The organism is Thermococcus aggregans (genome assembly GCF_024022995.1).
GTDB lineage: Archaea > Methanobacteriota_B > Thermococci > Thermococcales > Thermococcaceae > Thermococcus_A > Thermococcus_A aggregans.
This window is the reverse complement of record NZ_CP099582.1, coordinates 331,934-387,320: the sequence shown is the minus strand read 5'-3', so window position 1 is coordinate 387,320 and position 55,387 is coordinate 331,934. Positions and strand designations below refer to the sequence as shown.

Annotated in this window: 67 protein-coding genes and 1 pseudogene (2 of these 68 cut by a window edge); 23 read left to right on the top strand and 45 right to left on the bottom strand. The window is 43.6% G+C overall.

Features of this window, described 5'->3' with window-relative positions; genetic code table 11:
• From pssD to NF865_RS02200, 10 genes and pseudogenes are all read left to right on the top strand, one after another.
• On the top strand, positions 1–22 hold the 3' portion of the coding sequence (gene pssD, locus NF865_RS02245) for a PssD/Cps14F family polysaccharide biosynthesis glycosyltransferase (RefSeq protein ID WP_253304999.1). The gene continues 473 nt to the left of window position 1, outside the view; only the last 22 of its 495 coding nucleotides appear in the window; its start codon lies beyond the left edge, outside the window; the stop codon is at positions 20–22.
• A complete protein-coding gene (gene pssE, locus NF865_RS02240) occupies positions 19–507 on the top strand; it encodes a PssE/Cps14G family polysaccharide biosynthesis glycosyltransferase (protein WP_253304998.1) in 489 nt (162 codons plus the stop codon). Before pssD ends, pssE begins: the two co-directional genes overlap by 4 nt.
• Positions 508–1,791, top strand: a complete 1,284-nt coding sequence (locus NF865_RS02235; RefSeq protein ID WP_253304997.1) for a UDP-glucose dehydrogenase family protein — start codon at positions 508–510, stop codon at positions 1,789–1,791.
• Positions 1,788–2,603: a UTP--glucose-1-phosphate uridylyltransferase GalU gene (gene galU / locus NF865_RS02230; RefSeq protein ID WP_253304996.1), complete on the top strand. Its 816-nt coding sequence runs from the start codon at positions 1,788–1,790 to the stop codon at positions 2,601–2,603. The genes NF865_RS02235 and galU overlap by 4 nt, the downstream gene beginning before the upstream one ends.
• Before the next feature lie 6 nt (positions 2,604–2,609).
• Positions 2,610–3,776, top strand: coding sequence for a glycosyltransferase (locus tag NF865_RS02225; protein WP_253304995.1), 1,167 nt, complete (start codon positions 2,610–2,612; stop codon positions 3,774–3,776).
• A 6-nt stretch (positions 3,777–3,782) separates the two neighbouring features.
• Positions 3,783–5,339, top strand: a complete 1,557-nt coding sequence (locus NF865_RS02220; protein ID WP_253304994.1) for a hypothetical protein — start codon at positions 3,783–3,785, stop codon at positions 5,337–5,339.
• A gap of 10 nt (positions 5,340–5,349) precedes the next feature.
• Entirely contained in the window at positions 5,350–6,768 is a 1,419-nt protein-coding gene (locus NF865_RS02215) for an alkaline phosphatase family protein (RefSeq protein WP_253304993.1), read from the top strand.
• Positions 6,769–6,787: 19 nt separating this feature from the next.
• The gene (locus NF865_RS02210) at positions 6,788–7,939 is read left to right on the top strand and encodes a glycosyltransferase family 4 protein (protein WP_253305714.1); all 1,152 of its coding nucleotides are present in this window, start codon (positions 6,788–6,790) and stop codon (positions 7,937–7,939) included.
• 52 nt (positions 7,940–7,991) lie between these two features.
• A pseudogene (locus NF865_RS02205) lies at positions 7,992–8,159 on the top strand (IS6 family transposase); the annotation flags it as partial.
• A 78-nt stretch (positions 8,160–8,237) separates the two neighbouring features.
• A complete protein-coding gene (locus NF865_RS02200; RefSeq protein WP_253304992.1) occupies positions 8,238–9,242 on the top strand; it encodes a hypothetical protein in 1,005 nt (334 codons plus the stop codon).
• Positions 9,243–9,267: 25 nt separating this feature from the next.
• On the opposite strand, the gene NF865_RS02195 is transcribed toward NF865_RS02200, so the two are convergent.
• The 32 genes from NF865_RS02195 to NF865_RS02045 all read right to left on the bottom strand — a co-directional run bounded on the left by NF865_RS02195 (position 9,268) and on the right by NF865_RS02045 (position 32,887).
• Complete coding sequence (locus NF865_RS02195) at positions 9,268–10,797, bottom strand: flippase (protein WP_253304991.1); 1,530 nt, start codon at positions 10,795–10,797, stop codon at positions 9,268–9,270.
• Between the two features lie 26 nt (positions 10,798–10,823).
• Complete coding sequence (locus NF865_RS02190) at positions 10,824–12,170, bottom strand: AlbA family DNA-binding domain-containing protein (RefSeq protein WP_253304990.1); 1,347 nt, start codon at positions 12,168–12,170, stop codon at positions 10,824–10,826.
• A gap of 127 nt (positions 12,171–12,297) precedes the next feature.
• Positions 12,298–13,065 carry an ATP-binding protein gene (locus NF865_RS02185; RefSeq protein WP_253304989.1) on the bottom strand — a complete coding sequence of 256 codons (768 nt, stop codon included), beginning with the start codon at positions 13,063–13,065 and terminating at the stop codon, positions 12,298–12,300.
• On the bottom strand, positions 12,998–13,681 hold the full coding sequence (locus tag NF865_RS02180) for an AlbA family DNA-binding domain-containing protein (protein WP_253304988.1): 684 nt from the start codon (positions 13,679–13,681) through the stop codon (positions 12,998–13,000). The genes NF865_RS02185 and NF865_RS02180 overlap by 68 nt, the downstream gene beginning before the upstream one ends.
• 108 nt (positions 13,682–13,789) lie before the next feature.
• Entirely contained in the window at positions 13,790–14,548 is a 759-nt protein-coding gene (locus tag NF865_RS02175; protein ID WP_253304987.1) for a hypothetical protein, read from the bottom strand.
• On the bottom strand, positions 14,517–15,113 hold the full coding sequence (locus tag NF865_RS02170) for a hypothetical protein (protein WP_253304986.1): 597 nt from the start codon (positions 15,111–15,113) through the stop codon (positions 14,517–14,519). The genes NF865_RS02175 and NF865_RS02170 overlap by 32 nt, the downstream gene beginning before the upstream one ends.
• 238 nt (positions 15,114–15,351) lie before the next feature.
• Positions 15,352–16,443: an AAA family ATPase gene (locus NF865_RS02165; protein ID WP_253304985.1), complete on the bottom strand. Its 1,092-nt coding sequence runs from the start codon at positions 16,441–16,443 to the stop codon at positions 15,352–15,354.
• Between the two features lie 259 nt (positions 16,444–16,702).
• Entirely contained in the window at positions 16,703–16,972 is a 270-nt protein-coding gene (locus NF865_RS02160) for a hypothetical protein (RefSeq protein WP_253304984.1), read from the bottom strand.
• A 39-nt stretch (positions 16,973–17,011) separates the two neighbouring features.
• Positions 17,012–17,428, bottom strand: coding sequence for a type II toxin-antitoxin system VapC family toxin (locus NF865_RS02155; RefSeq protein WP_253304983.1), 417 nt, complete (start codon positions 17,426–17,428; stop codon positions 17,012–17,014).
• Entirely contained in the window at positions 17,415–17,645 is a 231-nt protein-coding gene (gene vapB / locus NF865_RS02150; protein ID WP_253304982.1) for a type II toxin-antitoxin system VapB family antitoxin, read from the bottom strand. Before vapB (NF865_RS02150) ends, NF865_RS02155 begins: the two co-directional genes overlap by 14 nt.
• Positions 17,646–17,688: 43 nt before the next feature.
• Positions 17,689–18,585, bottom strand: a complete 897-nt coding sequence (gene rfbD / locus NF865_RS02145) for a dTDP-4-dehydrorhamnose reductase (protein ID WP_253304981.1) — start codon at positions 18,583–18,585, stop codon at positions 17,689–17,691.
• A 47-nt stretch (positions 18,586–18,632) separates the two neighbouring features.
• Positions 18,633–18,779, bottom strand: a complete 147-nt coding sequence (locus NF865_RS02140; protein ID WP_253304980.1) for a hypothetical protein — start codon at positions 18,777–18,779, stop codon at positions 18,633–18,635.
• 126 nt (positions 18,780–18,905) lie between these two features.
• A complete protein-coding gene (locus NF865_RS02135; protein ID WP_253304979.1) occupies positions 18,906–19,067 on the bottom strand; it encodes a hypothetical protein in 162 nt (53 codons plus the stop codon).
• A 24-nt stretch (positions 19,068–19,091) separates the two neighbouring features.
• The gene (locus NF865_RS02130; protein ID WP_253304978.1) at positions 19,092–19,496 is read right to left on the bottom strand and encodes a type II toxin-antitoxin system VapC family toxin; all 405 of its coding nucleotides are present in this window, start codon (positions 19,494–19,496) and stop codon (positions 19,092–19,094) included.
• On the bottom strand, positions 19,483–19,704 hold the full coding sequence (vapB, locus tag NF865_RS02125; protein ID WP_253305713.1) for a type II toxin-antitoxin system VapB family antitoxin: 222 nt from the start codon (positions 19,702–19,704) through the stop codon (positions 19,483–19,485). The genes NF865_RS02130 and vapB (NF865_RS02125) overlap by 14 nt, the downstream gene beginning before the upstream one ends.
• Positions 19,705–19,755: 51 nt before the next feature.
• Positions 19,756–20,313 (bottom strand): dTDP-4-dehydrorhamnose 3,5-epimerase, encoded by a 558-nt coding sequence (gene rfbC / locus NF865_RS02120; RefSeq protein WP_253304977.1) that lies wholly within the window; start codon positions 20,311–20,313, stop codon positions 19,756–19,758.
• Positions 20,288–20,494 carry an antitoxin AF2212-like protein gene (locus tag NF865_RS02115; RefSeq protein WP_253305712.1) on the bottom strand — a complete coding sequence of 69 codons (207 nt, stop codon included), beginning with the start codon at positions 20,492–20,494 and terminating at the stop codon, positions 20,288–20,290. The genes rfbC and NF865_RS02115 overlap by 26 nt, the downstream gene beginning before the upstream one ends.
• Before the next feature lie 84 nt (positions 20,495–20,578).
• Entirely contained in the window at positions 20,579–20,713 is a 135-nt protein-coding gene (locus NF865_RS10370; RefSeq protein ID WP_301281860.1) for a hypothetical protein, read from the bottom strand.
• Between the two features lie 262 nt (positions 20,714–20,975).
• Positions 20,976–22,157, bottom strand: a complete 1,182-nt coding sequence (locus NF865_RS02110) for an RNA-guided endonuclease InsQ/TnpB family protein (RefSeq protein WP_253304976.1) — start codon at positions 22,155–22,157, stop codon at positions 20,976–20,978.
• Complete coding sequence (locus NF865_RS02105; protein ID WP_253304975.1) at positions 22,138–22,746, bottom strand: IS607 family transposase; 609 nt, start codon at positions 22,744–22,746, stop codon at positions 22,138–22,140. Before NF865_RS02105 ends, NF865_RS02110 begins: the two co-directional genes overlap by 20 nt.
• A 193-nt stretch (positions 22,747–22,939) precedes the next feature.
• Positions 22,940–23,941, bottom strand: coding sequence for a dTDP-glucose 4,6-dehydratase (gene rfbB, locus NF865_RS02100; protein ID WP_253304974.1), 1,002 nt, complete (start codon positions 23,939–23,941; stop codon positions 22,940–22,942).
• A gap of 9 nt (positions 23,942–23,950) precedes the next feature.
• Entirely contained in the window at positions 23,951–25,009 is a 1,059-nt protein-coding gene (locus NF865_RS02095) for a glucose-1-phosphate thymidylyltransferase (RefSeq protein WP_253304973.1), read from the bottom strand.
• A 509-nt stretch (positions 25,010–25,518) separates the two neighbouring features.
• A complete protein-coding gene (locus NF865_RS02090; protein ID WP_253304972.1) occupies positions 25,519–26,265 on the bottom strand; it encodes a sulfite exporter TauE/SafE family protein in 747 nt (248 codons plus the stop codon).
• A gap of 14 nt (positions 26,266–26,279) precedes the next feature.
• Entirely contained in the window at positions 26,280–26,810 is a 531-nt protein-coding gene (cysC, locus tag NF865_RS02085; protein ID WP_253304971.1) for an adenylyl-sulfate kinase, read from the bottom strand.
• A complete protein-coding gene (locus tag NF865_RS02080) occupies positions 26,807–28,204 on the bottom strand; it encodes an alkaline phosphatase family protein (protein ID WP_253305711.1) in 1,398 nt (465 codons plus the stop codon). Before NF865_RS02080 ends, cysC begins: the two co-directional genes overlap by 4 nt.
• Positions 28,204–29,139, bottom strand: coding sequence for a DHH family phosphoesterase (locus NF865_RS02075; protein ID WP_253304970.1), 936 nt, complete (start codon positions 29,137–29,139; stop codon positions 28,204–28,206). The genes NF865_RS02080 and NF865_RS02075 overlap by 1 nt, the downstream gene beginning before the upstream one ends.
• Positions 29,108–29,587, bottom strand: a complete 480-nt coding sequence (locus NF865_RS02070) for a type II toxin-antitoxin system VapC family toxin (RefSeq protein WP_253304969.1) — start codon at positions 29,585–29,587, stop codon at positions 29,108–29,110. Before NF865_RS02070 ends, NF865_RS02075 begins: the two co-directional genes overlap by 32 nt.
• Positions 29,584–29,763, bottom strand: a complete 180-nt coding sequence (locus tag NF865_RS02065; protein WP_253304968.1) for an antitoxin family protein — start codon at positions 29,761–29,763, stop codon at positions 29,584–29,586. The genes NF865_RS02070 and NF865_RS02065 overlap by 4 nt, the downstream gene beginning before the upstream one ends.
• Positions 29,764–29,808: 45 nt before the next feature.
• Entirely contained in the window at positions 29,809–30,948 is a 1,140-nt protein-coding gene (sat, locus tag NF865_RS02060; RefSeq protein ID WP_253304967.1) for a sulfate adenylyltransferase, read from the bottom strand.
• A gap of 24 nt (positions 30,949–30,972) precedes the next feature.
• Positions 30,973–31,200 (bottom strand): ribbon-helix-helix domain-containing protein, encoded by a 228-nt coding sequence (locus NF865_RS02055; RefSeq protein ID WP_253304966.1) that lies wholly within the window; start codon positions 31,198–31,200, stop codon positions 30,973–30,975.
• A gap of 280 nt (positions 31,201–31,480) precedes the next feature.
• A complete protein-coding gene (locus NF865_RS02050; RefSeq protein ID WP_253304965.1) occupies positions 31,481–31,930 on the bottom strand; it encodes a hypothetical protein in 450 nt (149 codons plus the stop codon).
• A gap of 588 nt (positions 31,931–32,518) precedes the next feature.
• On the bottom strand, positions 32,519–32,887 hold the full coding sequence (locus tag NF865_RS02045) for a hypothetical protein (protein WP_253304964.1): 369 nt from the start codon (positions 32,885–32,887) through the stop codon (positions 32,519–32,521).
• 314 nt (positions 32,888–33,201) lie between these two features.
• Here NF865_RS02045 and NF865_RS02040 point away from each other — a divergent pair, with 314 nt between their 5' ends.
• The 6 genes from NF865_RS02040 (at position 33,202) to NF865_RS02015 (ending at position 35,660) form a co-directional block, all read left to right on the top strand.
• Complete coding sequence (locus NF865_RS02040; protein WP_253305710.1) at positions 33,202–33,432, top strand: AbrB/MazE/SpoVT family DNA-binding domain-containing protein; 231 nt, start codon at positions 33,202–33,204, stop codon at positions 33,430–33,432.
• Entirely contained in the window at positions 33,429–33,827 is a 399-nt protein-coding gene (locus NF865_RS02035) for a type II toxin-antitoxin system VapC family toxin (RefSeq protein ID WP_253304963.1), read from the top strand. The genes NF865_RS02040 and NF865_RS02035 overlap by 4 nt, the downstream gene beginning before the upstream one ends.
• A 124-nt stretch (positions 33,828–33,951) precedes the next feature.
• The gene (locus NF865_RS02030) at positions 33,952–34,269 is read left to right on the top strand and encodes a hypothetical protein (protein ID WP_253304962.1); all 318 of its coding nucleotides are present in this window, start codon (positions 33,952–33,954) and stop codon (positions 34,267–34,269) included.
• A gap of 90 nt (positions 34,270–34,359) precedes the next feature.
• Complete coding sequence (locus NF865_RS02025) at positions 34,360–34,737, top strand: Hfq-like protein (protein WP_253304961.1); 378 nt, start codon at positions 34,360–34,362, stop codon at positions 34,735–34,737.
• Between the two features lie 163 nt (positions 34,738–34,900).
• Complete coding sequence (locus tag NF865_RS02020) at positions 34,901–35,239, top strand: ribbon-helix-helix domain-containing protein (RefSeq protein ID WP_253304960.1); 339 nt, start codon at positions 34,901–34,903, stop codon at positions 35,237–35,239.
• A complete protein-coding gene (locus NF865_RS02015) occupies positions 35,196–35,660 on the top strand; it encodes a putative toxin-antitoxin system toxin component, PIN family (RefSeq protein ID WP_253304959.1) in 465 nt (154 codons plus the stop codon). The genes NF865_RS02020 and NF865_RS02015 overlap by 44 nt, the downstream gene beginning before the upstream one ends.
• Positions 35,661–36,151: 491 nt before the next feature.
• Here the strand turns inward: NF865_RS02015 and NF865_RS02010 are convergent, their stop codons facing one another.
• Both NF865_RS02010 and NF865_RS02005 read right to left on the bottom strand, forming a co-directional pair.
• Positions 36,152–38,899: a nucleotide sugar dehydrogenase gene (locus tag NF865_RS02010; protein WP_253304958.1), complete on the bottom strand. Its 2,748-nt coding sequence runs from the start codon at positions 38,897–38,899 to the stop codon at positions 36,152–36,154.
• A 5-nt stretch (positions 38,900–38,904) separates the two neighbouring features.
• Positions 38,905–39,855, bottom strand: coding sequence for a UDP-N-acetylglucosamine 3-dehydrogenase (locus tag NF865_RS02005; RefSeq protein WP_253304957.1), 951 nt, complete (start codon positions 39,853–39,855; stop codon positions 38,905–38,907).
• 146 nt (positions 39,856–40,001) lie between these two features.
• On the opposite strand from NF865_RS02005, the gene NF865_RS02000 reads away from it, so the two are divergent.
• The gene (locus tag NF865_RS02000; protein ID WP_253304956.1) at positions 40,002–41,369 is read left to right on the top strand and encodes an ATP-binding protein; all 1,368 of its coding nucleotides are present in this window, start codon (positions 40,002–40,004) and stop codon (positions 41,367–41,369) included.
• Positions 41,370–41,396: 27 nt separating this feature from the next.
• On the opposite strand, the gene NF865_RS01995 is transcribed toward NF865_RS02000, so the two are convergent.
• The 3 genes from NF865_RS01995 to NF865_RS01985 are packed head-to-tail and all read right to left on the bottom strand — an operon-like array spanning position 41,397 to position 43,294.
• On the bottom strand, positions 41,397–42,494 hold the full coding sequence (locus NF865_RS01995; RefSeq protein ID WP_253304955.1) for a DegT/DnrJ/EryC1/StrS family aminotransferase: 1,098 nt from the start codon (positions 42,492–42,494) through the stop codon (positions 41,397–41,399).
• Positions 42,491–42,658: a hypothetical protein gene (locus NF865_RS01990; protein WP_253304954.1), complete on the bottom strand. Its 168-nt coding sequence runs from the start codon at positions 42,656–42,658 to the stop codon at positions 42,491–42,493. Before NF865_RS01990 ends, NF865_RS01995 begins: the two co-directional genes overlap by 4 nt.
• 30 nt (positions 42,659–42,688) lie before the next feature.
• On the bottom strand, positions 42,689–43,294 hold the full coding sequence (locus NF865_RS01985) for an acyltransferase (protein ID WP_253305709.1): 606 nt from the start codon (positions 43,292–43,294) through the stop codon (positions 42,689–42,691).
• A 57-nt stretch (positions 43,295–43,351) separates the two neighbouring features.
• Between NF865_RS01985 and NF865_RS01980 the strand changes: the two genes are divergently transcribed.
• Genes NF865_RS01980 through NF865_RS01970 form a run of 3 tightly spaced genes read left to right on the top strand, consistent with a single transcriptional unit; the run spans position 43,352 to position 46,660 of the window.
• On the top strand, positions 43,352–44,326 hold the full coding sequence (locus tag NF865_RS01980; RefSeq protein WP_253304953.1) for a glycosyltransferase family 2 protein: 975 nt from the start codon (positions 43,352–43,354) through the stop codon (positions 44,324–44,326).
• Positions 44,327–44,330: 4 nt separating this feature from the next.
• Positions 44,331–45,467 carry a glycosyltransferase family 4 protein gene (locus NF865_RS01975; RefSeq protein WP_253304952.1) on the top strand — a complete coding sequence of 379 codons (1,137 nt, stop codon included), beginning with the start codon at positions 44,331–44,333 and terminating at the stop codon, positions 45,465–45,467.
• A 41-nt stretch (positions 45,468–45,508) separates the two neighbouring features.
• Complete coding sequence (locus NF865_RS01970; RefSeq protein ID WP_253304951.1) at positions 45,509–46,660, top strand: glycosyltransferase family 4 protein; 1,152 nt, start codon at positions 45,509–45,511, stop codon at positions 46,658–46,660.
• Here NF865_RS01970 and NF865_RS01965 read toward each other — a convergent pair.
• From NF865_RS01965 to mntA, 4 genes are all read right to left on the bottom strand, one after another.
• Positions 46,650–47,765: a hypothetical protein gene (locus NF865_RS01965; protein WP_253304950.1), complete on the bottom strand. Its 1,116-nt coding sequence runs from the start codon at positions 47,763–47,765 to the stop codon at positions 46,650–46,652. The two genes, NF865_RS01970 and NF865_RS01965, sit on opposite strands and share 11 nt — an antisense overlap.
• A 72-nt stretch (positions 47,766–47,837) precedes the next feature.
• Complete coding sequence (locus tag NF865_RS01960) at positions 47,838–49,067, bottom strand: flippase (protein ID WP_253305708.1); 1,230 nt, start codon at positions 49,065–49,067, stop codon at positions 47,838–47,840.
• A gap of 37 nt (positions 49,068–49,104) precedes the next feature.
• Positions 49,105–50,100 (bottom strand): sugar phosphate nucleotidyltransferase, encoded by a 996-nt coding sequence (locus NF865_RS01955; RefSeq protein WP_253304949.1) that lies wholly within the window; start codon positions 50,098–50,100, stop codon positions 49,105–49,107.
• 14 nt (positions 50,101–50,114) lie between these two features.
• The gene (gene mntA, locus NF865_RS01950; protein ID WP_253304948.1) at positions 50,115–50,534 is read right to left on the bottom strand and encodes a type VII toxin-antitoxin system MntA family adenylyltransferase antitoxin; all 420 of its coding nucleotides are present in this window, start codon (positions 50,532–50,534) and stop codon (positions 50,115–50,117) included.
• An 81-nt stretch (positions 50,535–50,615) separates the two neighbouring features.
• Here mntA and NF865_RS01945 point away from each other — a divergent pair, with 81 nt between their 5' ends.
• Positions 50,616–51,569 carry an NAD-dependent epimerase/dehydratase family protein gene (locus tag NF865_RS01945; protein WP_253304947.1) on the top strand — a complete coding sequence of 318 codons (954 nt, stop codon included), beginning with the start codon at positions 50,616–50,618 and terminating at the stop codon, positions 51,567–51,569.
• 6 nt (positions 51,570–51,575) lie between these two features.
• Here NF865_RS01945 and NF865_RS01940 read toward each other — a convergent pair whose 3' ends face one another.
• The 4 genes from NF865_RS01940 to NF865_RS01925 form a co-directional block, all read right to left on the bottom strand.
• Entirely contained in the window at positions 51,576–52,865 is a 1,290-nt protein-coding gene (locus tag NF865_RS01940) for an ATP-binding protein (protein ID WP_253304946.1), read from the bottom strand.
• A 73-nt stretch (positions 52,866–52,938) separates the two neighbouring features.
• Complete coding sequence (locus tag NF865_RS01935) at positions 52,939–53,517, bottom strand: stage II sporulation protein M (protein ID WP_253304945.1); 579 nt, start codon at positions 53,515–53,517, stop codon at positions 52,939–52,941.
• Positions 53,518–53,535: 18 nt separating this feature from the next.
• The gene (locus NF865_RS01930) at positions 53,536–53,862 is read right to left on the bottom strand and encodes a hypothetical protein (protein WP_253304944.1); all 327 of its coding nucleotides are present in this window, start codon (positions 53,860–53,862) and stop codon (positions 53,536–53,538) included.
• 21 nt (positions 53,863–53,883) lie between these two features.
• Entirely contained in the window at positions 53,884–54,156 is a 273-nt protein-coding gene (locus NF865_RS01925; protein WP_253304943.1) for a hypothetical protein, read from the bottom strand.
• A 282-nt stretch (positions 54,157–54,438) separates the two neighbouring features.
• Here NF865_RS01925 and NF865_RS01920 point away from each other — a divergent pair, with 282 nt between their 5' ends.
• Positions 54,439–54,969, top strand: a complete 531-nt coding sequence (locus NF865_RS01920; RefSeq protein ID WP_253304942.1) for an inorganic diphosphatase — start codon at positions 54,439–54,441, stop codon at positions 54,967–54,969.
• 32 nt (positions 54,970–55,001) lie between these two features.
• A protein-coding gene (locus NF865_RS01915; RefSeq protein ID WP_253304941.1) for a DNA-directed RNA polymerase crosses the window boundary here: on the top strand, positions 55,002–55,387 show its 5' portion. It continues 184 nt past the right edge of the window; the window shows 386 of its 570 coding nt (coding positions 1–386); the start codon lies at positions 55,002–55,004; the stop codon falls past the right edge of the window.

The window sequence follows — 55,387 nt, the reverse complement described above, 5'->3', positions numbered from 1 at the left end:
ATATTTCGGGGGGATACTATGATATTCGTTACTGTGGGGAACTCAAACATAGGATTTGAGAGACTAATAAGGGCTATGGATGCACTCGCCCCCAAATTGCCGTATGAAGTTATAATGCAGATTGGTTCAAGCTCTTACATCCCAAAAAACGCGAGGTGGTTTAGATACGCAGACTATGAAACAATGCTCGAACATTTCAAAAATGCTAAAGTAATAGTAACCCACGCAGGTGCCGGAACGATACTTGATATTCTTATGCTGGGGAAAAAACCTATAGTCGTGCCGAGGTTGAAAAAGTTTGGAGAACATATAGACGACCACCAGCTGGAGATAGTTAGGGCATTGGAGGAGAGAGGGTTGGTAATACCAGTTTACGATATCCAGAAACTTGGGGAGGCCATATTGGATGCACTAGATTCAAACCTAAAAGCCCGTCCAAGAAGAAAAACACCCCCACGTCTTGTTAGGATCATCGCTGAGCTCGTTAACAATGTTGGGGGGATATAAATGCGCATCTCGATCGTTGGTTCAGGTTACGTTGGTCTTGTGAGTGGGATGGGTTTTGTTAAGCTTGGGAATGAGGTTATCTTTGTGGACGTTGACGAGAAAAAAATCAAAATGATAAACAACGCTCAACCCCCGATTTACGAGGAGGGCCTCGAAGAACTCATGAGAGAATTCAGGGGGAAGTATAGGGCAACAAAAGACTACCGCGAGGCAATTCTCAACTCGGACGTGACTTTTATCGCCGTTGGAACACCTTCGAGAGAAGACGGTTCAATCGACCTTACCTACGTTGAAGAGGCAGCAAAGGAAATTGGCAAGGCGTTAAAAGAAAAAGACGACTACCACGTTGTTGTTGTGAAAAGTACTGTTCTTCCAGGAACAACCGATGAAGTAGTGCGGCCGATTTTAGAGAAGCATTCGGGCAAGAAAGCCTTCCAGGATTTTGGGCTTGCAATGAACCCAGAGTTCCTCCGCGAGGGTGTGGCCTTAAAGGACTTCCTCAACCCGGATAGAATCGTCATCGGCATCCAGGACGAGAAAACAAAAAAGGTTTTAGAAGAACTCTACAAGCCCATAGACGCTCCCAAGCTCTTCACGGACATTAAGACGGCCGAGATGATTAAGTACGCCTCCAATGCCTTTCTCGCGACAAAAATCAGTTTCGCCAACGAGATTGGGAACATCTGCAAAAAGCTTGGTGTTGACTCGTGGAAGGTGTTTGAGGGAGTTGGTTTAGACCACAGAATTAGTCCGCACTTCTTCAGGACGGGAATAGGCTGGGGCGGCTCATGCTTCCCGAAGGACGTTAAAGCACTCATCAGGAAGGCGGAGGAGGTTGGAGAGGAGCCGATTATACTCAAGGCCGTTGTTGAAGTCAATGAGAGGCAACCACTAAAACTCATTGAACTCCTCAAGAAGCATGTCCCCGAGCTGAGGGGTAAAACCATTGGCGTTCTCGGTTTGGCTTTCAAGCCGAATACGGATGATGTGAGGGAGACGAGGGCGTACATCATAGTCAAAAAACTGCTTGAAGAGAAGGCAAAGGTTGTTGCCTACGATCCCAAGGCAATGAAAAACTTTAAGCACTTCTATCCTGATGTTGGCGAGAAGATTGAGTACGCTAGGTCTGCTGCTGATGTTCTCAAGGCTACGGATGTCATTCTAATCGTAACCGAGTGGCCCGAGTTTGAGAAGCTTGATTACTCTGGTAAAATCGTGATTGATGGAAGGCGTGTGAGGAATGCTGAGGAAACCGCTAGGGTTTACGAGGGGGTGTGCTGGTGAAGGTCAAAAAAGCAGTCATTCCAGCGGCGGGTTTGGGAACTAGGTTGTTGCCACTAACCAAGTCAATGCCAAAGGAGATGCTTCCAATTGTTGATAGGCCCGCTATTCACTATGTCGTTGAGGAGGCCGTAAAATCTGGAATCGATGATATCCTCATAATAACTGGAAAGGGAAAGAGAGCCATAGAGGACTACTTCGACAGGAGCTTCGAGCTGGAATTTTACCTTAAAGAGAAGGGAAAGCTTGAAGAGCTAAAGCAGGTAGAGGAAATTGGCGAGATGGTTGACATTTATTATGTTAGACAAAAAAAGCCCCTCGGCCTCGGCGATGCCATAAGGTACGCGGAGAAGCACGTGAACGGGGAACCATTTGCGGTGTTACTTGGAGACGACATTATCATTAGTGAAAAGCCCGCAATAAAACAGCTGATGGAAGTCCATTCGCGGTTTGAATGCACGGTGCTGGGAGTCGAGAGGGTTGCATGGGGAGACGTTGAGAAGTATGGGATTATCTCAGGGAGTCCAGTTGAGGAAGGCGTCTATACGGTAAGTGCACTTGTGGAAAAACCCAAGAGGGAAGAGGCTCCAAGTAACATTGCAATAATTGGAAGGTACATCCTTGAGCCGGAGATCTTTGATGCATTAAGAGAAGTCGAGCCCGACGAGAGAGGAGAGGTACAGCTCACGGATGCACTGGGTTTATTGTTGAGGAAGGGTTATGGAATAATAGCCAAGGAAATTTCTGGAAAGAGGTACGACATCGGAACTCCCGAAGGGTGGTTGAGGGCTAACAGGGAACTGGGGGCGGGGTGAGATCCCATGAGAATCCTAACAATCGCCCCGTTCTATAGATTTTTTATTAAGGACTTTACAGAGGCACTTTCTAAACATGTGGACAAGATAGATGTGTTAGTCCACCACAACTACCTTTCCGAGCTCGCTCCGTATATGCCCTTCTCTTACTTCAGGCACGTTGAGAAGTTCTCCAGGAAAAACCTTGTGGATTTGACTGGACTCCCTCCCAATGTCAGAGTTCACGTTGTTTCTACGGTTTACTTCACGCCAGACGGGAGGAACACTAAACTTGGTGACAAGCTTGCCAAGCTCTTTGACCGTTATATTAAAAGGCACAAGATTGAGTTTGATTTAATTCACGCCCACTTCACATGGCCTAGTGGATATGCTGGTGTGAAGGTGGCGAGAGAGTATGGAGTTCCGTCCGTAATCACTATTCACGAGAATAGAGACTGGTTTCTTAAGGAATATAAGTCCAGAAATGAAAAAATCTACTGGGCTTGGAGGAACGCAGATGCATTGATACGGGTTAATAAAGTGGATATTCCACTCCTCAGAGAGTTCAACAGGAACGTTTTCCACGTTCCCAACGGTTTTAACCCGAGGAGGCTACCCTTTGTTGATAAGGGGATGGCGCGAAATCATTTGGGGATACCTAAGGATACCAAGGTGCTTTTTGGCCTTGGAAACCTGATAGAGCGGAAGGGCTTTCACTACCTTATCGATGCAATGTCCCTTGTTGCTAAAGAGCGCAGAGATGTTGTGTGCTTCATTGGCGGAAGCGGCCCACTAAGAAACACACTACAAAATCAGATAAATAAACTCGGCCTTCAGGAGCACGTGAAACTGCTCGGCTTCGTCCCAGATGACCAGCTTGCCCTCTGGATGAATGCCGCTGATTTGTTCGTCCTGCCGAGCTTGAGCGAGGGGAACCCCACGGTGATGTTCGAAGCTTTGGGAGTTGGCCTGCCATTCGTTGGGACTGCAGTTGGCGGTGTCCCCGAGATAATAACCTCCGAGGATTACGGTTTGCTGTGCCCACCAGCTGACCCTGAGTGCCTCGCGGAGAAAATTTTAATAGCCCTTGAAAAGGAGTGGGACAGGGAGAAGATAAGGAAGTATGCGGAACAGTTTACTTGGGAGAATATTGCGAGACAGATTATAAGAGTTTGCTCAGAAGTGACAAGGTGAAATATTATGGATCAAATCCCTACTATTCAAAGAGTGAACATATGTTTGTTTGGAATCCTTCTCTTGATAATAAGTATGGTGATCTTTTTGCCAAATTCTCCTGGATATGCATATGGTCCTCACCATATTGCAAATTTGTTTCTGCCGAATTTTGGATTGAACTTTGAGTATTCAACACTTCCATATTATGCTAGATCTGTGCTCACTCAATACGCGCTAAATAAAGCAATACTTATCCTAGTGGCTGATGGAGATCCTCTAATATTAAGCAGAATAGTATATTTGCTATCGGTTCTTCTTAGAATGCTTGCATACTTAATACTACTCACACTATTGCAATTTAAAGACAAGAGATTGGACAAAAGCATGGTGGTCGGTCTTTCGATTTTATTTGCAATCACAATTTCATGGCCAGGAGTTCCCCTGATGCTAATCTCCATGATTTTATGGTCGCTTATCAAAACTCCAAGTCATTTAAAAACATCGATACTTGGTGTCCTATCCTATTCTGTTCTATCTCTATACTGGCATAGTGCGGGGATGATAGGGTTCTCTTTGGTAGTGTCTTATATCATTATTAGTCTGGCTTTTTCAAGCAAGAGAAATATGATGCGGAGTTGGGGAATCTACACATATGTCCTGATAACTGTTATATCATGGATTTTCATTAGAGGGCTGACCTATGGAGGTGCCTTTCGTAACTTTGTCATTCTTGTTAAAAATCTATCAATCCAATATATACTTATAGGATTATTTTCTAAAGGCAACTTTATACCGAGGGAATACATATTTAGTTCTAAATTTTTTGTTCCTGGTGAAGTGATCAGTTTAGGATTGTATTCTTCTTATATAATATTAACACTAGCATCTCTTTGGATTTTATATCAAAACATCCAGAAGATAAACAAAACCTCCATTGATAAAAGCATCGTTGCCTTATTAGCAATCATATTCCTTGGGAATATCCTATTCATGGCTGCATACTTTTCAGCAACTTTTATATTTCCTCCAGTTGTATTCCAAACATTGCTCTATCCCCTTATTGTTGTGTACCTACTCGTGGATTCGTACTCACCGAAGAGCATCACCAAATTGACATCGCTATTCTTAGTGGGGATGCTAGTTGCATCTTTCGGAGCAGGAACACTCCAGATTATGTATACTGACACATTTGAAGATACTAGGGGTGAGACTTCGTTTTATATATACTTCCCGAGTATAGGGTGGATTTCTCACCATACACATAACATCCTCATAGTCTCCGATGGTAACACTGGAGGGTATCTCCAGATAATCCTCTCAAAATACCACTTATATGAAATATCAGAGATTAGAATATTTAAGTGGGGAATAACTCTCGGAATCTACGAGAAGCTCGTTAAAGGAAAGTACAAGAACGAGAAGTCACTACTGGTTGTAAACACTTTGCTCTTTAAAAAGCATCTAAGACTGGTATCCCTGCAGGCGTGGAATAGGTTTAAACCGCTCCCTTTAAAGGTTTATATTGTACGAAACAATCTTTCAATGATTTACAATGACAACAACATAGTTGTCCTGTACTGAGGTGGTCGGCATGCCTTCCCCAAAAAAGGTTGTCATCATTGGTCTTGATGGTGCGAACAAAACAACTGCAAGGCTTGTTGGAATAGATACAGAACTCCATGACTTTATATCAACCATACCCCCATACACTCCCCCTTCATGGACATCGATTCTTACTGGGGTAAATCCTGCTAAACACGGTATTATAGGTTGGCAGAAGGTTGATCTAGAGCGCAATAAAGTTAGTTTATTTACATCCCTGGATGTTAAGTACCCCCGCCTCTCGGAGATTTTAGATATAGCAAATTTGAAGAGTGTTTTAATAAACCTCCCTATGACATATCCATTCAATGGGATTAGGAAGAGAGAAAACACTATTATTATCTCTGACTGGGCCGCTCCAAAGCAGGCTATTTTTCCCCAAAAGTTGGAGGAGAAATACAGAGAGTATCTTATTGACCCTCCCCATGAATGGGCCAAATACGGGAAGAAGGAGTATCCCAGAAGAGTCAAGGAATATACTGAGACTCGGATGAACCTTTACTATGATCTACTTGAGAGAGACGACTGGAACTTATATTTCATCGTTTTCAGCGAGACGGATTGGTTTTCCCATATATTTCCCGAGATACTGGAAGGTGAAAACACCCACATAGTCACCCCAACTTTCAAGTTGATACGTGAATTCATCGAGACGGCAAAATCAATGGCGGATTTCCTGTTTATAGTTAGCGATCATGGCTTTGAAGTTAAGAACAAGGTCTTTTACGTAAATGAGGTCTTGGCAGAAAATGGGTTCATAAGATACAATAAAACCAAGGCCCGGATTGTGAATATTATCAAAAACAACGTTCCAAAGGAAATATTGAACAAGGTTCTCACCAAAGCCGGAAAATCTGCAAGTGTTGTCAGTTACATAGCACAAAAGGCGGATGCATTCATGGTGGAACCTGCTAACTGGGGAATTTACGTGAGAGACAAGAGTCAAACTCCTAAAGTCAAAAACGCTCTGAAAAAATACGATGAAATTTTTGATGTCATTGAATTTAAACTGCTTCACAAGGGACCATACTTGAAGAGAATGCCTGATCTTATTGTAATCCCCAAAAAAGGAGTCGAGTTCTCCCATGAACTTAAGGGAAAGATAACTGAGAAGACATGCAAGGGTGATCATGAGATACACGGAGTATTCTCTGTATATGGAGAGCAGGTAAAAGAACATATTGAGTTTGAGAAACTTCCTCGGGTATATGACATCGTTCCAACGGTGCTTCATATATTTGGACTGCCAATTCTAGGGGACATAGACGGAAAGGTTTTAGGGGAGATTTTTGAAGAAACTTCAGAATTCGCAAAGAAGAAACCCAAATACGTAGATTTAAGCTACTATGGCATAAAACAGGAAAAGATAAATCAAAAACATTTCAAAAAATTAATCAAAATAATATGAGGAGGGAAGCATTTTGAGAGTGATCCTCATAATGCCGTATACGAGTAATCCCTCATGGGGTGTCGAAAACGTTGCATATAACATCGTGGAAGGGCTTAAAAAAATCGAAAGAGACTTGGAGAGAAAAGATATTTCAATTACAATTGTCTCGGATAAAGGGAACTCACCTAGACCAAAAACTGAAAAACTAAGTTCAAGGCTAGAATTAATATCTTATAAGTTGCTTCCGCCGATAACTTTCTTTGGGGATGTAGAGAATGCGTTTATGGCTATCAAGTATCTCAAGAATCACATAATAAATGCTGATATTGTCCATAGTCATGATGCTCTTTTCTCTCTTCAGTTCACGAAGTTGTATCCTAAAAAGCTACTCATCCACCATTTCCACTCTATGGCTCGGGATATAGTCCCACTTATTAACTCGACGTATCTAAAATTTTCCTTTATTATTCTTGATTATAGACTCAGAGCATTAGCTAAAAGTCAAAATATAAGATATGTGGCAATTTCTCAGTTAGAAAAGAAAGATATCAATACGTTTTTTGGAATTCCATTGGAACACATTAGTGTAATTCACAATCCAATTTCCAGTGATTTTTTTGAAGTTAATAAAAATGAGGAGAATGGAGTGATATTTTTCCCCGCAAGATTAATTCCTAGAAAAAATCATCCAAACCTAATAAAAGCTCTTGGAATACTAAAATCAATGGGCGTTTCTAATTTTAGGCTTATTCTTACCGGGGTTCCTGAAGATATGCAATATTATGAAGAAATCTCACATCTTATTAGTAAACTTAAATTGCAGGAAAATGTTATGTTTCTAGGAAAAATCTCTAGGAAAGTCCTACTTCAATATTATTCAAAAGCTTCTATTGTAGTTATCCCATCATTTAGAGAAAATTTTTCTCTTATTGCGATAGAAAGCATGGCAACAGGAACGCCCGTTGTTGCATCCCCTGTAGGTATTGTTCCTGAGGCAATAATTCCTGGGAAAAATGGATTTATAATAAACCCAAGAGATCCAAAAGACATAGCAGAAAAACTCAGAATATTGCTTGAAGATAACAAAAAACGCAGAAGTATGGGAAAAAATGCTAAAAAAACAGCAGAAAAATGGAGAAGCAAGAACATTGCTAGAGATCTGATAAAACTGTGGGAAGGAATCTCATGAACAAATTTCCGGCTTAGAGTCGGACTATAAAAGGAACAGAGATAAGTACTAGTTTATGGCCGTTAAGGAGCGGACGGGGCGTTTTTAGAATAATTTCAGGAGTAGAGACTGGCGTAAGATTCACAAGTTTGTTTTTCTGTTTGCTTTCTGGTATAATTTTGTTAGGACTCACTCCCGGTTTAGTGGGCCGCCTGGTGATATTGCAGAATGGCTTCAGTAGGTGATGCCCCAGTTATCCTGACAGTATCAAGGGGGTCATAGCAACTCTTTTAAGGTTCATTATGACTTTAATACCATAGTGGATGATATAATAGTAGCAGGAGGAGTTGCAATGACAATAAAATTAGTGTTTAATGGATATTATCGATCAGGAACCTCCATAATGTGGTGGATAATAAAGCGGAGCAATCCTGAAATGCTTCACTTATATGAGCCTTTAGAGCCTAAATGGTTAGAAAAACTAAAAAATTATAAGAAAGAAGGTTATCATTTTGATTCACCCTTGCCCATTTGGGAAGACTATTATCGGCCAGAATTTCAAAAAATTAAGGATGAATATATACGGGCTTGGTTAAATATTAAAAAGCGATATACAATGGATATCCTCCCAAGAGACATACGTGAAGTAGCACCTCTGCTTGATATCTTAGAGAACATTTCTACTAATGTTGTTCTTCAGCCAAATAGATTCCACTTGATTTTGAAGGATGTTTCAGAATATTACAACTTGCGTTTTATTCATATAATCAGAAATCCAATCGATATATGGTTTAGCCATTCTCTCAAACCTCTAACTCGATTGAGCAAAGTTAGAACCAGATATGTCTTGATTAAGCCATTTGTCAAACATATTTCAAAAGTTTTATACAAACGTAGGGATTCTAAAGTCACAAAGTGGCTAATTCTACACTGGCCCAATTTAGAGGCTACAAGAAACGCCTTTTATCTAGACTCCCTCCATAGGTTAGTCTCTGCTTATTTCAAGTTCCCCCCTGCGAAAAATAATCTTGACAAGTTGCTAATTAATTGGACACTTCTCAATCATAGCGCTTGGCAACAAAGTAAATCTGGAAAAGGGATGATCATATACTATGAAAGCCTTGTCAAATCTCCTGAACGTCACTTTAAACGTATGGAACAATTTACTCACATTAAGTTTAACTTAGAATATGCTAAGGAGCTAACTCCAAGATCCATTACTGAATCTGAGGAATTAAGGGAAATATTCATACAAAGATTGGAAAAATTGGAATTATTGGACTTGGTCGAGGAAATGTACCCCCCTGAGAACTGGTTCGGATGAAAGTTGCCATTGTCATGATTGAGTATTAAACAAACCTCCTTAAAACCTTCTTTATTATCCCCAAATTCACTCCCACCCTCTTCTCTATCGCCAACAACAACTCAACATCTTCTTTATCAACACTCCTGCTTAAGAGCACTAAGAAGAAGTAAACTCCCAAGAATATAACTAAAATTGGAATCGCATACCATATGTTCGGCACTCTCAAGTGCAAGCTCTGAATTAACCCCAATAAAACAAAACTAATAACCAAAGGCTTCACGTAGTTCCAGCTGAAGGGATGAATCTTCGTCTTTTGATAGAGCCAGAAAGACCTAAACACATTGGCGACAAAATAGGAAACGGCAGTGGCTACAGCCGCTCCAACCATTCCATACTTAGGTATGAGCAAAAGGTTCAGCACGATATTGAAAATGACTGCAAAAGAATTACCGATCATGTTAAGCTTTGGCTGCCCTATAACTGTCAAACTCATACCATTCAACCCCAAGAAAGTGTGGAACATAAAACCTAATGCTAAAATCCGAAGCGCCGGAGCCGCTGAAGTATACTTAACTCCAAAGAAGAACCCTATCGTGGCCTCTGGGAAGAGGAACATCACGCTAAAAATGGGCAAAGTCAATAAAAACACCCACTTGGTCAGAATCTGATAAACCCTCTTTAACTCTCCAAGCTTCTCCTGGGCGTAAAGCTGAGATGCTATTGGAGCATACAGGAAGGCCGCAGAATTCAGGAATATTGGAAGCAACCTAGCTATGGGAGAGGCAGTGTTGTAAAGTCCCACAACTTCGGAAGATTTGTAATAGCCGAGCATCAGGGTGTCGGCCCACGTCATTACGAAACCTAAAATTCCCGTAAACAACAGGGGAAGGGAGAAAACTATAAGCTCTCTTCCAAGCCTTAAATCCAGCGAAGTCCTGAACTCAAAGAGCTTAATTCTCCAAACATCAAAAGTTAATGCCAGAAACGTAAGAACCTGAGCAAGGACGTAAGCAAAGAACACGTAAGTGAAGGGGAAATTTAAGAAAGCCCCTAAGGCAATGAAAACCAAAAACGCAGTCGGATAAACTATGTTCTGGAAGTAAACCTTCTCCCTGACCCTGCCAAACCCCCTCGAAATTGAAACTATGGTTCCAATTAAAGCTGAAAACGGCAGAGCAAAGGCCACTATTTTCAAAGCGTAAGCTAACCTTTCTTCGTTGAAAACCTGGGCAACGTTCCCGGCCCCGAGGATTAAAATTACCGTCCAGATAATGCTGTTCAGCGCCACAATTATCAACGCCGTTGAGATCAAATCCCTAACCCTTGAAGGCTCCCTCTCTTTATAGAAGGCAACCTCCCGTGGGAGGGCATTTTGAAACCCAAGCGTTGCCACAACGAGGGCAATGCTCAAGACGGTCAATGCCAAATTAAACACTCCATACTCCCCGGTGGAAAAATACCTCGCGATTATTGCTCTACTCAAAAACCCGAAGAACATCGAGATAACCGTTCCCGCAAAGACAATTCCCGTTCCCCTCGCAATCTTCTGCAGAGCCTCACTTGCTTCGCTCATGGGATCACCTCGTTGACTCATTTGACTCATGGTTGACTCATATTTGACTCATGATGAGTCTTTAGTTTATACCTACCTTTTTCAACACGCTCGAAAATCCCCAATTTAACCAACTCACTTAAATCCCTTGTTGCCGTCTGTCTTGAAACCTTAAACAGTTCTTGATATTCTTTATTTGTTATACTGCCTTTCTCCTTCACATAGAGCACGGCTTTAATCTGCCTTTCACTCAAACCTAACTTTCTCAAATGTTCTTCAGTATAAATATCCTTCCTCAAAAGAACCACAAATCCCCCGGCCTCCTCTCTAAACTCAGGTTCAGGTAAGCCGCTCTCCAAACAGAGGCGGACTATCTTAAACGTCCCCGTCCCCCACCTCTCGATCAGTCCGGCATAGTAGAAAACCTGAGCAATTTTGGGGTTCCTCAGCTTGGATGGGTGCATTTCCTTTTTCAAGTCTTCAAGGCTAATCCCCTCCGGCAGCTTCCCGGGATTCCAGATCCAGATGAAGTCATCAAAGATCTTAATCTGCACGTTGCTCGGGTCGGTGTAGTCCCTGTGAATCAGGGCGTTTATTATGGCCTCTCTAAGGGCATCTAAGGGATAATCCCAGACTTCCTTTCTCCTCAGTCCACCTTCAAACTCGTACCTAACTCCAATGTGACCCATTATAATCCTCATAGCTTCCTCAACCTGGGTAAAGAGATTCCCCCCAATCTCCTTATCATCTATAATTGTTATTGGATCCTTAAAGCGCCCTATTCTGACCTTGGCCTGGATATAATACCTCTGCGGCTCTTTTCCAAAGAGCAGTAGTGCAGCGTTGGTTATCTTTCCATCTTCCAAAAGCCCCAGCTTATCGAGAATTGACTCAACGTCCTCGTTTTCATTGATGTATGGCAACCTATTTCTAGCCATATGAACAAACTTTCTGATAGTTTCCTCATCCAGATCTTTTAACGTTGCAGAAGATGGCAGAGAATCCCACGTGACCCCAGATTTCTGAAGGAAGAACCTCTGCAAATCCTCCCAGCCCATCTCAACGGTCTGAGCTCCAACCCTTTTATAATACCTTCCCCTAAATGAAATTGGGACGGGTGATTTAGAAACTTCAATGATGATAACTTTTTTTCCACCAATCTCTTCAGCCTTTATGGAGGGGTTTATTCCAAGATTGTGCCTTATTGACCTGGCTAAACTATCTAAGTCCCCAGAAAAGCCATAAATGTTTCCATCATCGCCAACACCGAGAAGCAAAATTCCACCGTCAGTGTTAGCAAAGGCTGACAAAGTCTTATACACAGAATCATTCAGCTCCCGCTTAAACTCCAGAGTTTCGCTCTCACCTTTCTTAATCAGGTCACTAACATCCATACGGTTCACCCAACATTTTGATGGAGTTATCAGTTAATAAGTTTTCAGCATAACGGGAAACACTCCCCGTTTCTCTGGCAATCCTCTGCCGCTCGCTCATAAGGTTCACCTTGTTGACTCATTTGACTCATAGTTGACTCATATTTGACTCATGATGAGTCTTTAGTTTATACCTGCCTTTTTCAACACGCTCGAAAATTCCCAATTTAACCAACTCACTTAAATCCCGTGTTGCCGTCTGTCTTGAAACCTTAAACAGTTCTTGATATTCTTTATTTGTTATGCTACCCTTCTCCTTCACATAGAGCACTGCTTTAATCTGCCTTTCACTCAAACCCAGCTTTCTCAAATGTTCTTCAGTGAAAACGTCCCTGTAGAATGTGACCTGAAACCCTCCAAAGACTTCCTCAAACCTGGGCTCTGGCAGATTATACTCCCTTAATGCTCTCAGAATCCTCTCTATGCCGCTGCCCCACTTTTCAATGTAGCCAAAATAGTAGAAGACCTTAGCAATAAGCTTGTTTCTCGGTCTCGAAGGATGGGGCTTGTACAAATCTTCAATCTTCAACTCGAAAGGCAACCCTCCGGGATTCCAGAATATTATTCTATCGTCAAATATCTTTATCTGTATCTCATCAGGTTCTGCGTAGTCCCTGTGCGCAATGGCATTGATTACAGCTTCCCTCAGCGCTTCCGGAGGGTAATCCCAGAGCTCTTCTCTCTGCGCTCTCCCCCCAATTTTAAACCTAATGTTTATGTGCTTCCTTATGAACTTCAGAGCTTCCTCCACCTGATTAAAGAGGTTTCCATCTATTGCTATTTCGTCTTCAATCTCGTTTCCCCTGAACTTCGCAATCCTCACGAGGGCATGTGGAAAGTATTTTTTGAGGATCATTTCCAAAAAGGAGAATTAAAGCCCTTGTTGGCTTCCCGTCGCGAACAAGCTCAAGCTTTTTCAGAATTGTCTCCAAATCTTCTCCTTCGAGCACATTAAGCCTTCCTCTGTTTTTGGCGACTTCAACAAATTTCCTAACTGCTTCAGAATTAACCTCCTCTAAACCTGCATTGACCGTGAGGTAATCCAAGCTGTGCCTTATGCTCTTATAATAAAGTTCCGCTATTTCTCTGGCATTCAGCCTTTTGTTTGAACTGCCGGCCCTTAGATAGGCCCTGCCCCTGAACATGACCGGCTTTACTGGGTATTCATCAATCTTTATGCAGAGGACTTTTTTACCTTCAATTTCTTCAACTTCAAGCTCTGGTATCACAGGTGGATCTGTATTTTGAGAAATTTTATTTGCCCAGTCTCTTAGGGTTTCTCTACCGATTTGAACTCCAGCAACAGTTCTATCATTTCTAACTCCAACTAATATCACGCCGCCTCTTTTATTAGCAAAAGCAACTGCTGTTTCCATTATCCCATTAAAGTCAAAATTTTCTTTGAATTCTATCTCTTCGTTTTCGCCAATCAATATTAACTTTTTAACATCACACATAGATACGCCCTCCATTCACTCATAAATGCTGTTTTGTCTATAACTTTTTTTGGGCTTTAAATTGAGCTTGGATCGCGTTCCTGACAATCCTCTGCAGAGCCTGGCTTGCCTCGCTCATTGAGCTCACCCCTTTAAGCTTTCTTTCAGCTCGCTGATAACGAACAAAAACTCCTCTCTATCAAACACTATCCCCAGCTCACGTGCTACCGAAGCTAAGAACTCCTCATTTTCCTTGAAATATTGAACTACCCAATTCAGGTCAAATTTTTCCTTGGAGTACAGCAGTTTAAACACCTCAAAGTCCAGCTCTTCAGGACTAACAGCCAATACATAAATATCCACTAGGTCTTTCAACTGCTTTTGTCCCCGGTACTTGTTTTTCTCTATCAGAAACTTCATTGACAAGATAACCTCAGGAAGGGCAACCCTAAGGCCTTCAATTTCATCGTAAAGTTCTTTTTCAAAAACTATTTCAACGTAAGGATGTGTAAAGCTTATTGGACTTATCTTTTCGTCCCATAAGATGTCCAAAAACAGTTCCCTGAGCTCATATGGAGGAATCCGTTTGGACTCCTCAAAACATATCTCCTTTAATCCTCCGTCCAGTGTTTCGTGATAATATTTAATATACCTAAAACCAACTGGCGTAAAGTTATTAGCCAGTAAATGTTTTTCAATAGTCCTAAAATTTTCCTTCAAAGCAACAAAATCAATATCTAGAGATGGAAGGGATCTGCTCCCCAATTTCTGAGCTTGAAGGTAAGTTGCCCATCCTCCAACTAACACAAGCTTCTCTTTCAGTTCTCTGCCAACTTTCAGCATCCACTCATAGGATTCCCTGATTATCGGGTTAACCCAACTCCTCACCGCTATCTCTTCCACTTTCCATCTCCTCCAGCAGTTCCTCAACAGTTCTTGTATATATTCCCTCCCCCAAGGCATCAGCAATAATCTGCTCAATTACCGGCAGTTTATACCCTCTCATGGTTATCGTGTAGTTAAAAATATCCTCGTCATAGGAGTAGAACCTGATCGGATAGCCCTCTCTTTTGATCCCAATCTGCTTTAACCTATCGAAATCATCTTTTTTAATGTACGCCGTTCCAAAGCTTGGCTCCAGAACCTTTCCAAGAATCCACAGTGCCGACGTCCCGGAGAACACCACAAAGTCCCTGACCTTTTTCGGCCTCACCCTGTAGGTTATCCCCTTAATGACCTGGAATATCTTCCTCTTTTCCTCTCCCCAAGTATAGAGGAGAGCCTTTTTGTCAACAACCTCTATTCTCCCTGTCTCCAAAATTATCGCACCATTGCTCTCCAATGATCTAAGGATCCTGTAAAGGTAAGGCCTGTTAACCTTAAACTTGAGCAAAAGCTCTTTGACAGAAGTTTCCCCTTTAACCGCCAACTCCCTCAATATCTTCTCCTTCAGTATTGGAGCCCTCATATTGTATCCTTTGTATGCTATACTTTATAAAGTTTAGGATACAAATGATACACTAAAATAAATTCAGCAAAGACAATCCCCGTTCCTCTAGCAATCTTCTGTAAAGCCTGGCTTGCCTCGCTCATGAGGTTCACCTTTTTGCATCTTTTGCATCATTCTTGCTTCATTTTTGCATCATTTGAATCACATACTTTATCCCATAGACACGTCCTCCATTCACTCATAACTGCTGTTTTGTCTATAACTTTTTGGTTTTAAGATGGAGGGGCAGTCTCTCCGCAGCGTACCTGTAGATAGGATCTGAAAACCTGTAGACCCCTATGTCGTCCTTGACCACTGCGAACAGCTCACCTGTGAGGGCCTCCAGAAGCCTGCTGAGGGTGTCTTTTGAGATTCCAGTTTTTTCCAGCTCCCCCCAGGTGGCACCGTAGGTTAACCTCTTAATTACCTCCCTTGCCTTCGGGCTCCTTCCCTCCAGGAAGTGCTCTAGCTCCCTCAGCGCCTCATTCACAGCTTTCTCAAATACCCTCTGCACTGCTTCTTCATGAGATGCCCCGAGGCATCGCCTGAGTCCATAAAGGTTTAACCAGCCGGGCAGTGTCCCAAGTCTCCAGAGTGCGTCTTGAATCTCCCTTTGGGTGAAATCCACGCCACACTTCTCGAAACCCTTTCTCAAAAACTCCGCCGCAACCCATTCAGGCCAAGGGGGGAGGAGTATTTCAATCGGTGGCCTTCCATAAAAACTGTCCCTGTGAGTGGCCTCGAACAGCTTTTTGACGACACCCGCGTAGGAGCCCGTAAATATTACCAGCAAGGAATCATTTTCATTAAATGCAGTAGCCAGGGCTTTTAGAAAGCTGTCCACACCCTGTTTCACATTCTGGACTTCATCGAGTATTAGTATTGTGTTCTTCAATGAAAAAAGAGCATCCTCCAGCGCATTTTTAGCAGCAGCATTTTCTCTGAGCCTTACACCGCCACCTGTGCCCCCGGCGGAAAGAGAAACCTCGGCAATATACTTGGTGAGTGTTTCAAGAATTGATTTTGGCAGTCTGCCCAGTATCTTCTCCGTAGCCTGGCGGGAGGCTTCAGTGTTCCTCAGGTCAACAAAAATTACCCTGTATTTCATTTCCCCCGCAAAGGAGTTGGCACCAGCCAGTGCAAGGCTTGTTTTTCCTGCCATTCTTGGCCCGAGAATCGCCACCCAGCTTTTGGCATGAAGAGCGTTTACCAACCTGTTAAGCTCCTCAGAACGTCCAAACAGCCGGCTTTTATCTTTCCTGGGTCTCTGGTCGAAAAATGATATGCCCCTCTCCATCTTGTGTGCCATTCTGATACCCCCCGAACTGGTTCGGGGGGTATTGTTCATAAGTCTTTCGTTTGGGCAATCGAAAAACATCGAAATTACCGTCCGGCAAAGACAATCCCCGTCCCTCTAGCGATCTTCTGCCGCTCACTCATGAGATTACCTTTTTTGCATCTCTTTCCCTAATTTCGTTTTCTATTACCCTGAGAACATCTTCAAGTGTTATTTCATGTCTATCAGTGTGCTTATGGTGAAGAAAAACTTAGCAACTATTCTGCTCTTTTCAAGCGATTCTAACTCCCTGAGCATCCTCAATCTCCTTCAGCTTTTTCTTTAGTTCCTTAAATGTTTTAACATATGCCCTCCACTCAATATAATCATCCCAAGCCTCAAAGTCTTCCTCTTCTTCTTTGAGTCTTTTTTCAAACTCCTCTAATGAACAGTTATATTTGCGTTCAAACATTTTGATTCTCTCTCTAATTGGAGCAATCTCGGATATAAGCTTCAGCTTTTCGTAAGTTTTGAGATCTTTCTTGGAAATCACGACTTCCATAAAACCCACCAAATTACAATAATACTAAGGTTATGTAGGTTATTCTATGTACACTATTCCCAGCCCAATTTCTCTCGCCACATCCCTTTGTCTTTTATCACTTGTAATCAGTTTAGCCTTTAAATTTCTTGCCTGTGCTAAAAATAAGCTGTCATAAATGGGAATGTCATAACCTACGGCAATTTCCAAAGCTTCCCGTAAATATTTCTCACTTGGCTCTAATATTACCACTTCCTCTTCTATGAGTTTTCTCATCTGCTCGTAAAGTCCTATGGCTTGTTCTCTCGTTATTAGCCTGTACTTTTTCATGTACTTCCATATCACATTCGTCGTCTCAATGATCAACATATCTACGGCATGTGGCTCTAAGCAGGGATCTAAGTAAGGGATTACTTTTTCCCAGTTCTCTTCCTTTAATAAAAACTTTGAAAAAGCTGAGGAGTCAATGACTATCACGATCCTCCCTCACCAACTTTTGTGCCGTTCCTTTTGGTGCCTCGGGCAAGGTTTGGATGTAAGCTATAACCTCTTGGAGGGCTTTTCTCTTTTTGTATTCTTTAATCCTCTTTTTTATGAATTCCCTAATCTCCTTGCTCCAGTTGATCTCACCTTTTAACTTATCCATTTCATGCTTAATTTCCGGCGGTACGCGAATACTAATAACATTTCCCATGTAATTCACCTAAGGAGATATTTGTAGTGCAGATATATAAACATTATGCATGCTTACTTTTCTTTTTATATCTTACACTTTGGGAATTGTGCTCCTTCAAATATTCCTCCAAAGCCTCTTTCCAAGGCCTCATCTTTAAGCCGAGCTCTTCAAGCCTCTTATTCTTCAACGCCGAAAACCTCGGCCTCTTCGCTAATCTTTTGAGCTCGCTTGACTTTATCGGCTTAACCTCAACATCCCACCCTAGAATCTCAAATATCGCCTTTGTGAATTCGTACCACGAGCAGAAGCCTTCGTTCACCATGTGGTAGACGCCAAACTCCGGCCTCAACTCCAAAAACTTCTTCAAAGTCCTTGCAACGTCCTTCGTGTAGGTCGGGCTCATGAATTGGTCATCCACTACTCTAATCTCTTCTCCTCTCTTGGCCTTTTGAATCATGAACTCGACGAAGTTTCCGCCCTTCCCGCTCGCCCCGGCCTTTCCGTAAAGACTTGCAACTCTAACGATGTAGTGCTTTTTGTAGTAATTCTTCGTAAAAATTTCACCAGCGCACTTGCTCAAGCCGTAAACATTTATTGGGTTTGGTACATCTTCCTCGGTGTAGGGTTCTCCTTTGCTTCCGTCAAAAACATAATCCGTGCTGATGTAAACATTAACTGCATCTATTTCGCTCGCAACCCTCGCAACGTTCAAGGCTCCTATGGCATTAACTTGAAATGCCTTCTCAGGGTAGAGCTCAGCATCGTCAACCCTAACATAAGCTGCCGTGTTAATTATAACATCTGGCTTGAGCTCCTTCAAAATCTTTAAAGTCTCGGGAACGGTAACGTCAAGGTCGGCATGAGTTAATGGAATAACTTCAAAGGAAGAGTCCTTCCCAAAGACTTCAACCAAATCACTTCCTAGCTGTCCGTTCGCCCCGATTATAGCCACTCTCATGGTAAACCACCAAGTAGTAACCATTTATTTCAGAGTATTGGTATCAATCACAATCCGTATTTTTTCTTTCTTTCCTTCCATGTCTTTTCCTTTATTCTCTCCAGTACCTCCAAATCTTCCTCAGTTAGTCCGACCTCTTGCTTGGCCCTCTCAAAAAGGGCCCATTTTGGACATCTAATCTTAGTCTCTGCCATGGGAATTCTCTCCTCTTAATTTTCTTTAGATGTAGAAAGATAAAAAGGTTGTGGAGTACGGAGGAGCGTGCATTACTGTTTATGAAGACCTAAACTTCCCACTCCTCATAAATATCAGCCTCAATCTCACCGATGCTTTTCCTCTTTCCCTTTAAAATCCCAAACGTCTTCCTGAAATCGGCTCTTGAAAGCCTTTTCATTAATCAACTTTGCCTCCTTCTCCAAGAGGGACTTAACGACGTCCTCCATGCCGTCTGGGACATCAATCGTGATTATAATTTTGCCCATGTTTTTCACTATCCTTAAAATACACTATCCAACGTACTCCGCTTTGATTCCAAGCTTTTTTGCAATTTCCCACTGCCTTTCATCGCTCGTTAAAAGGCTGTCGTACTTCTTCGCCTGAGATAGGTAAAGTGCATCGTAAATTGGAATTCTCTCCTTAATTGATATCCTCATAGCATCCTCAAGGTAGCTCTCAAACGGCTCAAAAATTACAACGTCCTCTTTAAGCCTTTTCAGGGCTTTGAACATTATTTCAGCTTCTTTGTCCGATACTACTCCGTAGAGCACATGGTGCTTCCAGATGGCGTTTGAAACCTCAGCCAAAGCCAGTGTCAGGGAATGCGGGTCATTCAGGAGATACCCTCTAACCTCCTTCCAGTTCTTCTCCCTCAGGATGTACTTGGCGAGGGAAGATGCGTCAATTGCTATCACGGTCATCCCTCACGTACTTTTTTGCAGTTCCCCTTTCAGCTTCCGGCAAGCTTGCGAGCATCGCATCAATTTCCTCTAATGCCTTCTCTCTCATGTATTCTTTAACTTTGGCTTCAATGAATTTTCTAACCTCCTCACTCCAGTTAATGTCAACCTTTTTCATCTTCCTCTTAAGTTCGGGGGGAATCCGGAAGCTGACAACCTCCATAAACAACACCCGAATACATTATCGTATTACAAAAATATAAACGTTTCGTATTCAAAACACCTCTCCTCTCTCAATAAGCTCCTTTAACGTCGGCCACTTCCTATCCTTCTCTGAAACTATCGGCTCGTCAATGGGCCAGTCTATACCTATATCTGGGTCATTCCATATTATGCCTCCCTCATACTCGGGAGCATAAACGTTATCGACCTTGTAAACGACCTCCGCAACGTCACTTAACACCACGAAGCCGTGGGCAAAGCCCCTAGGGATGTAGAGTTGCCACTTGTTGTGCTCGGAAAGGATAACGCCAACGTATTTGCCAAAAGTTGGCGAATCCTTCCTCAAATCAACGGCAACATCGTAGATTACTCCCCTAATGCATCTCACGATCTTTGCTTGAGCATAAGGCTCGCGCTGGAAGTGCAAACCTCTAAGAACACCATACTTGGACTTTGAGTGGTTGTCCTGAATAAAGTCCCCCTTTATGCCAGCCCTTTCAAAATCGGGCTTTTTGTAAGTTTCCATGAAGAAGCCCCTCTCGTCTTCGAAGACCTTTGGCTTGATTAAAATAACATCGGGAATCTCAAGCCTCTTGAACTCGAAGGGCATTGTTATCACCTTTTAAGAAAATTGGGTCTCTCCTCCAAGTTCTTTTAATTCTTTCGAGTCCGTAATACTTGGATACATCCAACTCAACTTTGATCCTGACTTTTTGACCGTCTTTCAGCTTTAGTTTCTTTAAGGGCTTGAGGACCCCATTCTCATAAACAGCTTCAACGATGATTGGCATTCTTCTCACCATTACATGTTTTAGGGCACTTCCATTTAAATCTCTCGGCCAAAATGGTTGGGGGTAGAGAATCGAGGCAGGATATTAATCCAACCATTCAAGGGCCTTGTGCTGAAGCTCCACTGAGGAGTACTTGCTCCTTAGCTCGCCTAAAGCTCCCCTCCACGTGAGCTTAAACTTTTTTCTGAATTCCTCGTCTTCCTTTTCGATTTCATCCAAATCCACCTCATCGAGGAGTTCGTTCAGCTTCTCCGCAGCTTTGACCGCTTCAATATATTCCTTTATCTCCTTACTGATTCTTCTTTTCTTTACCTTACTTGGAAGAATAACCTCAACTTTTAAGTCCTTTATTCTTCTTCCACCAGCTCGATGTTTATCTTGACTTTTTCGAGGTCTTCTTCACTCAATCCTTCTTCTTTAAGACATTTCAAAATAATCTGCCTGATCCCCTTTTTAATCTCCTCAATGTTTACCGTTCTGGTTATCCGCTACTTTTAAAACATGTGAAACTATCGTAGCGGATAACCTTCCCTCCTCCCGTCTTCATCGGAGGGCTTTCGGGGGGAACGGTTACACCCCACATCTTCAGGGCCCTCAAAGAGATATTCCAACTCCCAACAACGTCCCTATCGGCTTCAAAACCACAGTTCAAACACTTCAAGACCCTGTGCCCATTCGGGCTTAACTTCCCCCCACATACCGGGCACAGGGAAGAAGTATGAGCGGGATTAACGAAAACGACCATAACACCCTTCAGTTTAGCCTTATACTCAATGATTGACTGGAGTTTGCGAAAACTCCACCTGTGAAGCCTGCCATTCATTACGGCAGAATACCTAATTGACTCCCTAATCTCAGTCAAATCCTCAAGAGCAATGCCACCGTATTTTTCAGCCAATTCCACTATTTTGTTTGCCAGCTTATGATAAAGGTCGTTCAGCCTGTTCCTTTCTCTTTCGCCGTATTTTTCGAGAAGTTCCTTTCTTTTCTTCCCACTCCTAATCTTCCGCTGAATTTTTCTCCTCTTCAGGAAGTAGCCCGTCCTAATCTCCCGCTCGTGCGTGATGATTTGAACGAACTCCCCATTTGGAAGAGAGAGCGTAACATTGTTCTCGTTCAAGTCAATGCCAACAAATGCTTTAGGCGCTCTAACTTCAACCTCTTTCGAGAAGACAACGTTTAGGAAAACACCCTTCGGCGTTCTGACTAACCACGCCTGCCCAACCTTCCAGTCCCTGAATTTCTCGTGATACTTGGCTGGATGGAACTCTAACTGTATTCTCCCTTTTGAAGTGGAAACTTTCACTACTCCCTTTTCAAGGTTGAGTTTGAACAAGTGATCATCCAGCATGACAACTTCTTTTTTGAAAACAGGCTTTCCATTAGCTTTTCCTTTCCTCTTTCTCTTCCTGTAGCTTTTGTAAACTGCGGTAGCCATCTGACAAGCCGTGTAAATGTAGTGGCTCGGTAGTTCTGGGTATCTTTCACGTAGGCTTTTGTAGGTTTCCTTTTTGAGCCTGTAGAAGCTGGTTATGTTGTTCTCGTGAGCGTATGAGATTAGAAAATTCACTATTTCACGGTAAACAGAAAAGAGGTCATCTAATCCTTTAGGGGTTTCCTTGAGTTTAAATTTTGCAGTGAGTTTAATCGTCTCTGAGGGCATTCTTTACCGCCTCGACGAGGCGCTTTTTCTTGTGAGAGCGCATCCCATAAAGCTTTCCAGCGAAGGAAGTTACAATAGCCAGCAAGTCTTCTACGAGTTCTTTCTCTGGAGTTTTTTCTTCATCATCAAAAATGACTTCGATTTCAACACCGTGGGAGTTGAAGTATTGTTCGAGGTACTTGAAGCCAAAGCGTGTGAGTCTATCCCTGTATGTTATTACCACTTTGGTTATCTCCCCGCTTTCCACGAGTTTAAAAAGCTTTTTCAAGCCCTTCCTGTTTTCATTCAAGCCTGATGAAATGTCCGTGAGGATTTTTGTCACTTGGTATCCTTTGGTGGAGCAGTAGTTTTTGAGGTATTCTACCTGTCTTTCAAGGTCTTCTTTTTGGTCTCTGCTTGAAACTCTAGCGTAAATAACAACTTTGTCAGGAAGTTTACCTTCAAGAAGTCTCAGAACTTCGCTTTCTGGAATCCTAAACTCTCTCCCAATTTGGTATGCTTTTATTTTTCCTGCTTTAATCCAACGCCGTACTGTCATTGTTGAAACTCCAAGCCTTTTGGCAACCTCACCAGTTCTATAAAGCCTCATTATTTCTCCTCTAATCGTGGTTATGTGTGGAAAGTATTTAAATGTTTCGCTAGTTGCTATCTATTAAACAGCCCATCGGGAAGCTTGAACTCGAACTCAATCTTTTTGTACTTGCTTCTCATATTCCACTCCTCAGATAATCAATCATGCCTAAGGGCTAAATAAACTTTCTCCTATGTTTTTGTCTGGCTCACTACCACCTCAGCTTCCACGGCGTCGGGTGGAGGACTTTCTCATCGACTAAAGGCTTCCACCACCACTCGTTGTTCAAATACCACTTGACTGTCTTCTTGATTCCCTCTTCAAAGCTAACTTTTGGACGCCACTTCAAGTCCCTCATTATCTTCCACGAGTCAAGGGAGTACCTCAAATCATGACCTGGCCTATCCTCTACGAACTCTATCATGTCTTCATCTTTGCCCATTAGCTTTAATATCGTCTTAACAACTTCAAGGTTCGTCTTCTCCTCTCCGGCTGAAATATTGTATATCTCCCTTGGCTCGCCCTTGAGCAAAACCGCTTCAACGGCCCTCACGTGGTCCCCAACATAAATCCAGTCCCTAACATTTTGGCCAGTGCCGTAGATAGGTATCTTTAGTCCCATGCTAGCTCTTATTATAGTCTTTGGGATGAGCTTCTCCGGGAACTGATATGGGCCATAGTTGTTCGTACACCTCGTTATTGAGGCGTTCAACTTGTAAGTCCTAGCCCAGCCGAGGACGAGCATATCTCCAGCGGCCTTGCTAGCAGAGTAGGGCGAAGAAGGCATTAGCCTGTCCTCTTCGGTGAAAGAGCCCTCGAGTATGTCTCCATGGACCTCGTCGCTACTGATGTGAACTAGGCGAACCTCGGGGTTTTCTTTCCTTATTGCCTCAAGAATAGTGTAAACCCCGAGAACGTTGCTTTCAATGAAGGCGTAGGGATTTGAAATGCTCCTGTCGACATGTGTCTCAGAAGCGAAGTTCACAACGGCATCAACTTCCTTTATTAGCTTTGAAACAAGCTCAAAGTCGTTTATATCTCCCTTAATGAAAGTATACCTTGGGTCGTCCTCGACATCCTTCAGGTTTGCCGGGTTTGAACCGTAGCCGAGCTTGTCTAAGTTTATTACTTCCCAGTCCTTGTGCTTCTCTAAAACATAGCGGATGAAGTTGCTCCCTATAAATCCTGCACCGCCTGTTACCAAGAGCTTCATATTTTCACCTCAAAGGATTATCCTAGAGTTATCGCCAACGACAAGCTTCCTGCCAAACGGGCGGCTGTTGCCCTTAAGAATCTTCACTCCCCTTCCAATAAGGCTTTCAACTATCCTTCCGGCGTCCCTTATCTCGCTCTCCGGCAAGATTATAGAGTCCTCGATCTCGGTGTTTTCAATAATGCAGTTGTTTCCAATGCTCGTGTAAGGCCCGATGTATGCATTCCTAATTATACAGTTCTTGCCAATCACGGCAGGGCCCTTTATTACGGTGTTCTCGTCAATTTGGGTTCCCTCTTCAATTATTACCCTTCCATGGATCCTCGCCTTGGTTTCCAATTTAATGCTGGTCTTTATGTCGTCCAAAATCAGCCTATTTGCATCCAAAATATCCTCGGGCTTTCCAGTGTCTTTCCACCAGCCTGTAACCTTGGTCCACCCGACTTTATAGCCGTGGTCAATAAGCCATTGAATAGCATCGGTAATCTCAAGCTCGCCACGCCACGAGGGCTTCAAGTGTTTCACGGCCTCATGAATAATCGGCTTGAAGAAGTAAATCCCCACTAAAGCCAAGTTGCTCGGGGGGACTTTGGGCTTCTCAACCAAGCGCTTAATCGTCTTGCCGTCTTCGCTTAATTCAGCAACACCGAACTGCTGGGGGTTCGGAACCTCACAGAGAAGAATGCTCGCATCGAAGTTGCCCTTCTTGAAGTGCTCCAAATGCCTTACAATACCTTCTCTGAGTATGTTGTCGCCCAAGTACATAACGAAATCATCATCACCGAGATACTCCCTCGCGACTAAGATAGCATGGGCCAACCCTTTTGGCTCGCCTTGGTAAATGAACTCTATGTTAGCGTCCCAATCAACGCTTTTTACGGTCTCAATAACCTGCTCCTTGTTTGGCCCAACTATTATGCCAATATCGCGGATTCCCGCTTCGATAACGTCCTCAATGGCATAGAATAGGACGGGCTTATTCGCAACTGGTATAAGCTGCTTCTGCTGTGAATAAGTTAGAGGCCTCAATCTCGTGCCGTGACCACCAGAAAGGATGAGAGCTTTCATATTATTTCACCTCTCTTCACTACACTTTCTGCAATAAAAATTTTTGGTACATAACTGTAAGGCTCTAAAACACTCGCTCAGCAGGTTAGTAGTAAATTTTTGACAAAGCTCTATTAAGCAGAAACAGAACACCGCTCTTTTCCTGTTAGTTGTTGGTTGTGAACATCCAGGTTAACAATAAGCTCAGAGCTAATTCCGGACTCATTGCTTGACACAAGGCAAAAACCGACGCCGAAGCAGCATAAGAATCCAGATAACCCTTACTCACCCCCCGAAACTGACGATCACCAGAAAATTATTCAAAAACACTAAACTTAAACCTAACCAACAACCAAAATCAAAAAGAGCGTCGGTACCTACCGTTAAGTACCGTTAACCATAAAACTTTACGATACCGTTAAGTCTTTCGGGTTTACGGTACTTAACAGTAAAAATCCGAAACCAGAGATAGATTCGTAAATGGAGTGAAAATTCAAAACAAAGACCTCTCCTATTGAATTTAAAAAACATTAAAACACCCTCTCAGCCAGTATCAAAGCCCCAATGATTAGAATCGCCACGTTGATAACCTTCTTAAGCACGTCTTTATCGGCCTTTGTGTTTAGGCTAGTCCCAAAATAAACGCCTGGAATCGTTCCAAGTATCAAAAGCAATGCTAGGGAATAATCCACACTATTTAAGAAAGCGTAGTTCATGAAGCTCAAGGAAGATAAAGCTAGACCATAAGCTATTGTGACTCCAACGACCTCGTGAGGATTTACTTTGGCAAGGTTCACAAGGGCAAAGCTCACAATGACTCCGGCCCCAACAGAGGTGAACTGAACTGTTAACCCAACAACAAAGCCCAAAAGGTACAGATACTCCATTCTCGGCCTTATCGGGAGGTTAATCTCTCCCCTAACCAGCCTCAACGTAGATGTAACCAACAGCACAGCGCCCAAGAAGAGAGTTAGATACTCGTTCAAAAGCGCCTTATCAATGCTCCTCAACAAAAAGCTTCCCAACAAAATTGCCGGCAAGCCCCCAATGATAAGTCTCGAGGTAATATCGACCCTGATTTTGTTCTTCCTCTGGTGGAATAGAACGCCGAAAACCTTTGTAACAGTCGCATATAGAAGATCAGTCCCAACGGCTATAATCGGCTCTACCCCAAGGAAAATCAGGGAAGGAGTCATTAAAGCCCCACCGCCCATCCCGGTGAGGCCCACTAAAGCCCCAACAAGAAAGCCGAGAAAGATAAAAACAACTGGATGCACTTTTCACTCCCTCGTTATTTTAGGTAGCCCAGTTCCTTAGCTTTCTTTAAGACTGCTTCGACCTCTTCCTCGGGTGTCATCTTTGAGCTGTCAACTTTGACTTCTGGGTTCTCCGGCTCCTCGTAGACTCCGTCGTAGCCAGTCAAGCCTTTTATTTCACCGCGCATGGCCTTTGCATATAGCCCCTTAGGATCCCTCTGAATTCTCACTTCTAGCGGTGCATACACGTACACTTCCATGAATCTCCCTATTTCCTTCCTCGCGTACTCCCTAACCGCTCTGTAAGGTGAAATCAGGGAAACTATTGTTATGACCCCGTTCCTGCTCAAAAGCTTGGCCATATGAATTACAATGCGATTGTGCATTTCTCTGGCTTCCTTCGAGAAGCCAAGATCTGGATAGAGGGTCTTCCTTATAACGTCTCCATCAAGGATCTCAACCTTGTAGCCCATTGACTTGAGCTTCTTCTTGAGGGCGTGAGCTAACACGGTCTTCCCGGCCCCGCTTGGCCCAGTAAGCCATATTGTAAATCCCTCTTCGCTCATATTACACTCCTCCCCCTAAGCGGCTTTTCCATTCCAAAGAGCTTGAGAACTGTAGGAGCGAAGTCGTAAATAGTAAGCTGTGTTCTCTTTCCTTCTTCCATTCCCGGCAAATAGAGTGAGAAAACTCCATATTCGGCATGTACGGCATCATCTGGCCCTAAGTCGTTCTCCAATAGGTAGGGCGTCTCGTAGCCTAGAGTTCCAGCGGCCCTCCAGTTCAGGTCGTCAAGGTAGACCATCATGTCTGGCTTGTTCCCTCTGGCAACAGGGTAAATCTCTTCGGGATAGAAGACCTTGGTGTCCCACTTCTCTCCGTTCGGCCCTCTAATTGTTTTTATAAGCTCTGCCACTTCGTCTCTAACTTTCTCGTATTCCTCAGGCTTAACTACTCCCTGAGGCTCCCTTCCCTTAACGTTTAAGAACACCCTAGAGTAGTAGCCTCCCCATGCCCAGGCAATCGTCCTGCTCCAATCAACATCGAGCTCGTTGAACCTGACCTGCCTTCCTTCTTTCAATATTTCTGGATTCTTGATCTTCAATAAGCCCTCTTCAATGAGCCACTGGTTTATTGCGAATGCACCTTTCATTGCCTTTATACCGTGGTCGGAGACTATCATTATAGCGGTCTCGTCCAAATCGAGCAACTTCAGTGTTTTTCCTATCTCCTCATCTAGGAGCTTGTAGTAATTGGGAATGACGTTTTTGTAGGGGTTGTCATCGCCCGGGTAAAGGTGGTGGTTCTCGTCGAAGTACTTCCAGAATGCATGGTGAACCCTGTCGAGGCCTATTTCTACGAACTGGAAGTAGTCCCACTCCTTCTCTTGGATTAAGTATCGAATAACCTCAAATCTCTTCCTCGTCATCTCCCAGAGCTGTTCCTTGACCTCGTCCCTGTTCTCCTTCCTAAAGACCACATCGAAGATGTACTCGCCAACAAGCTTCTCTATCTCGTTCTTAAGCTCCTTCGGATAGGTGTAGTCAACGGAAGCATCGGGAGTAATGAAGCAGCTGACGAGATAACCGTTTATCTTCCTCGGCGGGTAGCTTGGGGGAACTCCAACTAGGATTGACTTTTTGCCCTTTTCAGCTATGTAATGCCAAACGGCCTTTTCCTTTACCATCAGAGAATGGGCTATCCAGATGTCGTTGTATGCTCCCGCTTTTCTGTGCCTGAAGCCATACAACCCAAGCTCTCCGGGCGTTTTGCCTGTCGCCATTACCATCCAGGCCGGGATCGTAATCGCTGGGATCGTGCTCTGCATAGGCCCGTAAATAGACCTCTCAACGAGCCACTTTATGTTGGGTAAATCGTCTAGAAGCTTTCCGAACAAAAGCTCTGGTGGGGCTGAATCAAGCCCAATGACAAAGACCTTCTTAACCTCTTCCACTCCAATCACCTCAGATGATCTTTAATTATCTCCAAAACTTCTCCGATTTTATCTCTCTCGCATATGCATCCTAAAACTTCCCTTTTGCCCCCCGCGTTGAAGCCTTTCCCTTTAAGCTCGGCTATTATCTCGGACATATTAACTTCCTCGGCCATATCTGGGGAAATCCTAAAGTAAACCTGGGCCTTTCCGTGAAAGTCCCTGTTAACCACCAATGATCCTCTGTAGCCGAGCTCCCAGACGGCTTTCCTAGCTACCTTGGAGATTATGTTGAAGGGGCTCTTGAACTCTATGAAGGCAACCCCGTTTTTGACCTCTGCATTCGCTAAGGCATCTTTTAGGGCTTTCTCTATCGCCTCGGCTTTCTTTAGCCAGGGCTCATAGCTCAGAAGCTCCTTTACGTGGTTTTCAAGGAGAACCTTGGGAGCCTTCTCTACACTTTCTCTGTCCATTGCTATGTAGTTCGAATCGATAAGCTCGACTATCTTAAGTGCCTCCTCCCTTGTGAGCCTTTCCCTCTCTAAAAGCTGATGAACCCTTGGAATTTCAAAGGCCTTCTCACCAATGTCTCCAACGACACCGAGGGCACTCCATGCGTTCCAGACGTTAAAATACTCCGAAACAACGAAAGAAGCCGAAGGAGCTTCGTTTCCTTCGAGGGCGGGGTTTATCTGCTTAACCATTGGATTCATTATCCTAGGCTGGATGTGGTGGTCAATGAAAATGGTCTCCTTGTCTATGCCCTCAACTTCATGGGGCAGGTTTAGATCCAAAACGTAAAGCCTATTTGCCTTTTCAATCTCTCTTCTAATCCTTTCATCAAAGCGGAACTCCCCGATTGGGGGGCTCAAATTTATAAACTCCTTTAACTCTAAAGCTTTGACGAGGAGTGCTGTTGAAGTTATGCCGTCAGTGTCCCAATGGTGAATTATCAGGTTCACTTTGATCACCGCTCTTATTTAAGATCCTCTCAAGTTGATCGAACTCTTCTAAAAGATAAAACGCTTTAACGCCGTACTTCCTTGCACTTTCAACTTGGAACTTGTCATTTGATACGAGGAGGCTATTCGTTGAATGAGAAATTGCAATGTAAAATGAATCTATCGCTCTGCATCCAGTTTGAAAAGCTATTCCAAAAGACACTTCTTTAAGCTTATTTGTCTCGCTAATTTCTACATTCTCAATAATTAATTCATACACCGTCATTGCTTCTTCTTTTGGCATTCTCCTAACTAGTTGTCCTATAAGTTCTATCTTAAATACGTCTGGCTCTACAATAGAGATATTTTTCTCTTGAATTTTTCTGAAAAAGTTTTTGGCTATCTCGGTTCTATCTTTTTTGTATTCAAAGAGTGCGTCAATAAACACAGAGGTGTCTACTACGATCATCTCCTCTCCTCCAGAAACTCCTGTAAGGCATCCTTCTTCACTTTCCTGCTGAAGTTCTCTATAACATCTGCTATTCCCATCTTCACTATCACTTTCCCATGGGTGCCCTCCTTAAGTTTCACTTTCTTGAGAGGTTTGAACACCCCATTCTCGTAGACGACCTCAATCTCCTCCATCTAGCTCACCAGTAAAGAATTGTAAAGGAAAGATATAACATTTGCTCACTCCACAAACGGGTTCTCGAAGTTCTTTATTACTTCGAAGACCTCAGGCCTCATCATGTATTCTGGCGGCTGCTCTCCAGCCATTATCATCTTCCTAAGCTTCGTGCCGCTTATTCTTACGTGGAACTCCTTGTCGTGCGGGCATATCTTTGCGTTGACCATTCCGCCGCACTTCCTGCAGTAGAAGGACTCCTTTATGAACATTGGAGTTATTCCCAAGTCCGGGAACTCGTCGAAGAGATCCCATGCCTCGTAAGGCCCGTAATAGTCGCCAACTCCCGCGTGGTCCCTTCCGACGATGAAGTGAGTTGCACCGAAGTTCTTCCTCATTATGGCGTGGTGGATCGCTTCCCTCGGCCCGGCGTAGCGCATCTCGTACCTAACAGTGGCCAAAGTGGCCGCGTCCTTCGGGTAGTAGTGCTCAAAAAGGACCTCATAAGCTTTGATTATGACCTCGTCCTTGTAGTCGCCCTTCTTCTTTCTGCCCAGAACGGGGTTTATGAAGAGGCCGTCGACGAAAGTTAGTGCTGCCTTCTGCACGTACTCGTGGCCGAGGTGGGGAACGTTTCTAGTCTGGAAGGCAACTATCGTCTTCCAGCCGCGCTCCTTGAAAAGAACCCTCGTTTCGATTGGCCTCAATGTGTATTTGGCAAATGGATTTGGAAGCTCGTTGAGGAGCTCAATCTCACCGCCGACGAGGTAGTCCTTCATTGAATATACCCTTGCAACCCCAGGATGCTCTGGGTCGGTTGTCTTGAAAACGTTCTGGGCAAATTCCTTCTTGTCATAGGTGTATATCTCCTCAACGTGCATCCTCGCTATTGGAATATCCTCATAGTAAAGCAGAATCGCATCGCCCTCTTCAAAGTCCGGCTTCTCAACGTCCAGAACTATTGGAATCGTCCAAGGGGTGTCGTCGCTGAGGCGCATGTGGTGCAGAACGCTCTCAAAATCGTCCCTCGTTAAAAACCCCTTTAAAGGAGAATAAACGCCGTGGGCGATGTTCTCTAAATCTATGGCCCTTCCATGGTCGATTTGAACAGAAGGATACTCATGCTGCTCGCTCAAAATCCTATCCCTTGTCTTGGGGGCGGCTATTCTCCTAATCAGCTTTCCACCGTGTGGCTTGGAGACCATACATATCACCTAAAAATTGAGAGATCAGTCGAGGTAGCCGAGGGCCCTAAGGCGCTCCTTGACCTTCTCCTCTTCTTCCTCGGTAAAGACTTCTTCCTTCTCCTCCTCTTCGAGGCTCGCCAAAACCTCTCTTAGCACATAGGTAACGTAATCTGAAACTGAAGTAAACCCTGTCCCCTCGATTCTCTTCTTTATCTTCTCATATAGAGGCTTTGGGATTGAAACAGTTGTGTATTTCCTCTCTTCATCCATCGCAAACACCTCCAATTTCAATGGCATTTAATTACATTTAATTAAACTTAGTTAAGCCTTATAAATGTTTGCCTAAAAGCTCAAAGAATACTGTCATGATAAGCAGGGGATGTCAGACTTCAGTTGCTGGCAACACTTCAGAAAAGAAAGGGGGATCATGAGGACTGAAACCATAATATACTGGCTGGGTTCATTCTTTAAAACCTTTTTACCCAATGGCTTCAAGAGGTGATGGCCCAATTATCTCGACACTAAAACTAAAAAACAAAGAGGGGAGAGCTCAGCCCCTTTCAATTTCTTGGGCAATTTTCCTTAGAAATCGTACCAGTCCGCTTGGATTGTACACTAGGATCTCATCAGACTCGAAAAGAACTCCCAGCACTTTCATAACGCCAATAGCATACTCTACATCGTCTAACACTTTTTTAAGGTTCACACCCAGTTCCGTGGCCTTCTCGAGGAGTCTCCCCTTGATTTCGAGCATTCCCTCATAAGACCACGGATCCTCCACCTCAATAATCAACCTCGTGTAGTACTCAACCAGCTCACGATTGTCGGTAAGTTCAACGGCAAATCTTATAATCTCCGTTAGGTGGGCAATCGAGTTTTCTGCGAACCACTTCCAGAGCTTTACTGCAATTTGTCGTCGCTTCTTAGTGAAAAACAGCCCAGTGGCCTCCTCAAGTAAGGAGGGGTGGAAGGGCGATATCCAGAGACCGACTTTGTGCATACCTACCACCTACTTATTACTTCTAATAGGATTAAATAAAACTAGCTATTATCTGAGAAATATTTATTCAATTATACTCAGTTAAGTTGTGATGGCTTCCATGGTAGGAACTGTGACATAGAAAATACGTTTGGAGGTTCTGGAGAAAAGAATTGTACTATTTTACGAGACGCTCGAAACACACCTTGGCCAGAAGATAACACTAGGAATTAGGCTATCGGATGGAATCCTTAGTAGGGAGCCATTATCCATATGTGCAGAGATTTTCGAAAAGCTGTAAAGGGAAGTATTTTCTCAGGAGTTGGTGATAAGCCTATAAACTTGCGGAAGATAAAAGAGAAAATGTACGACGATGTCTTGGAAGATCTTGAGAGCATTTGCTATCGTCATGTAATTTGTCCGCGAGTTTTGTAATGAGTTCGGGTACTTGGAGGATAACATAGATTGCTATCGAGTTAAGGAAGTGGTAATTGCTCTCTCAAAAAAGAAGCAAATCATTAAGTTCTATGAACTTTTCGTGGGAGATATCCTATGGGGTGTAGGAAAAGTGAGGAAGAGGAATAGTAGTCAACAGAAGTCCTCATCGCTTCAGCCCCCAAACGCCAATAGTGATCTGTACGCGTAACATGAAAAATAAAAACAAAAACCTAAAAATACAAGATCTATGAAAGCATCGACTTCATTCTCTTCTAGTACTATCTTCTCCCCAGTATCGATGTTTGTCATGACATATTTCCCTTTCCTTCGTTGTACAATCCACGCAGGAACCTCTAGCCTTTTCGAGAGCAGTTTTAACTCTTCTTTCTCGGCCGATTTCCCGAAGCCAAGCAGGCCACGGGGTTTGCCTTCTTTGAATACTACGAAAAGTTCTAGAACCTCTGCGCCTGAAGTCAAGAGGATCAATGAAAACTTTGCCCTCTCCAAAAGTTCCTCCAAAACATCCGCAGTAATGTACATCAAAAAGAGTCACCGAAGTGATGTAAAAACAAAGAAAGATTAAAGCTTTCGGTGTACCCGGCGCTTCTCACTCTTGTTATGAGACCTTAAAATGTTTAAGATTAAAAGGGAATGAACCTGTTTTGTTAAAAGAACCTCAAACTTCAACTATCCTTGAGCTTTTTTGTATTCTCCAAGGCAGCTATTGCTATTTGAGCGTATGCAGCTCTCCTCCCCTGCACACGCTATTCTCACTCTTTTATTCCAAATGCCCTTTGAAACAAAACCAGCAACATTTATAATGTGAAGATAGTAATACTTTATTGGTGGTTGTAATGGTAAGTGTAACGAGGAAGTACCAAGTTACCATCCCCAAGGAAGTAAGGGAAGCCCTTGGAATAAAGGCTGGGGATGAAATAGTGTTCGTTAAAACAAAGGAAGGATACATCATCAAACGTCTCGAAGACTTTGTTAGGGAGATGGCAGAGCTTTCAAAGGACATTGACAAGACTGTGGATGAAATGAGAGAGGGACTGAGCAAGGTGTTCAAGGAGGCCCATGAATGAAGGTCGTCCTTGATACAAACGTTTTCCACAACTGGAAGTTTCTGCTTTGGCTCAAGGATTCGCCATACTATCCAGTGACAAGTGCAGTTGTTTACACCGAGTACCTTTACCACCAGTCTAAAAAACTTGGGAGTGTTGAAGAGGGAAAAAGCGCTGTTGAGACGTTATTCCGCAGTATTGGGATTGAAGTTTTGGGATTTGACAAGGAATGTGCAATAGAAACAGTGAAGGCAGTTTGGGGCAGATGGGACTTTAGAAAAAATGCAAGAGACTACATGATTGGAGCATTGGCAGTAAAACTCGACGCCCCCTTAGTAACGTACAACAAAAAGCACTTTGAATGGTACAGCAAAGTATACACTCCAGAAGAGTTCATGAAACTCGCAAAACACTAACCTATTCTTTTCTCAAGCCTCTCCCTGGAGGGCGGGGAAGGAAGCTGAGAGGCTGATCTCCATAGTCAACTTGAAGCCCCTAGATGTTGAGAGCGTTGACAAATTGCTTTTAGAATCCAGGAAAATGGCCGACGAGTGCTTGAGCTATATTAAGAGGAACCACGAGCTGACGTTTGTGGAGTCTTACAACAACTTCGCGGCGCCAACTGCTAATTCTCTTGACTCTGATGTTGTGGTTGCAGTTGCGCCAAGTAAGGCGGCGATATTCAAAGGAGAAGACTATAAAAAAGCGATAACAGTACTTTCAAGCATGAAAGAGCCCTGGAAGACCGTCACGGAAGACATATTGCCTCTCCTACGCCCTGAAAAAGTCATTGAATTCGAGCCCGGAAGTGTTGAAGGAATCTTTGACGAAATCCTGAAAGTTTTGAGAGAGGTTTGACTTTTGGGCCTTAGTGTTCAAGCCAAAAACATTATTATGACAAGTTATTTATCAAAAAATAATTCAGAAGCGGGCAGAGAGGTGTTTGGGATGATAGAGCTGAGGTTTGATTCGGATACGGGCATGTGGGAGTGCCCGGTTTGCGGGTTTAAGTCGATGTCAAAGAAGCTTATAGAGACCCATATTCAGCAAGATCATTCCGATGAAGTTCATTATCATTCTTCTGGGAAAGAACGAGCTTTTACTAAAGAAGCAGACGTCCGTGAAAGCGGTAATAAGGGCGACAAGGAAGAAGGAGAAAACGTTAAGGAAAAGAAGGTAAAAATCAAGCTCATCACTGGGGACATGTTTATGGGCTTATTCGTGCCCAAGGACCCGTACTTTATCACTTTAAAGACCGAAGATGGCCGTAGAATACTAATAAACAAAGGGGCCGTTGCCTTCATTGAGCTGTTGGAGGATAAATGAGTTAGAGCCCCTCATTAACTCTAGAAGACCTCAAAGAATTTTTTCCACACCTCATTTTTGGGAGCAGTTTGTTCAGTTAAGTCCTTTTTATACAAGTCAATAACCAAAAACTATTTATAGTGTTGTGATACATATGTAACACAGAGATGGGAAGGTGAGAGTAATGGAAGTATTAAAGGCCGGAAAGAAGAAGCCCTCCACCAAACGCACGGTACATGTTAGTGTGAGGGCACCCGAAAACGTTATCAAGGCTATTAACCTCCTGGTAGACCTTGGGCTCTTCAAAGATAAAAGCGATTTCATTAATTATGCCCTCCAAGAGACGGTAAGAAAATACCTCTCCAGCATCAAGCTTGAAATAACTCCAGAATTAATTGACAAGTACTTTGAACTATTGGAGAAGGCAAGCCCCCGGCTTTCTGAGGAGGAAATCCTTAAAGTGCTGGGGGATGTCCTCAATGAAAGAAGAACAGAAAAAGAAACTCAGGAAGGCAGTGGTTGATACAAGCGTTATAATATCATCAGTACTTGGAGACCCTAAAGCTGCACCAGCAAAAGTGCTGAAAGCCATGTATGCCAAAAAATTTAAAGCGTACTCCTCGGAGGAAGCGATGAATGAACTTTATGACGTTCTTTTTAGCGAGAAGGTTACAAAGCTCCTCAAGGGCGGGAGTGAAGTACTCATTCTAACGTATCTTTTTGTTAACAGCTCAGTTATTCTCGTAAACCCAAGGACGCGTGTTGCCCTCTGCAGAGACCCAAAAGACAACAAATTTCTGGAGATCGCATATGAAGCTAAGGCCGATTGCATCGTAACCCTTGACAAGGATCTCTTGGATATGAGAGATGAGAACAAAGAAGTCAAGATTCTTGAGTACAAAATAAAGATCCTCAGGCCTGAGGAGTTCCTTCAAGAACTATAAAGAGTGATTGCATCCTTCGAAAATCCAATACTCACTCATTGGTTCTCCTTTTTATGGGCTCTCTAAAAGTTTCTTCCCCTCCATAATGGTGAGCTTGTACCTTTGAAGTGGATTTATCAGCGTGTTCAAATAAGCCTTTGACAAAGGAGGTTAATAGTTTGCTCTTTCTAAATATCCAGTTTGTTTTTACAAAGAAATTTTTGGGTATAATTTCAAACCAAAACTAGGTTTAGTCAAACATTATCAAACAACAAACTTTATATACTTTAAAGTCTATTATGTATTGAGGGGTACTGTGTGAGAAGGGACCGAAGCGAAAGCTTCACCCTGATCCAGAGTTCATACCTAACCATAGATCTCACGGCTTACCCAGAGTCGTGAGGTTTGTGGGTGAAGGTATGAGCCCTGCCTCAGAGCGAAACTTCACTGAGGCCTCTGATCACGCGGTGCCCCTCACTCTCGTTATAGGATTGGGAAAAATAAAACAAGAGCTAAACCCTTCCAACTCTCAAGTATACAAACCCAAGTTTTTCCGCTTTCTCGGAATCCAAAACGTTTCTGCCGTCAATTATCACTTTGCTCTTCACTTGCTTTGCAACTTCTTCTAGGTTCAATGACCTGAACTCTTTGTGGTCAGTCACTATAACTATTGCATCGACGTCTTTGAAGTCCTCCTTCCATTCTGCGCCAAAGCGCTTCGCATCTTCGGGAGTGCACAGCGGGTCGTAGGCATAAACTTTTGCTCCCCACCCCTTGAGCTCTTTGATAATCGGAATCGCTGGGCTCTTCGTGAACTCCCTAACACCGCCCCTAAAAGTAAGCCCGAGCACGAGGACGTTGCTTCCATTCAACGGCTTTCCTACTTCATTTAAGCCCTTAACTGTTAACTCAACAACATGGTAGGGCATGAAATCGTTTATCTCCCTGGCAGTTTTAATAAGCCTGGGATTCATCTTTTTGGCCAGATTTATGACGAACCAAGGGTAGATAGGAATGCAGTTGTGAACTATAAGGCCAGATGTCGTAACGATAGTGCTTGTATCTTCCACTTCGAAAGAATACACATAGTCATTATATTCGACTGGTTTTATTTCCTTGACCTCAACGAGTGCAAAGCTTCCCGTATGTTTGAAAGTTGAGCTCTTCTCACGTTTCCTTATGTTGTTCAAATAGTATTCAAGCTTTTCCTTTTTCTCACCGCTTACAACTTCTCTAAGCTTCTCAAGGTTATCTGGTCCAAAAATGCGTAATATATGAACTTTTCCGTTCTTCTTGTAGGAGGGAACAACACCGAGATTCTGAAGCATGAGGAAGAGTTGCTGTGCAAGTTTGTCACTTGCCGTTGCAATTTCAATGGTCGCGCTTATCATATCTATAGTATATTCCTTACCATCCTTTCTTATCTTACGTTTTCCTTCGTATACGACGACACTTCCATCTCCGTTTATTATCCCCCTAAGAATGGCTTTTTGAAGGGCTTTATTGTATAAGATAAACCCTGGTACTTTGGCGTCATATGAATTTACACCCGTTTCAAGGAATTTGAGAAGCTCTCCAAAGGCCCTTGACGAGACCTTGATATAATGAACACTGGCTTGGGTATATTCCGAGTAGCGTATGCCAATCTTTTTTAGGATTTCCTTTACTTCCTCTATATAATCCCTTTCTCCAGCATTGAACGAGAATCTTATCCTGGAGGAGCTATCTTCTGTTAAGCACCCTTCCGAGAGATAGTATCCTAGAAGGGTTGCAAAATCTTCATTGATTTCAATTTTCGGAGGAAATTCTAAATAACTAGGTTCTCTGCCGCTAGCTATGGCACTTGGCTCTGGGAGTACACCTTTGAACTCGTCATAGTACTTGAGCGGTATGTACGAATCTCTCACGTAGTCGTACGACTGTGGAGCGAGGCTTGAATGAAGAATTGCTCTAGCTTCAGAAGGTATCTCTGGGAACTTTACTCTATAGCCATGGGGATTTCTGGAGAGAATTGACAGGACATTAAGAACCTCAGGAGTTTCCTTGCTAGGTAATTCCATAACTATCGCCATCTTGTCCCCTTGTTTTAGTTCTTTGGCAAGTTTCTGCACGAACTTTCCATGCTCATAAACCCACACTATATGATTCTCAGTGAGCTTGACGCGTCTTCCGGTTTTTGTTCTTATCTCGAGAACCCTTTCTCCAGGCTTCAGCTTTCTCTTAGTGGCGAGTGTTACTCTCTTAAAAATGGGTCTCTTGGAAATAGGATCAAAGGACAGTATATAGTATTCTTTCGAGGGAACTTTTATTAGAACTCCCTCTTTCTCCTCAAGATTTCCTTCTATGAGCTCGAAGAGCTCTTCAACAGTCAACGGCTCTATACCATCCTTCTCTAGGAACACAAACTCATCTCTTGCAAAGCAATGGCCTCCAACGCCGGCACCGGGCATATGGAGGTGACAATAGGGCTGGGTATTGGCTGCCTCAAAAACTTCCAAGGCATCCAAGCCGTGCTCCTCGCACCATAATGCCAGCTCATTTGCCAAAGCAATGTTGACATCTCTGTACACTCCTTCAAAGACCTTAACAGCTTCGGCAGCTTTTATGGAGCTCATCGGAATAACGCCTTTTTTGTTAATTGTCTCGTATATGCCGATAACAGCTTCCAGTGTTTTCTCATCACTCGCTCCTACTATTTTAGGATACTGGCCAGTGATGTCCCTAATTGCGGTTCCGGTCATTGTCCTCTCGGGAGCATGTGCTAGTCCGAACTCACCAAGCTTGAGGCCGCTCTCCTCTAAAATCGGAACCAAGCTCTCCGTCGTCCCTGGAGGCATCGTTGCTTCAGTAATCACTATATCTCCCTTTTTAAGACCTTTTGCGATCTTTCTCGCCACATCATAAACTGGCTCAAGCTTTAAGTTGCCCCTATCATCGGTTAGCGTTGGGACAAGGATAATCATAACATCCGTCTGCTTGGCAGCCCAGACGCCATCAGTCGTGGCCTTTAGCCTTCCAGCCTTTACGTTCCTCTCGACCAGCTCGGACAGGCCGGGTTCCTCTTTAATGTGGTTTTCTCCATTGTTTATCATTTCAACAACTTTTTCATTGATGTCGACGCCTATGACATTGGCTCCATGTTCCGCAAAAACTGCCGCCAGTGGAAGGCCCATCTTACCGAGACCGTAAACCGCTATCGTAACTTTACCCTCTTTAAAAGCTTGCTTAACTTCATCTCTATTTAAGCCGATAAGCTTCATTTTAATCACCTTAGTTTTACTACCTCGTCTTTATTTGCACTTTCGAGGGCTTTAACTGCAACTTCAAGTGCATGCAACCCGTCTTCTCCACTCACTAGTGGTCTCTCTTTGTTGACCACGCAGTTAATGAAGTGTTCAATCTCGATTCTCAAGGGCTCTTGCTTTTGAATCTTGGCCTTCCTGACCCATTTTTCATCGTATATCTGCAACGTCTGGTTGATGTAGTCGAGGTAAGCTATGCCCTCAGTGCCCACGACGTTTAGGGTTCTCGTCTTATGGGGCGTTAAGCGGTTGGTCTCTATGATACCATCGACATTGTGCTTAAAGCTTAAGAGTATGAGAGCGTAATCGTCAACTCCAGATGGATGCTTTACATTTCTCGCTTTCGCATACACTTCTTTTACCTTGGAATCCGCAAGAAAGCTCATAACATCGATGTCATGAACGGCCAGATCAATTATTACGCCCACATCGGCTATCCTAACAACCATGGGCCCGACCCTTTTGGCGTTCATTGTAACTATCTTACCCAGAAGTCCGTTGCTTATGCTCTCCTTCAGCTTTAGTACCGCCGGATTAAACCTCTCCACATGCCCGACCATTAAAGTGACATCATTCTTTTTTGCAGCCCTTATTATCTCCTGGGCACTCTCGATGCTCTCCGCAATGGGCTTCTCCACCAAAACGCTAACACCGTTTTCAATAAACTCCAGAGCAACCTTTTTGTGGAGAGAAGTTGGAACGGCAATGCTAACGGCGTCTATTCCCTCTTTTACAAGCTCCCTGTAATCTCCAAAAGCCTTTGTTCTGAATTGGGAAGCAACCTCTTTGGCTCGCTCTAAGTTTGCGTCAGCAACTCCAACGAGTTCAATCTTTCCTTCTTTCGCTAATTCCGAATAAATCCTCGCATGATGGAAGCCCATGTTCCCAACGCCGACTACTCCAACTCGAAGCATCTTGACCACCTTTCACGAACCCTTGATGTTCTTTTTTGAAGTTGAAGTTTTAGGATATATAAACATATGGACTTCGGGAATTTTAAAAGTTACATCCCCTTTGAACGGCAAAACTTTTTTATATAATTTCGACTCAAGATTATATTATGAAGATTCGAAAATTTGTAAACCGGAAAGAAGAACTCGAAACCCTTGAGAAACTTTACAATAGGAAAGGCTTCACTCTTGTGCTTGTTACCGGTAGAAGAAGGATAGGTAAAAGCAGGCTCGTGAGGGAGTTCTTAACAAACAAGAACGCAATAGCAGTCCAATTTGAGAAGAGGGTCTGGGAATATAACCTTACAAAACTCAACAGGGCGATAGGAAGGTACTTTGGCATCCCTGTGCCAAACTTTTCAACCTTCTCAGATGCTTTCCGTTTCATAGGCTCACAGGCAAGAGAGAGGCTTATAGTCTTCCTCGACGAATTTTCCTACCTGCTCCGGTATTCTGAAGTCGAGGCCGAATTCCAGAGTATAGTGGACGAAATTTTGGCCGACAGTAATATAATGCTCGTCCTATCAGCTTCATCCGTTGGCCTTCTGAAGAGGAGCTTCTTCGATTACTCAAGTCCACTCTATGGGAGAAGTGATGCAACCCTTAACCTCCAGCCCTTAAAGTTTAAACACCTCTTTGAGTGGTTTGAGGGTATAAATCCAGAGGAAGCCGTGAAGATTTATGCAGTAACTTCTGGCGTTCCAAGATATCTTGAGCTCTTTGAAGGCGAAAATGCAGAAAAGGAAATTGAAAAGAACTTCTTTGATCCAAATGCATTTCTATTCAGAGAAGCCAAAGAGCTCTTAGAGGAGGAGTTCAGGGAGCCGGAGACATACTACACAATACTTGAGGCGGTAGCTGAAGGGAAAACACGCGTCAATGAGATAGCCCAGCACTCTTTTATCGAGCCTAAAAACACGGCCCGCTATCTGAGGATACTCGAGGACTTGGGGATACTAAAGAGGGAACTCCCTGTGGCAAGAAAGGCAAAGAGAGGGATTTACCGCTTCAGAGACCTCTACTTTGCTTTCTGGTTCCGTTTTGTGGCACCCTATTTCGAGGAAATCGAGAGTGGTTTTCCAGATGGGGCCATTGAGGAGTTCAGGCGGGACTTCAACCAGTATGTAGGCTTTGCTTTCGAAGAAATAGCAAAGCAGTTTTTAATAGGGCTCAATCGCGAAGGGAGGTTACCGTTCAAGTTCACAAAGATCGGCCGCTGGTGGCACAAGGGGGAGGAGATCGACATTGTTGCACTGAGCAAGAGAGAAAAGAAGGCCCTTTTTGTTGAAGCCAAGTGGAAGGAGCTGAGTGAGAAAAAAGCCCTAGAAATCTTGGAAAACTTGGAGGGCAAGGCTGAAGCTGTGGGGCTAGATGGGTGGGAGAAAAACTATGGATTGGTGGCAAAAAGAGTCGAGAATAAAGAAGAATTAGAAGAGAAGGGTTTTCTGGTGTGGGATTTGAAGGACTTTGAAGCCTGAGAAAAACATGGCAAAATGAAAAAGGTATCAAGAAGAAAGCTCTTCAAGGATGGTTATTATATAAGCTATGTCCTCCTCGCTGACGGCTGGATGCACCGGTAAGCTCAGCACTCTCTTCGAGGCTTCGATTGCGTTTGGACAGATGTCCTTTGGATAGCCGAGCTTCTGGTAGAGAGGTTGCCAATGGACGGGCATTGGGTAATGCACCGCAGTTCCGATTCCTTTCTCCCTGAGCTTTGCCATGAGCTCATCTCTGCTTAGCGGAAACTCATCTTCAACTCTAATCACGTACTGGTGGAAGACGTGTTTTACGCGAGGATCAACATAGGGTGGTGTTAATCCCTTGATTTTCTCTATGCCCTCGCTTAGCAGTTTGGCATTCTCAATTCTCTTTTCGTTCCAAGCATCGAGCTTTTTGAGCTGGGCCCTGCCGATTGCAGCAGCAATGTTGGTCATCCTTAGATTGTAGCCGAGCTCCACATGCAGGTACTTCTCCGCTTGGCCATGGTTTCTAATTAAATCTGCCCTCCTGGCTAACTCGTCATTATTGGTTACGACCATCCCGCCCTCGCCGGTGGTCATGTTCTTTGTGGGATAGAAGCTGAACGCGGCAATGTCGCCAAAGGTCCCCACCTTTTGGCCTTCAAACTCTGCACCGTGGGCTTGGGCGCAGTCCTCAATTAGATAAAGCTTGTAGTCCTCGGCAATTTCCTTGAATGCCTTCATATCGGCCGGCTGGCCGTAGAGGTGAACGACAACTATGGCTTTCGTTTTGTCCGTTATTTTCTCAAGAACATCGTTTGGGTCGAGGTTGAACGTCTTTGGATCTATGTCTGCAAAAACGGGCTTTGCTCCTTGGAATAGAATCGCGTTTGCAGATGCTATGAAGGTGAAGGGCGTTGTTATGACTTCATCGCCGGGGCCGATTTTGAGGGCTTTTAAGGCAACATCCAAAGCTGCTGTACCGTTGGTCACTGCAATAGCATGTTTTGCTCCCAAGTATTGGGCGAACTCTTTTTCAAAAGCCTCAACTTCCTTTCCGCTTGTAAGCATTCCGCTCTTCAAAACCTCAATAACAGCGTTTATTTCTTCATCTCCAATCAAAGGTTTAGCAATCGGAATCATTTTTCTTCCTCCTTAATTGCTTTAAATATCATGAGAGTCCTTTTCATTTCAACATCCTTAATTTTCCTGTAATATTCCTCATACTTTTCATCTGGAATTTCCTCTATCCTTTTCTTAAACTCGTCTCCAAGTAGATTTAATAGCTCCTCACTAGAAATCTCCAACTTTTCACCTCTATCCATTGTTCAGCACTCTCACAAATCTTTCTCCCTGAGATATCTTTCATAATCCTCCTTTCTGATTTTCACTTCTCTCCCGCAGTGGGAGCACTTAAAGATTATTCCCTCCTCATCCTCACCCACCTTTTCTTTGAGGGGCCTTCCGCAGTAGCAGACGAAGCCCTTCAAACGGGCAGGGTTTCCAAATACCAGCCCGAATGGTGGAACGTCTTTGGTAACAACAGCCCCAGCGCCAACCATTGCGTACTCGCCGATTGTCACGCCGCAAACTATTGTCGCGTGGGCCCCTATGCTTGCTCCCTTTTTAACTAAAGTCGGCACGACTTCCCAGTCCTCGTTGAACGCCCGTGGATAGAGGTCGTTGGTAAAGGTCATGTGCGGGCCGAGAAAGACGTCATCTTCGACTTTTACTCCACGATAAACGCTAACGCCATTTTGAATTTTAACGTTGTTGCCTATCTCGACTCCCACGTCGATATAAACATCTTTCCCAATATTGCAATTCTTCCCAATTTTAGCGCCTTTTCTTATATGGGCGAAGTGCCATATTCTGGTTCCTTCTCCGATTTCAGTCCCTTCTTCCACAACGGCCAAGGGATGAACGAAATATTTTTGAATCATTGGAGACACCAAATCTATAAACAATACTCAATAAATAAAAAAGTATCGGGTGAAATAATGGAGCTTCCCTTTGTGAGTGTTATAATTCCAGCGTATAATGAGGAAAAATACCTCGGGAAGTGCCTCGGGGAGTGGGTCAATCAGGATTATCCGAAGGAAAAGTATGAGATACTGGTTTACGATGGTATGAGCACCGATAGAACCGCTGAGATAGTGAAAGATTTTGAGCGCAGGTATCCAGACCTCGTGAAATACCGGAAGAACCCGAAGAAAAGACAGGTCTACGCTTTCAACATGGGGATCCGCGAGGCCAGGGGGGAGTTCTTCATAATCTTCGGTGCCCATGCGTATCCGGAGAGGGATTTCTTGAGAAAGAGCATTGAGACTTTTCTGGAGGTCAAAGAAAAGGAACCAAAGCTTGCCGGTGTTGGGGGTAAGATAGTTAAACTCTATGAGAACCGGCTAGCCAAGTTCGTGGCCTTGATTTACTCTTCTCCTCTCTCTGGCGCAAGCACGTTCTGGTACGAAGAAAAGCCACACTTCGCCAAGACCGTCGCTTTCGCGCTCTACGACAAAAAAATCGCCGAAGAGATCGGGGGCTTTGATGAGGACATGATAACCGGAAACGACTTTGAGTTCAACCTCAGGATAAACAAGAGGGGGTATAAACTGTTCTTCAACCCGGAAATCAGGAGTTATTATTATGCCCGCTCTACGTGGAGGGGGTTTTTAAAGCAAACGTTTAACTACGGCGCCGTTAAGGCAATGGCGCTCAGGAAGGGATATTTTTCACCCCTCTGGCTCGCTCCACTCGGCTTCCTTGGGTTTGAGGTATTGATTCCCTTCTGGCGTTTTTTAGTTCCTCTCTTTGCCCTGTACTGGGCCGGTCTCTTCGGAGAGGGAGTCAGGCTCTGGAGAAAGACTAAAAACGTTGATGCCCTTGCCCTACCCCCGGTGATGTGGCTGTTCCACAACTTGATAAGCCTCGGTTTCATAGCCGGGCTGATGGTGGGAAAGAAAGCTTTCAGGTGATTGGATGAGGGTAGTTATGCTGGTCACGAACCCATTTAAACCAGATCCGCGCGTTTATAAGGAGGCCAAAAGCCTCGTTAATGCTGGGCACGAGGTCATTGTCTTAGCGTGGGATAGGGAAGGGAAGTATCCGAGGAAAGAAACCGTCGAAGGAATTCGGGTTGTGAGGTTTGGGCCTAAGTCAAGATACGGCAGTTTTTTTGACTTCTTGGTTAAGCTTCCTATCTTCTACATCAAAGCATTCATTTTCATGGCGAAGAAGGATTTCGATGCAATCCACACCCACGATTTTGATACTGCTTTTTTGGGGCTCCTTTTCAAGTACATTAAGGGCAAGAAGTGGGTCTATGATGTGCACGATCTCTACCACACTTTTTTTGAAGTCGAGGGTAAATCCACTCTATTTTCCCGCTTGCTTGCCGAGATTGTCAAGCGGATTGATGCCTTCTTTGCCAAGTGCTCCGACCGCTTAATCGTGGCGACCCAATCGATAGGTGGAAAACATGAGGGGCTAAGGGAGTACTATATCCGGGAGGGAATTGAGGCCGAGAAAATAACGACGATATGGAACGTCCCTATTCTTGCACAGTTTAGCACACAAAGGATACCTCCAAAAAAAAGTAGGGAGGGGTTTGTTATAGGATTCATCGGAACCATACGGACGATTTCAAATTTCATTCCCCTCTTTGAGGCCGTAAAAACTCTGAACTTTCCCGTAAAACTGCTGTTCGTCGGCGGTGGGAAAAGTCTTGATGAGCTCCGAAAGATCGTTATGGAGCGGTATAGAGGCCTTAATGTGGAATTCACAGGAAGCGTGCCATATCATATGATCCAGGAGTATTATCGTGAGTGTAGCGCTATATACTCAGTTTACCCATACAGAGAAAACATCCGAAGAGCAATTGCAATAAAGGTGTTTGAGGCCACATCACTGGGGGTTCCCGTTGTAGTGAACAGTGATACCCTGATGGAGGATTTCGTCGATGAGTACAGGTGTGGGGTAGCCACAACCTTAAGTTTGGGGGATATCAAGCGAGCATTGAGTTCACTGGGCAGAATCAAGTTCAATCCAAAACACATCGTCAAAAAATGGAACTGGGAGCGTGAGTCAGAAAAATTAAAAAGAATATATCACCAGTAGTTTAGAAATAAAAAGATGGTATTGATATCGGTGGGGAGCCTATGAGTGAATTTAAGGATAAAAACTTGCTGATAATCACGAACTCGTATCCCGATGAGGACAACCGGCACTACGGCGGGATTTTTGTTAAAGAGCAGGTCAGGTATCTTGCCAGACATTTTAATGGGATCTATATAATCTCCCCCCAACCTTATGGCTCTAACAGGAACCTCCGTGATTATGAGTACGATAACGTTAGAGTTTACTACCCGAGGTTCTTCCACCTGCCCGTTGAGTTCTTCAGAAAACGCCTCGGTGATAACTTCTTCAAAGCCGCTATGCGGGTTATCAAGCGTGAGAAACTGGAGTTCGATTTAATTCACGCTCACTTTACGTGGCCAGGCGGGTATGCAGGGGTTAAGCTTGCTAAGGAGTTTGAAGTTCCCGTTGTGATTACAATCCACGAGAACAGGGATTGGTTTTTGAGGGAGTATAATTCTGGAAACGAGAAGATTTACTGGACGTGGAAGAATGCCACGGCGTTGATAAGAGTTAATAAAAAAGACGTGCCTTTGTTGAGGGAGTTTAATCCCAACGTCTATTCCATTCCAAATGGTTTTAATCCAGGGCGGTTGAAGATTATTGAGAAGAAAGCTGCGAGGGCAGAGCTTGGACTTAAAGATGATGCAAAGATAATCTTTTCATTGGGTGCATTGATAGAGCGGAAGGGATTTCACTACCTCATTGATGCAATGCACCTTGTCATAAGGAAGAGGAAAGACGTTATTTGCTTCGTTGGAGGAAGTGGGCCTCTCAAAAAGAGGCTCCAGCAACAGATAAACAGGCTTGGTCTTCAGAATCATGTTAAACTGTTGGGCTTTGTCCCAGATGACCAGCTTGCCCTCTGGATGAACGCCGCTGATTTATTTGTATTACCAAGCCTTAGTGAAGGGAATCCCACCGTCATGTTTGAGGCTCTTGGAGTTGGTTTGCCGTTTATTGGGACTACTGTTGGAGGAGTTCCGGAGATAATAATATCGGATGACTATGGCTTGCTCTGCTCGCCAGCTGATCCTGAATGCTTGGCGGAGAAAATTTTAATAGCTCTCGAAAAAGACTGGGACAGGGAGAAAATAAGGGAGTATGCGGGGCAATTCACATGGGAAAATATTGTGAAGGAGATAATAAAAATAGCTACTAAAATCATGCAATGATTTTCCGTTTTATTGTTCTGTACAGCTCTGCTGGAGGGGTACCATAGGGAATTCTTACAATGTAAATTGATACTCCCTTATTTTTCTTGAATATCTCGATGAATTTTTCACCAATCTGCGAGAGTTCGTATACGGGCTTGGAGCCTAGGGATAGTCTATTAAACTTGTGGTAGTTGAGATGTGTAAAGAGATCTTTGTATTCTGACTTTATGATCTCCAGGCTTATCATCCCAAAGGTTTCAGGATCAAGAGGATCTATATGTATCGTATCTATCCTCTCATTGAACAGAAGGTATATCTCGTCGATCTTTTTGACTGTGGGAGTGTTCTCGTCCCTAAACAGTAGCGGGTTGATCTTTCTCCTGCACCCCCCCTTGATAATAGGATTAAACTGACAGATCCTCCAGTGTAGCTTGTCAAGTATCCCAGAAGTCACGTACTTATTTAACCTTGGTAGTTGGTTCACGTTGTATTTGTATATTTTTGGCCAATTTAGATTCACATAGCCTCTGAGTTTATCGTCAATAATAAGTATATCATCTGAAAAAAACTGAAAATTATCTTTTAATATAAAGCTCATTTCGAGAAATGTTTTTCCGACGCCTCCGCTTCCGGAAAACACTATTAACCTTTCGTTTTTAGTGTCAAATACTGCACTAGAATGTATGGGGAGTAAAGTTTTGGACAATAATAATATGGATGGGATAAATATAATTTCGTGCATAACTTGGGAAATTTTTTGATAAGGATGTCTAAATTCTTTATCAATTATCCATTTGAAAAAATGACTTTTCCGTAGAATCTTCTGAGCGGGAATGTACGTTACTGCCCCTTTTGTATTATCATGTCCCCTTGCATAATATATCCATCCAAAATACGTCTTCATACCAAAACCATTTTCGATTTCATAATGTGTTTTGGGATTATTTGATACGGTCTCCGGGGCATCATTTGTTACGTTGATCTGGATTCTATCCCCAGAACGCGGGTGATCTTTTTGAATGACATTATACAACCTTGCTAGGTTTTCGATCTCTTGGTTAATCGGACTAGCGGGTAGTGTAACGTTCACATCAAAATAAACTCCTCCAAATGGGAATTCCATGTGCAACCCCCCATGGTGTGTTTATATGCTCTCGCTATCCCTTTTAAAACTTGACCTAATGAGTCCGCCTAGTTATGGCATGCCTTCTGATAAGAGACCCCCGATAGTTGCAACTCCCTGACTCACCACCGTCGCCACCGCCGCCCCCTCGGCACCATATTTCAGTATCAGAACGTAGTTTAGAACCACGTTCAGCAACGCCGTAAACCCTGTGATCTTCGTAAAGGTCAGCTCCCTCCCGGTTGCGTTCATGTAGCTCCCAAAGAGGGAGTTGAGGAACATGAAGGGAACGGCAAACGCCAAAATCTTCAGCACGGGGACACTCGGCAGGAACTTCTCCCCGAAGACGAATAGAATTCCAATCCTGGCGAGGGTGTAGTATCCAGCGGTTCCAAGGAGGCCTATGAGCAGGAGCACCTGAAAGCTCCGCCTGAAGAGCACCTCAAGCGTTTTTCTATCTTCCTTCCACAACCTCGCCATCGAGGGCATCGTCGTTGAGATAACTATGTTTGGGATGAAGAGTGAGACCTCTATGAGCGTAAAGGCCGCTCTGTAAATTCCCGTTTCATAATCTCCCCTCAGAAGGCTAAGCATCACCATATCAGTGCGGTAGTAGATGAGCGTGAATAATCCTATGAACCAGAATGGATACGATTTCTTAAGAATGGTCTTCCAGACCTCAGGTCTAAAGCAAACCCTGAGTTCATCAACGAACCGAAGTCCCCATCTTATCCTCAGGAGTTCCCTCAGCGTATAACCGACCAGAAGCGCAACTATAAATGGTGGGAGGGATTTAAACACGTACAAAACGGCTCCGCCGACGAAGAAAGCCCAGAACCTCTCAACGGTCCTCGCAATTGCCTCGTACTTGGTAACTTCGTGGGAATACATAATGTACGTGAAAAGCAGGGAGATCCAGGTTAGTATGGCCTCTGCCCCTGCCAGAACGATAAGAACCTTTATCCACTCAGGCTTTGGGAGGAAAAGTGTAATTCCTACAATTATTAAGAAGTTAATAACCGCTAAAACTATCTTGAGACCCAAGACGTCCGGGAGCAACTCTTTCAGCCTGCTTTTGTCCCTCGCGACCTCACGCATGAAGTAGTAACCAACGCCCAGATCACGAAATATCCCCAAAAGCCCCACATAGTAGAATATAAAGGAGTACTGCCCCAGGCCTTCCGGGCCGAGGGTTCTGCTCAAAATAACTATCACACCATAGGCTAATAGCTTTGAGATAATTTCAGCACTGAAAAGCCAGCCTGCGTTTTTGATCAGCCTTAGTTTTAAGCTCTCCGTCATAGCCCTCAAAACTTAATGAAAGGGAGGGTATAAAAACCTAATCTCCCCTCTGTATCTTAGCATGTCCACCAACTAAGCTCTTCTTAAGCTCAAGGTTTCTTATTTCACACTTCTCATCGATTATAGAACGCCATATTGTAGAACCCCTGATAACAGTGTTGTCAAAGATTATTGAGTCGCTAACATCGGAGTTCTCTATGACGCAGTTCTCGCCTATATAAGCATAAGGTCCAACTATCGACCTCCCAAGAATCTTTGTGCCCTTCTTTATAACCACTGGGGGAATTATCTTAGAATAGGGACTTATCTGGATCTCTTCAATCTGACTCTCTTTCAAAAGGGTCTTCATGGCCTCCAAATAACTATCGGCAGAACCTATGTCGTACCAGTAGTCGTCGAACTTGTAAGCATGAATCTCAACGCCCTTCTTGAGGAGCCACTCTATGAAGTAGCCCGGCGAGTCCCTGTTGCCGTCAGCTAGGTATTCATCGATCCTCTCAACTATCTCCTTTGGAAGAGCATAAACACCAGTGCTTACGAGCGTTGACTTGGGTTGGAGTGGCTTCTCCTGGAAGTCAATTACCTTATCCCCTTCAACTACAACAACGCCGTACCTCTTTGCGAGCTCAAAATCCCCAACGTCGTAAACAGCTATTAGCGGCTTTCCGTTGTAGCGCCTTAGGAACTCTTTAAGCGAGAATGAGAACAAGTTATCGCCGGCAACTATAAGGTAATCATCAATTCCAATTTTTGAAACTGCGTATTTAATCGCTCCAATGGTTCCGAGCTTCTCTTCCTCGCTTAGGGTCTCCTCAACGATAAGCTCTACACCGCTTCTCTCGGCCCACTTTTTGAAATGCCGCTCAAAGAACTTGTTGGTGGATACGTAAACTTCCAAATCGAGCTCCCTAACTTTCTCGAGGATGTAATCGATTATGTACTTGTCTCCCACTGGCAGTAAAGGCTTGGGCTTTCCCTTCGTTATCGGCCACAAACGAGTGGCATAGCCGCCAGCCATTATAAGGACTTTCATTTCAATCCCTCCAATCACTCATTTGACTTAAATATTCCAAGGGCTTCCCTCCTGTACAGTTTGAGATAATAGGAATAATCGTGATATTCCCTCATGGTCTGCTCTTCAAAGTCGCACCTGGCCTTTTCGTCCCTGCTGAAGAGGAGCTCCCCACCGATAACGTGAAACCTGAACTCCACGGGGGCATTGTTCAAAACTCTCACATCAACGGGAAAGCCGGTTAACCTTGACAGCTCTTCTTCAAGCTCCATCTCGTAGAATCGGCCGGGTTTTGACTTTATGAAAACTGCAACGTCTATGTCCCTAAAAGGACGGTTCTCTAGAAAAGAGCCGTGGATGTAAGCGAAGAGGACCTCTCTCCTAGACTTAAGGTAATCCTTTATCCGCTCCTTGAGGGCTTTCCTCTCCGAAGCCGAGAGATTGTAAACTTTCATGGGATTAACTTCGTTGGAAGGATACAAAAAACTTTCCCTAAAGTTTAATAAACACGATTACGTAAATGGGGTGGTGATAAGATGAAGGTTCTCGTGACGGGTGGAGCAGGGTTCATAGGTTCTCATTTGGTGGATGCTCTAATGGAAAGGGGTTATGAAGTTAGAGTTCTCGACAATTTAAGCGCTGGTAGCTTGGAGAACATTGAGCAGTGGCTTGGGCATGCAAACTTTGAGTTCGTCAAGGGCGATATGAGGGATCCTGAAGTTGTAAAAGATGCCGTGAAAGGCGTTGATGCTGTATTTCACCTTGCGGCTAACCCAGAAGTGAGGATTGGCTCCCAAAGCCCTGAACTCCTCTATGAAACTAATGTACTCATAACTTACAATCTCCTTGAGGCGATGAGAAGGAAAGGTGTTAAAGTCCTTGCATTTACATCATCCTCAACAGTCTACGGTGAGGCCAAAAAGCTCCCAACTCCTGAAGACTATGGACCCCTAGAGCCAATAAGCGTCTATGGAGGGGCAAAGCTTGCTGCCGAAGCTTTGATTTCTGGCTATGCTCACACGTTTGACATGAAGGCCATAGTTTTCAGGCTGGCCAACATCATAGGTAAGAGATCAAACCACGGCGTCATTTACGATTTCATAAACAAGCTCAAGAAAAATCCTAACAGATTGGAGATTCTCGGCGATGGAACGCAAAGGAAGAGCTACCTCCACGTCAGCGATACTGTTGAAGCAATGCTGCACCTCTTCAACGAGTTCCTCAAAGAGGACAAAACCTACGACGTCTACAACATCGGCAGTGAAGACTGGATAACTGTGAAGGAGATAGCGGAGATAGTTAGCAGGGAAATGGGCTTAAATCCGGAGTTCTATTTCACGGGCGGTGTTGACGGTGGAAGAGGATGGAAAGGAGATGTCAAGATAATGCTCCTTAGCATTGAGAAGGCCAAAGCCAAGGGCTGGAAGCCGAAGATGAACAGCTATCAAGCGGTGGAAAAAACTGTTAGAGAGTTATTGGGCAAAGAATAACTTTTCCTATTTGGAAAGGAGCCACTTCCACAGGGGCATAACTTTGATTTCCTTTCCTTTCGTCTTAATCGTCTCCTCCTGATCCCATGTTATGAGAAGCAGGTCTCTGCAATTGAGCTCTTTTGAAGCCCCGACCAAGGCAGAAATTTCCCTTTCATAGTTGCTTTCATTGAGCTCATAAGTAACCTGAATTGCTTGCTTTACCCTTCCTTTCTCCAGTATAGCAAAATCCACTTCCTTTCCATCCCTCGTTCTGTAGTAAAATACGTCTCTATTTGGCTCCAAGCCCGACTTTAAAAGTTCGGTAAAGACTAAGTTTTCTAACAATCTCCCCTCATCTTGGACGCCTAGGCTTGTCAAGAGTCCGTTGTCCACCAAATAGGGCTTGAACCCGTACAGCTCCTGAAGCTTGTATGACTTTATTAGAACCCTGAGGGGGTAAAACACAAGCGAGTCTTCCAGAAATTCTAAGTAGTTTGCAACCGTTGTCTTTCCTACATTAATGCCGATCCCTTTCAAGTTTTTGTATGCCTTGGAAATGGAAAGGTGAGTGGAGAACGCAAGCATCCTGAAAAGGAGCTTTAATGCCTTGATATTGATGATCCCCCACCGCTCAACGATATCCTTGTAGATCGTCAAGTCAATTATCTCTCGAAGAATCTCCCTTCTGAGAGAAAAGTCTAATATGACCTCGGGATAGCCTCCCCAAACGAGATACTCTCTGAGCAACTTTTTAATTTTTGCCTCCTCATATGTAGAATAAAACGGGGCGGGTTTTAGATTCCTAGATTTTAATATCTCCTTAAATGAAAATGGATAGACTTTTAGGGAAATACCTCTCCCCCTAAGTTCGGTTGCGATTTCCTTAGATAGTAGCCTGGAGGAAGAGCCCGAAATAACTACCCGCTGGTTTTTATCGAGGAGGTATCTCACGAACTTTTCCCAGTTTTCTACTGTTTGAACTTCATCCAAGAAAAAATAGTTGCGCTTCTTTGCATTTTCAGGAAATTGGGAGTAGTAAACATCCAAAAAATTCAGCAGATCTTCAAGCGTGGTGCCTATCACCCGTGGATCCTCTAAATTGATGTAGAGCGTTTCATTCTTCTCGATTCCGTGCTTTAAAAGTTCTTTGAGTATCTGAAACATGAAGTAGGTTTTACCTGCCCTCCTAGGCCCAATAATGACTAGTGCTCTTTGTACTCTAGGCAAGGTATAGGGTATATCCCTTTCAATGAGTTCGACGTCCCACTCTAAGTAATCCCTTATGATTTTTCCCCAAGTCTCTTTAGATATCATGTACTGTATATGGTACCAATAATTTATAAAGGTTTGTACTCCACATAGTCCACCTTAAAAGTAGCGGATGCTATCAAAGCACGTGCGTGGATAATTGTAACGTTACCTTTGCTTCAATTACTGCGGCGATGAGTATTAAAACTATTGAGATTCCAACAAGCTTGAAGAATTCCTTAGCATCTTCTTCGGTGATTATCTCTTCCTTTTTACCCAAAGCAAACATCAAAACCTCATAGGGAATTTTGAAACCAGCAGCTCCGGCAATAATCAATGCTGAGATTTCGAAGATGCCGTGGGGAAGAATGAGGAGGAAGAATGCTCCAACATCGTTTAAAGCTAATGCCTCGTAGAACAGTACTCCTAGATTCATGCCATTAGAAACTAGGTTTAAGAAAGTCAAGCCACCAAATGTTAAGGCTCCTCCTAAGGATAGGAGTAGTGCCACTCTTGCGTTGTTGACAAATAAATATGTAATCGTCAGAGAGCTCCCAATGGAGTCTTTTTCTAAGATTTCTAATATTGGATCAATGTTTGTTGTCTTTAGCTGAGCGTACGATGAATAGGTACTTTTAGAAACGCTTAATCCCAGGAGAAATCCAGAAAGAAAAAGCAAAAGGGAGAATAAGAGAAAGAATTTGTGTTTGAAAGGCATTGGAATCACTTCTCCCAATTATAATCTTATAGTGGAGTGTATTAACACAAGGACAAATAGGATAAGGTTCAATATAGAGAGCAGGCTCCATACCCTGTTTATTAATGAAAATCTTTCGAAAATTAGGTTCTTATATCCCCATAATAGCACACAAAGAAATATTGCAAAAGTTCCATACTCTATGAACGACGAGTTGAGCGCAATCAAGAGACTCCCCGCTATTCCAGAGACTAAAACAGCAAGAACTAGAGGCTTAACAATTATTCTTTTGGTATTCACATAGGTTGCTACTAGTATTCCAACGGAAAAAATTAAAGACAAACTGAAGACAATCAATTTTTCCACTTTCATCCCCCCATAATTGACTTACAATGCTACTCCAACTCCAATAGCAGCCACTCCCAGTCCTGCTACTGCACATCCCAAGGCAAATTTTGCGACTAACCCTGTCTTTACCATACCATACACAATTCCACCTGCAGTTGCAAGCGCGCTTCCAGCTCCAGCTACTGTTGCTCCTTTATCTATCAGATAGTCTTTTGCAAACACTAGTCCTACTTCCGCTTTTTCCACTGCCCCTCCAACCACAACTCCCAGAGCCATTAACACCAGACCCAACGCTAAAGCTTTCCTCCACATTAGTTACCACCAGCAATTATAATTCAGTAACTATGATAAAAAGTTTTCCTCCAAAAAGTTGATTACTACTGATGATGTATCGATTTTGCATTAACTCTGCGACAGGCAATACGATAATAAACAGAAAAACTGTCAAAACACTTAAAGTATAGCCTCTCAAAAAGAACCTCATCAACAAGTTAAGCGACAACTTTAAAAACTAACCTTAAAAGCTAAAAGCAGATACAAACTTTTGGGTTAGGTTTATAACTAAATCTTCTGAAAACCAAAGAGGTGATTGAGATGAATCCATTCCATGATTTGGAGCCCGGACCGGAAGTACCAGAAGTTGTTTATGCCCTGATAGAGATCCCAAAGGGAAGCAGGAACAAGTACGAGCTTGACAAAAAGACCGGCCTAATAAAGCTCGATAGAGTCCTTTACAGCCCGTTCTATTACCCAGTCGACTACGGAATCATCCCACAAACATGGTATGAGGATGACGATCCTTTCGACATTATGGTCATCATGAGGGAACCAACTTACCCCGGAGTGCTCATTGAGGCAAGGCCAATAGGCCTCTTCAAGATGATAGACAGTGGCGACAAGGACTACAAGGTACTGGCAGTTCCAGTGGAAGACCCATACTTCGACGACTGGAAGGACATAAGCGACGTTCCAAAGGCCTTTCTTGACGAGATTGCACACTTCTTCAAGAGGTACAAGGAACTTCAAGGAAAGGAGATCATTGTTGAAGGATGGGAAAACGCGGAGAGGGCAAAGCAGGAGATACTTAGGGCGATAGAGCTTTACAAGGAGAAGTTCAAGAAGTGATTCTCCTTTTTTAAAATTTTGGAGGTAAGAGGATGTACAAGCTTATTCGAGTCAAAGACGTTGTGAGAATCCCTCCGAGAATGTTTACACTGGATCCAAAAGAGGCCGCTAAGATAGTTCTGAGAGAGGCTTATGAGGGAATTTATGATAAGGACGAAGGTGTTATTTTAGCAATTCTTGACGTTCATGAGATTAGTGATGGAGTGATAATCCCCGGAGATGGGGCTACTTATCATGAGGCAGTCTTTGACGTCCTTGTGTGGAAGCCCGAGATGCACGAGGTTGTTGAGGGAGAGGTTATTGATGTGGTTCCCTATGGAGCATTCGTAAGAATTGGCCCAATGGACGGTCTGGTTCACATTTCCCAGCTCATGGATGATTACGTCGTCTTTGACGAGAAGAATGCCCAATTTGTTGG

Bases quoted from the DNA above. Each gene is read 5' to 3' on its own strand.
- pssE (WP_253304998.1), top strand. From the start codon at position 19: ATGATATTCGTTACTGTGGGGAACTCAAACATAGGATTTGAGAGACTA.
- NF865_RS02040 (WP_253305710.1), top strand. From the start codon at position 33,202: ATGGTAAGTGTAACGAGGAAGTACCAAGTTACCATCCCCAAGGAAGTA.
- NF865_RS02180 (WP_253304988.1), bottom strand. From the start codon at position 13,681: ATGGAGGGCGTATCTATGTGTGATGTTAAAAAGTTAATATTGATTGGC.
- NF865_RS02190 (WP_253304990.1), bottom strand. From the start codon at position 12,170: ATGGATGTTAGTGACCTGATTAAGAAAGGTGAGAGCGAAACTCTGGAG.
- NF865_RS01980 (WP_253304953.1), top strand. From the start codon at position 43,352: ATGGAGCTTCCCTTTGTGAGTGTTATAATTCCAGCGTATAATGAGGAA.
- NF865_RS02005 (WP_253304957.1), bottom strand. From the start codon at position 39,855: ATGCTTCGAGTTGGAGTAGTCGGCGTTGGGAACATGGGCTTCCATCAT.
- NF865_RS02185 (WP_253304989.1), bottom strand. From the start codon at position 13,065: ATGATCCTCAAAAAATACTTTCCACATGCCCTCGTGAGGATTGCGAAG.
- NF865_RS02135 (WP_253304979.1), bottom strand. From the start codon at position 19,067: ATGGGCAAAATTATAATCACGATTGATGTCCCAGACGGCATGGAGGAC.
- NF865_RS01940 (WP_253304946.1), bottom strand. From the start codon at position 52,865: ATGATATCTAAAGAGACTTGGGGAAAAATCATAAGGGATTACTTAGAG.
- NF865_RS02070 (WP_253304969.1), bottom strand. From the start codon at position 29,587: ATGATCGTAGTAGACACCTCTGTGTTTATTGACGCACTCTTTGAATAC.
- NF865_RS02220 (WP_253304994.1), top strand. From the start codon at position 3,783: ATGGATCAAATCCCTACTATTCAAAGAGTGAACATATGTTTGTTTGGA.
- NF865_RS02015 (WP_253304959.1), top strand. From the start codon at position 35,196: ATGAAAGAAGAACAGAAAAAGAAACTCAGGAAGGCAGTGGTTGATACA.
- NF865_RS01960 (WP_253305708.1), bottom strand. From the start codon at position 49,067: ATGACGGAGAGCTTAAAACTAAGGCTGATCAAAAACGCAGGCTGGCTT.
- NF865_RS02055 (WP_253304966.1), bottom strand. From the start codon at position 31,200: ATGGATGAAGAGAGGAAATACACAACTGTTTCAATCCCAAAGCCTCTA.
- NF865_RS01985 (WP_253305709.1), bottom strand. From the start codon at position 43,294: ATGATTCAAAAATATTTCGTTCATCCCTTGGCCGTTGTGGAAGAAGGG.
- NF865_RS02165 (WP_253304985.1), bottom strand. From the start codon at position 16,443: ATGGCACACAAGATGGAGAGGGGCATATCATTTTTCGACCAGAGACCC.
- NF865_RS01925 (WP_253304943.1), bottom strand. From the start codon at position 54,156: ATGTGGAGGAAAGCTTTAGCGTTGGGTCTGGTGTTAATGGCTCTGGGA.
- vapB (WP_253305713.1), bottom strand. From the start codon at position 19,704: ATGGAGGTTGTCAGCTTCCGGATTCCCCCCGAACTTAAGAGGAAGATG.
- NF865_RS02045 (WP_253304964.1), bottom strand. From the start codon at position 32,887: ATGTACATTACTGCGGATGTTTTGGAGGAACTTTTGGAGAGGGCAAAG.
- NF865_RS01995 (WP_253304955.1), bottom strand. From the start codon at position 42,494: ATGATTCCGATTGCTAAACCTTTGATTGGAGATGAAGAAATAAACGCT.
- NF865_RS02140 (WP_253304980.1), bottom strand. From the start codon at position 18,779: ATGGCAGAGACTAAGATTAGATGTCCAAAATGGGCCCTTTTTGAGAGG.
- NF865_RS02010 (WP_253304958.1), bottom strand. From the start codon at position 38,899: ATGAAGCTTATCGGCTTAAATAGAGATGAAGTTAAGCAAGCTTTTAAA.
- rfbB (WP_253304974.1), bottom strand. From the start codon at position 23,941: ATGAAGCTCTTGGTAACAGGCGGTGCAGGATTTATAGGGAGCAACTTC.
- NF865_RS01970 (WP_253304951.1), top strand. From the start codon at position 45,509: ATGAGTGAATTTAAGGATAAAAACTTGCTGATAATCACGAACTCGTAT.
- vapB (WP_253304982.1), bottom strand. From the start codon at position 17,645: ATGGGAAATGTTATTAGTATTCGCGTACCGCCGGAAATTAAGCATGAA.
- NF865_RS01965 (WP_253304950.1), bottom strand. From the start codon at position 47,765: ATGGAATTCCCATTTGGAGGAGTTTATTTTGATGTGAACGTTACACTA.
- NF865_RS02225 (WP_253304995.1), top strand. From the start codon at position 2,610: ATGAGAATCCTAACAATCGCCCCGTTCTATAGATTTTTTATTAAGGAC.
- NF865_RS02195 (WP_253304991.1), bottom strand. From the start codon at position 10,797: ATGAGCGAAGCAAGTGAGGCTCTGCAGAAGATTGCGAGGGGAACGGGA.
- NF865_RS02030 (WP_253304962.1), top strand. From the start codon at position 33,952: ATGGCCGACGAGTGCTTGAGCTATATTAAGAGGAACCACGAGCTGACG.
- NF865_RS02115 (WP_253305712.1), bottom strand. From the start codon at position 20,494: ATGCCAATCATCGTTGAAGCTGTTTATGAGAATGGGGTCCTCAAGCCC.
- cysC (WP_253304971.1), bottom strand. From the start codon at position 26,810: ATGAGCGAAGAGGGATTTACAATATGGCTTACTGGGCCAAGCGGGGCC.
- NF865_RS02020 (WP_253304960.1), top strand. From the start codon at position 34,901: ATGGAAGTATTAAAGGCCGGAAAGAAGAAGCCCTCCACCAAACGCACG.
- NF865_RS02065 (WP_253304968.1), bottom strand. From the start codon at position 29,763: ATGGAGGAGATTGAGGTCGTCTACGAGAATGGGGTGTTCAAACCTCTC.
- NF865_RS02000 (WP_253304956.1), top strand. From the start codon at position 40,002: ATGAAGATTCGAAAATTTGTAAACCGGAAAGAAGAACTCGAAACCCTT.
- NF865_RS01955 (WP_253304949.1), bottom strand. From the start codon at position 50,100: ATGAAAGTCCTTATAATGGCTGGCGGCTATGCCACTCGTTTGTGGCCG.
- NF865_RS01935 (WP_253304945.1), bottom strand. From the start codon at position 53,517: ATGCCTTTCAAACACAAATTCTTTCTCTTATTCTCCCTTTTGCTTTTT.
- NF865_RS01975 (WP_253304952.1), top strand. From the start codon at position 44,331: ATGAGGGTAGTTATGCTGGTCACGAACCCATTTAAACCAGATCCGCGC.
- NF865_RS01945 (WP_253304947.1), top strand. From the start codon at position 50,616: ATGAAGGTTCTCGTGACGGGTGGAGCAGGGTTCATAGGTTCTCATTTG.
- NF865_RS02095 (WP_253304973.1), bottom strand. From the start codon at position 25,009: ATGAAAGCTCTCATCCTTTCTGGTGGTCACGGCACGAGATTGAGGCCT.
- NF865_RS02025 (WP_253304961.1), top strand. From the start codon at position 34,360: ATGATAGAGCTGAGGTTTGATTCGGATACGGGCATGTGGGAGTGCCCG.
- NF865_RS02105 (WP_253304975.1), bottom strand. From the start codon at position 22,746: ATGAGGCTTTATAGAACTGGTGAGGTTGCCAAAAGGCTTGGAGTTTCA.
- rfbD (WP_253304981.1), bottom strand. From the start codon at position 18,585: ATGAGAGTGGCTATAATCGGGGCGAACGGACAGCTAGGAAGTGATTTG.
- NF865_RS02110 (WP_253304976.1), bottom strand. From the start codon at position 22,157: ATGCCCTCAGAGACGATTAAACTCACTGCAAAATTTAAACTCAAGGAA.
- NF865_RS02035 (WP_253304963.1), top strand. From the start codon at position 33,429: ATGAAGGTCGTCCTTGATACAAACGTTTTCCACAACTGGAAGTTTCTG.
- NF865_RS02050 (WP_253304965.1), bottom strand. From the start codon at position 31,930: ATGCACAAAGTCGGTCTCTGGATATCGCCCTTCCACCCCTCCTTACTT.
- NF865_RS02160 (WP_253304984.1), bottom strand. From the start codon at position 16,972: ATGGAAGTCGTGATTTCCAAGAAAGATCTCAAAACTTACGAAAAGCTG.
- rfbC (WP_253304977.1), bottom strand. From the start codon at position 20,313: ATGCCCTTCGAGTTCAAGAGGCTTGAGATTCCCGATGTTATTTTAATC.
- sat (WP_253304967.1), bottom strand. From the start codon at position 30,948: ATGGTCTCCAAGCCACACGGTGGAAAGCTGATTAGGAGAATAGCCGCC.
- NF865_RS02170 (WP_253304986.1), bottom strand. From the start codon at position 15,113: ATGAGGGCTCCAATACTGAAGGAGAAGATATTGAGGGAGTTGGCGGTT.
- mntA (WP_253304948.1), bottom strand. From the start codon at position 50,534: ATGAAAGTTTACAATCTCTCGGCTTCGGAGAGGAAAGCCCTCAAGGAG.
- NF865_RS02215 (WP_253304993.1), top strand. From the start codon at position 5,350: ATGCCTTCCCCAAAAAAGGTTGTCATCATTGGTCTTGATGGTGCGAAC.
- NF865_RS02235 (WP_253304997.1), top strand. From the start codon at position 508: ATGCGCATCTCGATCGTTGGTTCAGGTTACGTTGGTCTTGTGAGTGGG.
- NF865_RS01920 (WP_253304942.1), top strand. From the start codon at position 54,439: ATGAATCCATTCCATGATTTGGAGCCCGGACCGGAAGTACCAGAAGTT.